We start from the raw sequence: 56,558 nt of genomic DNA, 5'->3' as shown, positions 1-56,558 counted from the left end.
AACTGCGGCTGCGGGCCCTGGTGCGGCCACACATCGGAACGGCGGTGCCGACGAGCGTGGCGCACGGAGAGTGGGCCGCCGGCCTCGGCTACACCCTCGACGCCCGGCTGCCCGGCTCGACCGGAGGCGAACGGGACGTCTCCGCGCTCGGCGAGGCGGACCTCGCGGCGCTGCTGTCTGGCCTGCGCGAGGTACCCGTACGGCAGGCCGAATCGCTCGGCGTGCCGCACGTCCCGCCCCGCTCCCTGGACGCCCTGCGCACCGCCGCCGCGCACGCCGCGCAGCGCCTGGCCGAGCGGGACGAGTTCGACGCGGCCCGGCTCGCCCCGTTCCCCGCGCCCGCCGCCCGCCAGCTCGCCCCCCAGCCGGGCGCGGCCGTCCTGGTGCACCGCAACCTCCGGGGTGACCACCTCGTGGTGAGCGACGAGGGGCGGGTGCGCGGCGTCCTCGGCTGGTACGACGCGGTGATCGGCGACCCGGCCGAGGACATCGCGGGACTCGCCGGGGCCGTCGGCGCCCCCGCCGCGGTGCGCGCCGCCACCCTCGCCGGCTACGGCGCCCGCCCCTGCCTGCGCGGTCTGTGGCTGGCTCGCTGCGACGCGCTCGTCGCCCTGGCCGACGGCCTGCGCGGCCGAGGCGGCACACCCCTGCCGGAGCTGCGGGCCCGCCTGCGCCGTGCCTGGGAACCGATCCTGCTGGAGCGCGTCACGGAACTGCCGGGGCAGGAGACGCCGTAGGCGGATCGGGGCCGCGGGTGCCGGGGCGGGGGCGTGGGGTGCCGGGGTGGCCGGCGCGAGTGTCACGTCCGACGCGTGCGTAAACGCGTGCGCAAGCGTTTACGCGCCCAGCTCACTCCTGTGTCAGCACCACGCACGACTCGCCCGGCAGCGTCACCACACCGTCTTCGCCCGGCGGCTGAACCGTCTCCCAGGCGGCCAGCACGCGCGCGTGGCGGAGGCCGAGGGGGATCGGTGCCGGCTCCTTGGCGAGATTGACGGCGACCCGGACGTCCCCGCGGCGGAAGGCGAGCCAGCGGGCGTCCTCGTCGTGGCTGACCTTCACATCCCCGAGGTCGGGATCCGTCAGGTCGGGCTGGGTGCGGCGCAGGGCGACCAGCTCCCGGTACCAGGCCAGCACGCGCGCGTGGGGCTCGCGTTCCGGCTCGGACCAGTCCAGGCAGGACCGGTCCCGCGTCGCCGGGTCCTGGGGGTCGGGCACGTCCTCCTCCGCCCAGCCGTGCGCCGCGAACTCCCGGCGCCTGCCCCGGCGCACGGCGTCGGCGAGTTCCGGATCGGTGTGGTCGGTGAAGAACTGCCAGGGCGTGCCCGCGGCCCACTCCTCGCCCATGAACAGCATCGGCGTGAACGGCGCCGTCAGTACCAGCGTCGCCGCGCACGCCAGGAGCCCCGGCGAGAGCGAGGCGGAGAGCCGGTCACCCCGGGCCCGGTTGCCGACCTGGTCGTGGGTCTGGGAGTAGCCGAGCAGGCGGTGCGCGGACACCCGGCTGCGGTCCAGCGGGCGGCCGTGCCGCCGGCCCCGGAACGTCGAGTACGTGCCGTCGTGGAAGAAACCTCCCGTCAGGGTCTTGGCGAGGGCCGCGAAGGGCGCACGGGCGAAGTCCTCGTAGTAGCCCTGCGACTCGCCGGTCAGCGCGGTGTGCAGCGCGTGGTGGAAGTCGTCGTTCCACTGCGCGTGGACACCGAGGCCGTGCTCCGCGCGCGGCGTGATCAGCCGTGGGTCGGCCAGGTCCGACTCGGCGATCAGGAACAGCGGCCGGCCCACCTCGGCGGCCAGCGCGTCCACTGCCCGCGACAGCTCCTCCAGGAAGTGGATCGCGCGCGTGTCGTGCAGCGCGTGCACCGCGTCCAGGCGCAGGCCGTCGATCCGGTAGTCGCGCAGCCAGGCCAGCGCGCTGCCGATCAGGTACGCGCGCACCTCGTCCGAGCCGGGCGCGTCCAGGTTCACGGCGGCGCCCCAGGGCGTGTGGTGAGTCTCCGTGAAGTACGGGCCGAACGCGGGCAGGTGGTTGCCGGAGGGACCGAGGTGGTTGTGGACCACGTCCAGCACCACGCCGAGACCCAGTTCGTGCGCCCGGTCGACGAACCGTTTCAGCGCCGCGGGCCCGCCGTACGGCTCGTGCACCGCCCACAGCGAGACACCCTCGTACCCCCAGCCGTGCCGCCCCGGGAACGGGCACAGCGGCATCAACTCGACGTGCGTGACACCCAGTTCCACCAGGTGCTCAAGCCGTTCGGCCGCCGCGTCCAGGGTGCCCTCACGGGTGTACGTGCCCACGTGCAGCTCGTACAGCACCGCGCCCGGCAGCCCGCGCCCCGGCCACGCGGCACGCCACGCGTACCGTCCGTGGTCGACCACCGCGCTCAGTCCGTCGGGCCCGTCCGGCTGGCGCCGCGAACGCGGATCGGGCAACACCGGACCGTCGTCCAGCGCGAACCCGTAACGCGTGCCGTCCTCGGCCTCCGCCTCGCCCGCCCACCATCCGGCGCGCTCCGGATCGCGCTCCAATGCGCGCGTGGCACCGCCGCAGTGGAGCGTGACCCGGGTGGCCTGTGGTGCCCACACCTCGAACCGCACTGACGTTCCCCCTCGTCTGCCCATCGTGATGTAGCCCGTCCATGGTGCGGCAAAACGCGATCACTTCGCGGCCCGATCGACCCTTTGTCACACGGAACGACCCTGACGGCCGTCGTGGCCGTCTCCTCGTTCCCTGGACATGCCAGGGCCGACTGACCGACAATCACGTCCGTGACGTCGTCTTTCGAGTTCCGCACGTACCCCGCGCGGCTGTCGGACGCCGAACGCGACAGGGCGCTGGAGGTGCTCCGCGACGGCGTCGCCCTGGGGCGTCTGTCGCACGACACGTTCATCCGGCGCATGGAGCTGGCCCTGGCCGCCCGGCAGCCGCACGAGCTGGCCGCGCTCACCGCCGATCTGCCCTCCGAGAAGCGCTGGTCGCGGATCGTGTTCGGGAGCGTGGAGGCGGTCTCCGGGTTCACCGTACGGCTGCGGCGGGCCTGGCAGGCCGAACGGCTGCCCAAGCTGCTGCTGCCCCACGGGGGCGGCCCCTGCCCGCTGCGGATCGGCCGTGACCCCGCGAGCGGCCTCAGGCTCAGCCACGAGACGGTCTCCCGTGTGCACGCCGAACTGAGCCGTCAGGGCGGCCTGTGGGTACTGCGCGACCTGGGCTCCACGAACGGCACGACCGTCAACGGCCGCCGGGTGATCGGCGCCGCGGTCGTCCGCGAGGGCGACCAGGTCGGCTTCGGGAGGATGACGTTCCGCCTGGCGGCGGAGTAGCCGGTCCGCCCCCGAGGACCGGCGTGTCACGCCGAGCGGGGCCACGACGCGGTGCGCCGCACCACCGCGCGTTACGCCGTCGGAGTGGCGCCCGCCGCCACCCGACCTCCGGTACCGCCCATGGTGTTGACGTACCTGCCCAGCCGTGACTGACTGTGCGTACGCCATGTACAGCAGGTGAGCCGACGGCACCGCATAGGGGAGGTGTGCTCTGCCGCCCCTCCTCCGCTACCCGACCGTGGACGAACTCGGCGCCCGGGCCGCCGCGCTGGTCGCCCGCCGTCCGCGCGACGCCCGACTGCGGCGGGTGGGCACGTCCCGCGGCGGCACGCCCCTGTGGCTGCTCTCCGTCGGCCACGGCAGCCGCCACGCCCTCGTCGTCGCCGGACCGCACGCCAACGAGCCCGTCGGCGGCGCCACCGCCCTGCGTCTGGCCGAACGGGCGCTGGCCGACCCCCGGCTCGGCAGGGACGCCGACGCCACCTGGAACCTGCTGCTGTGCCTCGACCCCGACGGCGCCCGGCGCAACGAGGGCTGGCTGTCCGGCCCGTACACCCTCGGCCGGTACTTCAGGAACTTCTTCCGCCCCGGCTTCCTCGAACAGCCCGAGTGGCTGCCCGACGGCGCCGACCACGCCGCCCTGCCCGAGACCCGCGCCCTGCTCGACCTCCAGGACGAGCTGCGGCCCTTCTTCCAGTGCTCCCTGCACGGCGTCGACGTCGGCGGCGGGTTCGTCGAACTCACCCGCGACCTGCCGGGCATGGCCCAGCGGCTCGCCCACGCCGCGGCCCGGCTCGGCATCCCGCGCGAACTCGGCCCGTACGACACCCTGTACTGGCCGCTCCTAGGGCCTGCCGTGTACCGCATCCCGCCCCCGCGCCGCGGCGACCTCGCCGCCGCCATCACGGAGGCCGCCGTGGAGTCGACCTGGTTCCACCCGCACCGCTACGGCACCGTCACCGCGGTCGTGGAGGCGCCCATGTGGGGCGTGACGGCCGTGGAGGACCCCTCACCGCTCGCCGACCCCGACGCGGCCCTGCGGGCCGTCAGCGGCACACTGCGCCGCGACACGCGCCTCCTGGAGGGCCTGCTGGCCCGTCTCCGCCCCCACCTGGACGCCGTGCCGGACGCGGCCCGGCTGCTCGCCCCCGTGGACGACTATTTACTGGTCGGCCCCGGACTGGCCGACTCGTGGGACCCGGACCGGTACGGCGCCGGTCAGCGGCCCCTGCCGCCACTGGACACCGCACGGCTGACCGCCCTCGGCATCTCGGGCCGCCGCGTCGCGCTGCGCACCGCGGGACTGCTGCACCAGCTCGCCAGGGCCGGCGGGCGCGCGGCGGCCGAGGTGCTGCCCGAGCTGGACCGGCTGATCGACGCCTGGTGCGCCGACTACCACGACGGCTACGGGGCACGCTGGATCCCGGTGGCCCGTCAGGCCGAGTACCAGGCGCGCGTGGTGATCGCCGCCTTCGAACTCGCCGGGCAGTGCACGGCCGTACGGTCCCGTTCGGGTGAGACGGACTGGGGTTCGGCGCCCGCCGTGCCGATGCACAGGGAATGAACAAGACGATCCTGGCCCTGCGCGGCGCACTGCTTGCCGCGACCGCCTTGCTCATCGCGACACCGGCCCAGGCCGCGCCCCGATCGGCCACCGGCGGCAACTGGCTCTATCTGACGGTCACCAAGGGCGACGCCCGCTCCCGGGACGTCCGCGGCACGCTCCTGATCTGCGACCCGCCCCAGGGGCACGCACGGGCCGCCCAGGCCTGCGACCAACTCACCGCCGTGCGGGGGGACATCCGCCGCATCCCGCCCGAGCACACCTACTGCACGATGCTCTACGCCCCCGTGACCGTCTCCGCGCGCGGCGAGTGGGACGGCCACCAGGTGGCCTACACCCACACCTTCGCCAACAGCTGCGACCTGGCGGCGAAGACCGGCGCGGTGTTCGCGCTGTCGGAGCAGACACCCGTCCGGTCGGTGCCGGGCGGGCGTCCCGCACCCGGCGCCGCCGACGGCGCCCCACGCGCGCGGGGAACGAGCTGACGTCCCCACACGCGGACGCGCGGACTCACTGCCGGTGAGTCCGCGCCTCTGCGCGCCTCGGCACCTCCCGGCCGTACCCGGCCGGCCCATGCCTCACCGCCCGCCGGCCCGCTCCAGTAGCGCGACCGGCAGCCGCGCGAACAGGTCCGCCACGCGCGCGTGCCCCTCGAACTCCCGCTCCGGAGCGAGGACGTCGGCCCACCGGCCGGGCGGCAGCGGAAGGGACGTGTCGCGCCAGCCGCCCGCCTGAGCCAGCCGCAGCGACAGCCGGGTGACCGCCGTGAGCACCTCACCGGAGCGCACGAAGCCCACGCAGTGCGCGGCGCCCGGACCCTCGGCCGCCAGCGGCGCGTACGTCGCCGCCGCGCCGAAGAGCTCCGGGCGCCGGCGGCGCAGGAGCAGCGCGGCTCTGGTGAGGTCCGCCTTGTCCGAGGCCGACTGCTGCGGTGCGAACGGCTGCCGGTTGTCCGGGTCGACCAGCGCCCGGTACTCGCCCTCGGTGCCCTGGTAGACGTCAGGCACGCCCGGCATCGTCAGCTGGACCAGGGCGGCCCCCAGGACGTTCGTCCGGATGTGCGGTGCCAGCTCGTCCCTCAGGGCCGTCACGGGCCGTCCCGGCGCCCCGCAGGGGCCCTCGGAGACGAACGCCGCCACCGCCTCCTCGTAGGCCGGGTCCTGTTCGGTCCACGAGGTGTACAACCCCGCCTCCCGCACGTGCTTGAGCAGCGCCCCCTTCAGGCGCTCCTCGTCCGCCTGACCGAGCCCGAACAGCGTCTGCCAGGCCGCCCAGGCCAGCTGCGGGTCGGGCGCGTCGCCGTCCGCGCGGGTCGCCTCGGCCAGCACGTCGTCCCAGCGCTGCGGGCACTGCGTGAGCACCGAGATCGCCGCCCGCACGTCCGCGCTGCGCTTGGTGTCGTGCGTCGACAGCGCGGTCCCCGTGGCGGGCCAGTCGCGCTGCACGCGCGCGCAGTACGCGTGGAAGTCCTCCGGGGCGACGGCCGGCGCGCCGGGCTCGCCGCCCACCTCGTTCGCCGACAGCAGCGGCACATAGCGGTAGAACGCCGTGTCCTCCACGGACTTCGCGCGCAGCGCCGACGCGGTCTGTGCGAACCGGGCCCGGAACTCCGCGAGGTCGGGCCCCTCCCCGGCCCGCCCCAGCACCAGGTCCCGTACGACGGTCACCGCGTGCGCCTCCTCGGGCACCGTGAACGCGGCCCGGGCCTCGGCGGCGGCCGCCTCGGTGACCACCGCGGAGGCGTCCTGGGAGGCGTAGGGCCGGTACACCTCCATGCGGACGAGGAGTTCCCGCAGCGCGGTGCGCAGCGCCCAGGGCGCGTGGTCGCGCAACGCCGGGTCCGGGGACGCGACGCACAGGCGGCTCGCCACGCGCGTGAGGCGCTCCACCTCGGTCGCCAGCTCGTGCGTGACCACCTCGTAGGCGGCGCGCCGCGCCGTGGAGGCCCACTGGCCGCCGCGGTCGCCGCGTGGGATCGCGAAGAGCCGGTAGTGGCCGAGCAACTCCTCGGCGCCCTCGGGGTCCGTGAACAGCCCGTCCACGTGCCGCAGCGCGTCGTACCCGGTGGTGCCGGCGACCGGCCAGGCGGCGGGCAGGTGCTCGCCGTCCGCGAGGATCTTCTCCACCACCGTCCAGCGGCCGCCCGTGGCCTCGTCGAGCCGGCGCAGATACGCCTCCGGGTCCGCGAGGCCGTCGGGATGGTCGACGCGCAGACCGTCGATGACACCCTCGTCGAGCAGCCGCAGCAGCGTGCCGTGGGTCGCGGCGAAGACCTCCGGGTCCTCCACGCGCACCCCGATCAGCTCGGAGATGCTGAAGAACCGCCGGTAGTTGAGCTCGGTACGGGCCAGCCGCCACCACACCGGGCGGTACCACTGGGCGTCGATCAACTGGGGCAGCGGCAGTTTCCCGGTGCCCTCGCGCAGTGGGAACACCTGGTCGTGGTAGCGCAGCACGTCCCCGTCGACCTTGAGATCATCGATCACCTCGCCGAGCCGGCCCCCGAGGACCGGCACCAGCAGCTGCCCGCCCTGTGCGTCCCAGTCGATGTCGAACCAGCGGGCGTACGGCGACGCCGGGCCCTCGCGCAGCACCTCCCACAGCGCCCGGTTGTGGCGCGGGGAGGCGGCCATGTGGTTGGGCACGATGTCCACGACCAGGCCCAGTCCGTGCTCCCGTGCCGCGCGCGCCAGGGAACGCAGCCCCGCCTCGCCGCCGAGTTCGTCGCGCACGCGCGCGTGGTCGACGACGTCGTAGCCGTGCGCCGAGTCCGGGACGGCCTCGAGGACCGGCGACAGATGCAGGTGCGAGACGCCGAGGGCGGCCAGATACGGCACGGTCGCCTCCGCCGCGCCGAACGGGAACCGCGGCTGCAGCTGCAGCCGGTACGTGGCCGTGGGCACCGTCGGGGCGGGGCGCTCAGGTGTCATGGAAACCTACGTACCCGCCCCGCGCCCTTTCCTGTCACCGACGCGCCGCCGACCTGACCGCCCACGGAAAACGTCCTCCACGCGCGCGTGCCCCGCGACCGGCCCCCGGCTAGTCCGGCCGCTGCAGCACGACCAGGCTCCGGTCCACCAGCCTCAGCCGGCCCCCGGCCTCGATCTTCGAACCGGTGCCCGGCGGCACCCCCTCCGGGACGGCGGTGTCGACGACCACCTGCCACTGGCGCCCGTGGTTGACCGGCACCACGAAGTCGAGGGTCTTCGGCGAGGGGTTGAACATCAGCAGGAACGAGTCGTCCGTGATCCGCTCCCCACGCGGCCCCGGTTCCGAGATCGCGTTGCCGTTGAGGAACACCGTCAGCGCGCTCGCCTGCCCCGACGTCCAGTCCTGCCGGGTCATCTCCTCACCCTCGGGGGTGAACCACGCGATGTCGGACAGCTCGTCGTGCGTGCCCTGCACCGGGCGGCCGTGGAAGAAGCGGCGCCGGCGGAAGACCGGGTGGTCCCGGCGCAGCCACACCATCGCGCGCGTGAAGTCCAGCAGATCGCTGCCGTCCTGCGGCCACTGGACCCAGGACAGCTCGCTGTCCTGGCAGTACGCGTTGTTGTTGCCGTTCTGGGTGCGCGCGAACTCGTCACCGTGGCTGAGCATCGGCACGCCCTGGGAGAGCATCAGCGTGGCGATGAAGTTGCGCATCTGCCGGCCCCGCAGTTCGAGTACCGCCGGGTCGTCGGTCTCGCCCTCCGCCCCGCAGTTCCAGGACCGGTTGAAGCTCTCGCCGTCGCGGTTGTCCTCGCCGTTGGCCTCGTTGTGCTTGTCGTTGTACGAGACCAGGTCGTGCAGGGTGAAGCCGTCGTGGCAGGTCACGAAGTTGATGGAGGCCAGCGGGCGGCGGCCGTCGTCCTGGTAGAGGTCGGAGGAGCCGGTCAGCCGGGAGGCGAACTCGGCGAGGGTCCGCGGCTCGCCGCGCCACAGGTCGCGCACGGTGTCGCGGTACTTGCCGTTCCACTCGGTCCACATGGGCGGGAAGTTGCCCACCTGGTAGCCGCCCTCGCCGACGTCCCATGGCTCGGCGATCAGCTTCACCTGGGAGACCACCGGGTCCTGCTGCACCAGGTCGAAGAACGACGACAGCCGGTCGACCTCGTGGAACTGCCGTGCCAGGGTCGCCGCCAGGTCGAAACGGAAGCCGTCCACATGCATCTCGGTGACCCAGTAGCGCAGCGAGTCCATGATCAGCTGCAGGACGTGCGGCGAGCGCATCAGCAGCGAGTTGCCGGTCCCCGTGGTGTCCATGTAGTACCGCGGGTCGTCGGCCAGCCGGTAGTACGAGGGGTTGTCGATGCCCCGGAAGGACAGCGTCGGGCCCAGGTGGTTGCCCTCGGCGGTGTGGTTGTAGACGACGTCCAGGATGACCTCGATACCGGCCTCGTGCAGCGCCTTCACGGCCGACTTGAACTCCAGGACCTGCTGGCCCCGGTCGCCCCAGGAGGCGTACGCGTTGTGCGGGGCGAAGAAGCCGATCGTGTTGTAACCCCAGTAGTTGCTCAGGCCCATGTCCGCCAGACGGTGGTCGTTGACGAACTGGTGTACGGGCATCAACTCCAGTGCGGTGACACCCAGCTCGGTCAGGTGTTCGATGATGGCCGGGTGGGCGAGCGCCGCGTACGTGCCGCGCAGCTCGTCGGGAAGCGCCGGGTGGCGCATGGTCAGGCCCTTCACATGGGCCTCGTAGATCACCGTACGGTGGTACTCGGTCCGCGGCCTGCGGTCGTCGCCCCAGTCGAAGTACGGGTTGATCACCACGGACGCCATGGTGTACGGCGCCGAGTCCAGGTCGTTGCGCCTGTCGGGGGACCCGAACGGGTAGCCGTACACCTCCTCGCCCCACCTCACCGTGCCACTGATCGCGCGCGCGTACGGGTCGAGCAGCAGCTTCGCCGAGTTGCAGCGCAGCCCGCGCTCGGGGGCGTACGGACCGTGCACCCGGAACCCGTACCGCTGCCCGGGCATCACCCCCGGCAGATACGCGTGCCGGACGAACGCGTCCGCCTCCCGCAGTTCGACCGCCGTCTCCGAGCCGTCGTCGTGCAGCAGACACAGTTCGATGCGGTCGGCGACCTCCGAAAAGACCGCGAAATTGGTCCCGGCGCCGTCATAGGTGGCACCGAGCGGATACGCCTCTCCAGGCCAGACCTGCATGATTACGACTCTCCCAGCTTTGCCGGCCCTCTGGGGGCGCCTTGCGGCCGAGTTCCCGAAAGTGACTGCTCCCCCTCCTGGGCGAGCGGGAATCCTGATTCATCCTGCTCGGTCGCTCACCGAGTGACGAGTATGGCGCGAATCGCCGGGAGCGCCCTTCGAGCCCTCCGATCGTGGAACCTCCCGGCGCGTGCGCCCCTCTTAACGGCCGACCAGCGCACACCCGGCGCGCGCTGGCCACCGCGCGCCGTGGTGTGCCGAACCAGTGGGGCTAGAGCCACTCCCGCAGCGCAGGGGGAGTAGGGGGACATGTGCGCCGGACAGTGCGCCGCCACCTGGGCAAGGTGGTGGCGGGTGCGGCCGTCGCGGTGACAGGCACCGCCGTCATGGTCGGGATCACGCTGCCGGGCTCGGCGGGGGCCGAGGAGTCCGGTGGCAGGGGCGGCGGGCTCGCCGCCCGGCAGCAGGACGGCTCCGTGGGGCTCGGCGTCGTCGAGCAGGCTCTCGCCGAGGGGGCGACCGGCAAGGGCGACGACCCGCTGACCGACGACGAGGCGCGGCGCGCCGAGCGCATCGCGCTGAGAGATCGTGCCCGGCCCGTCGACCAAGTACCTCGGCCACGACTTCACCAAGCACGACGTCTACTTCACCGAGTACAACCCGTGCGAGCAGTTCGCCAGCGACAACGTGGGCAACTGCGGCACGGGGGCGGCCAAGACCGTCGACACGTGGGTCAACGGCCAGACGCTCACTCACCCGGTGGTGTGGGTGAACATCGGTTTCCACCACATCGCGCGCGACGAGGACCAGCAGCCCATGCCGGTCCACTGGCAGGGCTTCTCCATTGCTCCGCGCGACGTCACGGCTATGAATCCGCTCACTCCGCCCGCCCTCGCCGACCAGAACGGGCGGCCCCGAAGCGGTAGTTGAGAAACTACCCTGTCCATCCGGCTGCACCGTGCCGCACTCCCGGAGTAGTCTTCCTTGATCGTTGGCCGGGGTCTTGCCCCTGGGGAGGCTCGGGGGAGCGGAAGGCGGTGCGCGGGTGGGCTCGGGAGGGCTGGAGCTGCCCCCTGGTGACGACGGTCACGAGGGGAACTCCACGGATGTCCCGCCCGGGGCGGTGTCCCTGGCACGGCCGATGGAGATGGGCTCCATCGGACCGGAACTGGACTGGGACGCCGACGCCTGGCGCGAGGTGCGGACCCGCGCCCAGCGGGCCGGTCGGGCCTACATCTGGCTGAACCTGGTGGAGCAGCGGCTGCGCGCGGTCGTGGCCGCCGTGCTCCGCCCCATCTACGAGCCGGTGCACGGCGACGACTGGGTGGTCGCCGCCGCCGGACCGGCCGGCCAGGAGTGGGTGCAGCGGGCGGTCGCGGTACGTGAGGTCAGCCGCCGCAAGGGGTATCTGCTCGACCCCGCGGACGACAACGTGCTCAGCTTCCTGACGCTGCCGCAGCTGCGCGAACTGATGGTGCAGCACTGGCCGTGCTTCGAGCCGTACATAGACGAGCGCCGTGACGTGGAGCTCGCCCTGGACGAGCTGGAAGTGACCCGGAACGTGGTCTCCCGCAACCGGGCCCTGTCCCAGGCGGTCCTCGCGCAGGCCGAGCGGGCCTCCGCGCGGCTGCTGGAGATCCTCGGCGCGGGCGGTGACGTGCCCTCCGCACGCCGGCTGCCCGTCGACGCGGTCGAGGACCTGGTCGGCGACCGGTACGCGGACGTGGTCGCCGTCCACCCGGACCGGGTGCGGCTGCTGCGGCAGTTCCCCGCCGAGGACATCTTCGGCGGTGCCCGCCGCCTGGACGCCATCGGCATCGGGCTCAACCTGCTGGTGCAGAACTTCTCCGGGCGGCGGCTGGTGCGGCTCGCCGAGTCCGGCTGCCGGGTGCGGCTGCTCTTCCTCAACCCGGCCTCCAGCGCGGTCAAACGGCGCGAGCGGGAGCTGGGCATCAGAAAGGGGGAGCTGAGCCGCGCGGTCGAGATGAACATCCTGCACATGCGCCGGGTGCGCTCCAAGCTGCGCGACCCGGGCGCCTTCGAGATCCAGGTCTTCGACGAGACGCCCCGTTTCACCGCGTACCTGGTCAACGGGGACGGCACCGACGGCATCGCGGTCGTGCAGTCCTACCTGCGCCGCACCCGCGGCATGGAGGCGCCGGTCCTGGTGCTGCGCGGCGGCAGCCGTGTCGTCAAGTCGGACGACGTCGAGGAGAACGGGCTCTTCCCCACCTACCGCGAGGAGTTCGAACTGGCTTGGGCGGATTCGCGTCCGGTGTCCTGAACTGTCCCATGGTGCCGACCAGAAGCGGAATCCGGCCCTCGGATTGTCAGTGGCGCATGCGAGGGTGGAGGCCACTGGGGGAAGCACCACCATGAAGGGGGGCCCGCCATGGCCTGGCACCGGGAGCTGCTGATCGGCTTCGACCTGGAGACGACCGGGACGGATCCGTATGAGGCGCGCATCGTCACGGGGGCGGTGATCGAGGTCAAGGAGGGGGAGCCGCTCGGCCGCCACGACTGGCTGGCGGATCCGGGTGTGGAGATCCCGGCCGACGCGGTCGCGGTGCACGGGATCAGCAACGAGCGGGCGATGTCCGAGGGCCGCCCGGCCGACCGGGTCGCGGACGCGATCGCCGAGGTCCTGGTGGCGTACTGGAGGACGGGAGTCCCGGTCGTCGCCTACAACGCGGCCTTCGACCTGACCCTGCTCTCCGCCGAGCTGCGTCGGCACGGACTGCCGTCCCTGCGCGACCGTCTGGGCGGCCTCGCCCCGGCCCCGGTCATCGACCCGTACACGATCGACCGCTGGGCCGACCGCTACCGCCGCGGCAAGCGCAACCTGGAAGCGGTCTGCGCGGAGTACGGGGTGGCGCTGGAGTCCGCGCACGACGCGGGCGCGGACGCGCTGGCCGCGGCCCGGCTGGCCGCGGCGATAGCCGGCCGCCACCCGAAGCTCGCGGCCCTCGGCCCGGCGGAGCTGCACCGCCGCCAGATCGAGTGGCACGCGGACTGGGCGGCGGACTTCCAGGAGTTCCTGCGCGCCAAGGGCGACGCGGAGGCGGTGGTGGACGGTATGTGGCCGCTGCGGGAGACGGTGGACGGGAGGGTCTGAGGCGGGCGGGTCCGAGACGGGCGGGGCGTCAGGAACCGGTGGGTGCCGTGGTCCCGTGCGTGGTGTCCCCCTCGGTTCCGGTGTGATGCGCGAAGGCGGGGCGGTGCGCCGGGCCAGGTGCGGCCGTACGGTGGGCGCGCTCGACGGACTGGCCCCAGTAGGTTCCGGCGACCATCAGGGCCGCGCCGAGGCCGGTGAGCGGGGTGAGGTGGTCGCCGCCGAGGACCACGCCCACGGCCACGGCCCACACGGGCTCCGTGCCGAGCAACAGGCCGGCGCGGCTGGCGGAGGTGCGCTGGACGGCCCAGGTCTGTGCAAGGAAGGCGAACACGCTGCAGAACAGGGCGAGATACAGCAGCTGAACCCAGGTCGCGGCGCCGGCGTGCGCGAAGCCGGGCAGGGCGGTGGCGGCCGCGGGGAGGAACAACGCCGTGCCGATGAGGGTTTGCAGCGCCGTCAGGTGCAGGGGACGCACCGCGCGGCCCGCGGTGAGCCGACCGACCAGGGCCACGTGCACGGCCCGGACGACGGCGGCGCCGAGCATCAGCAGGTCGCCGAGTCCGGGCGCGTGGAAGCCGTTGCCGGACATCAGGAGCCCCACGGCCAGGACGCACACCCCCGCGGCGGCGTGGAAGGAGGGCGGCAGCCCGCCGGGGTGACCCGAGCGGTCGAGCAGCGGGGTGAGCACGATGGTCAGGCTGATGATCAACCCCGCGTTGGCGGCGCTGGTGTGGGCGACTCCGTACGTCTCCACGACCAGCACCGCGGCCTGGGTCAGCCCCAGCGGCACTCCGGCCCGTACCTCGTCCTGCGTCCACCGGCGCCGTCCACGGCGGGCGGTGGCCAGGACCAGGAGGAGGCAGGCCAGTGCGGAGAGCGCGTACCTGGCGAACAGGACCGCGGGGACGGGCAGCGCGGACACCGCCGTCTGGGCGGAGAGATAGCTGGAACCCCAGACGAGCGCGACGAGGAGGAGTACCGCATCGGTACGGCGGGCGTCGAACACCCGCCCACGGTGCACCGCGCACGACCCTGAAGCCCAGCACCAGTTCCTAAAACGATCTTTTAGTGTGCCTACATACTTCCCCTACACTGCGGGAATGGACGAACGCCAGTTGCGGATCCTGCGGGAGCTGGGCGAACTCGGCAGTGTCACCGCGGTGGCGGAGGCGCTGCTGGTGACGCCGTCGGCCATCTCCCAGCAACTGCGGTTGCTGCAGCGTTCGATCCCGGTGCCGCTGACCGAGCGGCACGGACGGCGGCTGGTGCTCACCGACGCCGGGCAGGCCCTCGCGGGCGCGGCGGTGGAGGTGGAGACGGCGCTGGCGCGGGCCCGGGGCGCCGTCGAGGAGTTCGTCGGCACAGCGGACGGCGAGGTGTCGGTGGCGGCGTTCCACAGCGCCGGCTCGGCGTTCTTCCCGCCGCTGCTGCGAGCCTGCAGTGAACCCGGTTCACCCCGGCTGGCGCTCGCCGACGAGGACGTGCCCCAGGAGGACTTCCCCCGGCTGACGAGGGAGTACGACCTCGTGCTCGCCCACCGCCTGGATCACGCCCCGCCGTGGCCGGGCACGGTGACCGTGACCACCCTGCTGCACGAACCGCTCGACGTGGCGCTGCCCGCGGGCCATCCGCTGGCCGGCAAGCGGAGGCTCACCCCGCGGGACGTGGCCGACGAGCCGTGGATCACCGTGCACGACGGGTTCCCCGTCATGGCCACCATCGAGGCCATCGCCGCCGCGGCCGGGCGCCGGCTGCGGCTGGTCCACCGCATCAATGAGTTCGCGGTGGTCGCGGAGGCCGTGGCCGCCGGGGGCGGTATCGCCCTGATGCCGCGCTGGACGATGCGCCCGCACCCCGCGCTGGTCCTCCGACCGATCGACGGCGTCCAGGCCAGGCGGCACATCGACGCCCTGTGCCGCCCCGAGCGCACGGCCCGCACCGCGGTCCGCACGGTGCTGGCCGAACTGCGCCGTGCCGCAGGGACGATCAAGGACCGGGACGCGGGGGAGCCGGCGCCCGCCACGGCGTGACGGCGCCGCGGAGCGGGTCGGTGAACGGGCCGAAGGTTCTCAGAACGGATACCAGCGCACGGTCTCGTCCCCGTCCCGCAGCGACGCCACCCGGCGCTCGAACTCGGCGAGGGCCTTGGGGTTGCTCGGCGCGTGCTGGGCGACCCAGGCGCAGCTGGCCGTCTCCCGGGCACCGCGCAGCACCGAGCAGCCCTCCCACGCGCGTACGTCCCAGCCGTAGGCGGCGGTGAAGGAGTCGTACGCCTCGACCGAAAGGCCGTAGCGGTCCCGGGAGAGTGCCATGACCACCAGGTCGTGCTCGCGCAGATCGGCGGAGAAGGTCTCCAGGTCGACCAGGACCGGGCCGTCCGGGCCGATGTGCACATTGCGCGGCAGCGCGTCGCCGTGGATCGGCCCGGGCGTCAGATGCGGGGTGAGCGCGGCCGCCGCGGCGGCGAACCCGTCGCGGCGCTCGCGCAGATAGGCCGCGTCCGCCGGGTCGATCGCGTCGCCCGCGAGCCGCAGCCAGCGTTCCACCCCGCCCAGCAGATCGCGGGGCGGCAGGGCGAAGGAAGGGGAGGGCAGGACGTGCACGATCCGCAGCAGTTCGGCCAGGTCGCGCGGTTCGGCGGGGCGTACGGGATCGGGCAGCCGGTGCCACACGGTCAGGGGATGCCCGTCGACGAGCAGCGGTTCGGGCTCGGCGGCCCGCACGGCCGGGACACCCGCCTCGGCCAACCAGAGCGCGATGTCGAGCTCCCGCCGTGCCCGCCCCAGCAGTTCGGCGTCCCGGCCCACCTTGACCACCAGGTCACCGACGGCGAACACCGCGTTCTCCCCCAGGGCGAGCAGCCGCGCGTCCCGTGCCGCACCCGGCAGTACGCCCGCCGCGTCCAGCACATCCCGCGCCCGCGTCTCGTCCATCGCCCGCCTCCGTGTCCCGAACCGGCTCCTGTGGTCTGCCAGTGTCGCATCCGCGCAGGTCGGGACGGCGACCGCACCCACAGGGGGAGGGCCCGTCGGCTCCCCGGTCGCCGACGGGCCCTCGCTCGGGTGGGTTCAGACCTCCAGCCGCTCGCTCTCGCCCCGCACCGCCGGTGCCACCGCCTCCGGCGTCTCGTCGTGCGTGAGGTCCGGCAGCCGGTGCAGCCACTTCGGCAGGTACCAGTTGCGCTCGCCCAGCAGCGCCATCACCGCCGGGAGCAGCACGCCCCGGATGACGGTCGCGTCGATGAGGACGGCGGCGGCCAGGCCCACGCCCATCTGCTTCATGGACTGCATGGACAGCGTGCCGAAGATCGCGAAGACGGCGACCATGATGACCGCGGCGCTGGTGACGACCCCGGCCGTGGTCACCACACCGTGCGTGATCGCGTCCTTCGTGGTCCGGCCCCGCATCCGGGACTCGCGGATCCGGGAGACCACGAACACGTGGTAGTCCATCGACAGGCCGAACAGGATGACGAAGAGGAACAGCGGCAGCCAGGTGACGATGGCGCCCACACCGTGCGCGCCCACCAGCGACGCGCCCCAGCCGTGCTGGAAGACGGCGACCAGGATGCCGTAGGCCGCGCCGACCGAGAGCAGGTTCAGGACGATCGAGGTGACCGCGATCGTCAGTGAGCGGAACGACAGGAGCATCAGCAGGAAGGCGAAGACCACGACGAACGCGAAGACCGGGAGCACCGAGCCGACGAGCTGGTCGTTGAAGTCGTGGGAGCCCGCGACCTGCCCGGTGATCGGCGCCTGCACCCCCTCCACCTTGCCGAGCGTGTCGGGCCGTACCTTGTCGCGCAGCAGCTCCAGGCTCTTGCCCGCCTTGTCCAGGTCGGAGCCGCCGACGAGCGGCACCGAGATCACGGCCACGTTCTGCGCGTCGTGCAGTTTGACGTCGACCGGGCCGCGCGAGGCACCCGACGCGATCGCCTCCGTGCGGAAGCCGGTGATCGCGGACTTCACCTCGGGCGCGTTGATGTCCTCCGCCTTGACGACGACCTGGGCCGGCTCGGAGCCGCCGGGGAAGGCCTCGTTGACCCGGTTGTACGTGGCGACGATCGGCAGCTTGTTCCCGAACTCCTGGTCCAGCGTGAGGTTCTGGGTCTTCATACCGAGCGCGGGCGCGGCGATCGCCAGCAGCGCACCGGCCGCGACCACCAGGGAGACGGCGGGCCGGGCGAGAACCACCTTCAGGACCGCGCCCCACAGCCGGCTGCCCTCGCCTGCGCCGCCACCGGCCCGCGCACGCCGCTTCTCCGGGTGCAGGAACGGGATACGGCCCTTCTCGACCCGCTTGCCCAGCAGCGACAGCAGCGCGGGCAGCACGGTCACCGAGCCGACCATGGCGACCGCCACCACCATCAGCGAGGCCAGGCCCATCGCCTCGAACGTGGCGAGCCCGGTGAACAGCATGCCCGCCATCGCCACGCACACCGTGACACCGGAGACGATCACGGCCCGCCCGCTGGTCGCGGCGGCGATGCGCAGCGCGGTCCCCGCGTCACGCCCGGCCACCCGCTCCTCCCGCTCGCGGCGCAGGTAGAACAGGCAGTAGTCGACGCCGACGGCCATGCCGACCAGCAGCATCACGGAGTTGGCGGTGTCGTTCATCGCCTGCAGATGGCTGACGATGCCCATCAGGCCCATCGTCGCCATGATCGCGGTGATGGCGAGCGCCACCGGCAGCAGCGCCGCGACCAGCGCGCCGAACGCGATCAGCAGGATGCCGAGCGCCACCGGCACCGCGGAGTACTCGGCCTGCTTGAAGTCGTCGCCGAACGCGTCGGAGAACGTCTTGCGCATGCTGGCGGCGCCGATCTCCTCGATCCGCAGCTGCGGGTGGTCCTTCTGGATCCCGGCGACGGCCTTGAGCACGGGCTCGACACGGTCGCCGGCGGTGTCCGCGTCGCCGCGCATGTCGAACTGCACCAGGGCGCTGCGGCCGTCCTTGGAGATGGTCTTCGTGTCGTACGGGGAGGTCACGTCCGTCACCCGGCCGGTGCCGTCGACGGCCCGCACGACTGCGGTGACGGCGGCGCGGAAGCGCGGGTCGGTGGCCGTGGTGGTGCCGTCCTTCGCCTGGATCAGCACGCTCTCGCCGGCCGGCTGTTTGATCCCCGCATCCTCGATGATCTTCGCAGCGGTGTGTGTCTCGCCCTTGAGCTCGTCGCTGTCCTTGACGTCGACGCGCCCGGCGGCCGAGCCGACGGCCATGGCCAGGACGACGAACAGCACCCAGATGCCGACGGCAGCCCATCGGTGCCGAGCGCTCCAGCCGCCGGCCCGGGCGGCGATGCCCCGCACCCGCGTATCTCCGTTCCCCATGACGGGCTTGCCCCCCTCTGTGCGGGTGACGGCCCCCTGCCGTCACCGTTCGCTTCGAAGGTAGGGGCGGCATAAGCGCGACTCGTCGTGCTGCCCGGTGAACCCTGAGCGCCCCGGCTCATCCCCTCGGACCGGGCGGCCTCACCATCCGGGAGGACAATGGCCCCTTACACCTTTCCGGGCCGCTCGGGGGCCGGGATCAGGGCCCGGGCGTCCGCGCGAGCATCCGTTCTAGGGTGGGAGCATGACGACGACGTACGCGGCGCTGTTGCGGGGGATCAACGTGGGCGGCAACCGGAAGCTGCCGATGGCGCGGCTGCGGGAGCTGCTGACCGGGCTCGGGCACACCGGCGTGGCCACGTATCTGCAGAGCGGCAACGCGGTCTTCACCGCCGACCACGGCGACGAGGCGTCCCTGGCGGCGGAGCTGGAGGCGGCGATCGAGAAGGAGCTCGGCTTCCGGGTCGACGTGCTGGTACGCGACCACGCGTACCTGAAGGCCGTGCGCGATGCCTGCCCGTTCCCGGCCGCCGAGTTGGAGGGAAGGCAGCTGCATGTCACGTACTTCTCGGAGCCGGTGGACGCCGAACGGTTCGCGGAGATCGACCCGGCCGCGTACCTGCCGGAGGAGTTCCGGCTCGGCGACCGCGCGCTCTACCTCCACGCCCCCGACGGCCTCGGCCGCTCCAAGCTCGCCGAACAGTTGTCCAGGCCCCGGTTGAACAAGGGGCTGATCGCCACCACCCGCAACTGGAACACGGTCGTCAAGCTGGAGGAGCTGACCCGTGCCTGAGCACAGCCCGGCGGTCGAGGCGGCGATCGAGCGCGAACTACGCCTCCTCGACCCGGAGATCCGCCACACACCCGAACAGGTCGGGGCGCTGCTGCACCCCGACTTCCACGAGTTCGGCGCCTCCGGACGGCACTGGGACCGGGCCTCCCTCATCGAGATGCTCACCTCGACGACCGACCCGGGGGCACGGCCGTCCGTCACCTCCCCCATCGAGGCCACCCAGCTCGCCGCGGACCTGGTACACCTGACCTTCGACACGGAGAACAACGGCCGCCACGCGCACCGCAGTTCCCTGTGGCGGCGGACCGAGGACGGCTGGCAGCTCTACTTCCACCAGGGGACGCCGTTCAGCCCCGGGACGAAGTGACGCAGCAGGTCGAACCCCGGACGCCACACACCGTCCCAGGGAAGAGGCCGACGAGCACGTGTGCGAGGCTCCTTGGCATGCGCTACATCATCATCGGAGCAGGGGCCGTCGGCGGAACGGTCGGCGCGCGCCTCGCCGAGGCCGGTCACGAAGTGGTTCTGGTCGCGCGGGGTGCGCAGTACACGGCGCTGCGCGAGTGCGGACTGCGCTTCCTCGCCCCGGACGGCGAGCACACCCACCGCCTGCCGGTCGTCGACGGGCCGTCGACGCTGGGCGAGCTGCGCAGGGACGACGTCCTGGTGCTGGCCGTCAAGACCCAGGACAGCGAGGCCGCGCTGGACACCTGGGGTCCGACGCCCGTGGCGGGGGGCGGTACGGCGGCCGAGCACCTTCCGCTGGTCTGTGCGCAGAACGGCGTGGAGAGCCAACGGCTCGCCCTGCGCCGCTTCCGCCAGGTCTACGGCGTCTGCGTGTGGCTGCCGTCCACCTTCGTCGAACCGGGCGTCGTCTCCGCCGCCGGTGCCCCGCTCACCGGGATCCTGCACCTCGGCCGGTATCCGCACGGCACCGACGACACCGCCCGCCGGATCGCCGCCGACCTGGAGAAGGCCCAGTTCGAGGCCCCGGTCGTGCCGGATGTGACGCGCTGGCAGTACGCCAAGTTGCTGGGCAATCTCGCCAACGCCGTCGAGGCGGTCAGCGGTCCGCTCGCCGGCGAGGAGGCGCGGGCGTTGTACGGGAGGGTGCGGGCCGAGGGGGAGTCGGTGCTCCGGGCCGCCGGGATACCGTACGCGAGCGACGCGGAGCAGCAGGAGGCGCGCGGCGACAAGGTGCGCCTGGTGCCGCTCGCCGGTGCCGAACGCGGCGGCGGTTCCTCCTGGCAGTCCCTCACCCGCGGCACCGGCACCATCGAGGCCGATCACCTCAACGGTGAGATCGTCCTCCTGGGCCGGCTGCACGGTGTGGCCACCCCGCTCAACGAGCTGCTGCAACGGCTCGCCACCACGTTCGCGCGGGAGCGCCGGGTGCCCGGGTCGCTGCCGGTCGCGGAGCTGGAGCGGCTGGCCGACGAGGCCGAGGCGACCGCCGCCGGGGAGTCTGTCGCGTTTGTTCAAGAGGAGCACGGCGGCCGTTCCTAGCGTGGAGGCATGAGCGATGCCTACCAGAACGTCCACCCCTACCTGGTCGAATGCGCCGCGGAGGCCGCCCGCGTCGCCCGGGGAGTCCGCGCCGAGCGGCTGTCCGAGCCGACCCACTGCACCGGCTGGGACGTCCGCGCCCTGGTGAACCACTGGGTCCTGTACACCTCGCACGGCCTGGAACACCGCGCCCTGCGCAAGCAACTGCCCGAGGAACTGACCGCACGTGACTTCACCGCGGACCCCGGCTGGGCGCGAGGCTACGCCGAGCAGCTCGACCGCGCCGTCGCCGCCTGGGACGACCCCGCCGTGTGGGAGGGAGAGATCGACCTCGGCATGGCGGAGATTCCGGCGGAGGAACTGGCGCGGATGATCGTCAAGGAGCTGGCCGTCCACGGCTGGGACGTGGCCACGGCCACCGGCCAGGAGTACCGGATCTCCGAGGACGCCGCACGGCTCGTCCTCGATGTCGTCGAGACCCACGGCGACCTCTACCGGCAGTACGACGGTTTCGCCGACCCGGTCCCGGTCGCCGACGACGCGCCCGTGTTCGAGCGGGCGCTGGCGGCGAGCGGACGGAACCCGAGGCAGGGCCCGGTGGGCGAAGTGGACCACTGAACAGGGCGGTGATTGGACCAGGTGGCTGTGCCGGCCGGGCACTAGCGTCGGCGGCATGCCGAACACCTCTCCCGTCCGCGTCGACGCCTACTTCGACCCCGCCTGCCCCTTCGCCTGGATCACCTCCCGCTGGCTGCTGGAGGTCGAGCGCGAACGCCCGCTCGACCTTCGCTTCCACGTGATGAGCCTGTACCTGCACAACATCGGGAACGAACTGCCCGGCTGGTACCGGGAACTGGTCGACAAGTCGATCGGTCCCGTGCGAGTGGCGGTCGCCGCGGCACAGCGCCACGGCGAGAAGGTCCTGCGCGACCTGTACACGGCGTTCGGCACCCGCATCCACGAACGCAAGGAAGAGGACTTCGACGCGGTGATCGCCGAGTCGCTCGCCGAGATCGGTCTGCCGGCCGACCTCGCCGCCGCCGCGCACGATCCGGCCCACGACGAGGCCGTGCGCCGCAGCCATGATGCGGGCGCCGAGCCCGACTCGGGCGGCTACGTGGGGACGCCCACCATCCATGTCAATGGATCGGTGTGGTTCGGACCGGTGCTGCGGGCCATTCCCCGGGGCGCCGCCGCGGCCGAGCTCTTCGACAGCTTCCAAGTCCTGGCCAGCCACCCGGACTTCTTCGAGCTGAAGAGGACCAGGACGGGAGCGCTGCGCTTCGACTGACAAGCCGGCAACAGGGCGGTCCCAGACCGCGTCAAGCCCCGAGCGCCTCCAGAGCCGGCAGGGATGCCGCGTCGTACCGCTCCAGCAGCACCCGCGCGACCTCCGGCGACGGGCCCAGGACCTCGGCGAGTACGTCCGCCCCGGCCGCGCCCCGCGCGATACGGTCCGGCAGGAAGCCGGGCGCCAGGACGTACGGCGCCACGGCCACCCGGGCGCAGCCCAGCTCGCGCAGTTCGCGTACCGCGTCCTCGGTGCGCGGAAGGGATGCGGAGGCGAACGCAGGCCGCACGGCGCACCAACCGGTGTGCCGCCACTCCCGCGCGATGTCAGCGATCACTGCGATCGCCTCCGGGTCGGTGGACCCCGCCGAGGCCAGCACGACCCCGGTCGAGGACTTGTCGGCGGGGGTCAGCCCCGCCTCGTACAGACGGCGTTCGAGGGCCTGCGTCAGCAGTGGTGAGGGACCCAGGACGTCCGCCTGCCGGATCCGCAGCCGCGGCGGCGCCTCCCGCAGGACCGCGGGGATGTCGGCTTTGGCGTGGAACGCCCGGGTCAGGAGGAGGGGGAGCGCCACCACGTCCCGGACGTCCTGCGCCGCCAGGGACGTGAGCACCCCGTGCACCGAGGGGACGTTGAAGTCCAGGAACCCGGTCTCCACGCGCAGTCCGGGCCGCAGCGACCGCACCCGCCGTACGAGGGCGTGCACGGTCGCGGCGTGCCGCGGGTCGCGGCTGCCGTGGGCGATCACGAGGAGAACCGGGTTGGGCATGCGGCGGCTCAGCCCTTCACCAGCAGGCCGCGGCTGCGCAGCACCGACCGCTCCAGCGGGCTGAAGATCAGCAGGTCGATGGCGATGCCGACGAACAGGATCAGGATGATCGCCTCGAACACCATGGACATGGAGCTGGCGTTGCGGCCGTTCTCCAGCAGGGCGCCCAGGCCGATGCCGAGATCGGGCGAGGAGGCGATGATCTCCGCCGCCATCAGCGAGCGCCAGGAGAACGCCCAGCCCTGCTTCAGGCCCGCCAGGTAGCCCGGCAGCGCGGCCGGCAGCACGATGTGCCAGGCGCCCCGCAGGCCGGTGGCGCCCATGGTGCGGCCGGCGCGCAGGAACAGCGGCGGCACCTGGTCGATGCCGGAGACGAGGCCGTTGGCGATGGAGGGCACGGCGCCGAGCAGGATCACCGCGTACATCATCGAGTTGTTCAGCCCCAGCCAGATCACCGCAGGCGGTACCCACGCCACCGACGGCAGCGACTGCAGTCCGGACAGGACCGGACCGATGGCCGCGCGCACGAACTTCACCCGCGCCACCAGCAGGCCCAGCGGGGTGCCGATCGCCAGCGCGAACAGGAAGCCCAGCAGGCCGCGCGAGACGCTGGTCCAGATGTAGCCGAGCAGCGTGCCCTGCAACCAGGCGTCCTTGAACTCGCCCGCCACGGCGCCGGGGGAGGGCAGCTTGGTCGGGTCGTCGACGACCTTGAAGGAGATCAGCGCCTGCCACACCACCAGGACCAGCGCGATCCCGACGAGCGGCGGGAAGATCTTGTTGACGAAGGTCTGCCGGAAGGGCGTACGGCGGGTGACCGTGGTCTCCAGTGCGTCGAGACCGGCCTCCACACCGCTCAGTTCGGTGCCCTCGGTCGTCCTGGTCTCAGTGCTGGCCATGGCGGCGGATCTCCCCACGCAGTACTTCAGTGATCTCGAGGGACAGTTCCGCGACGGGCGCGTCCTCGATACGGCGCGGCTGCGGAATGTCGACCGTCCACTCGCGGGCCACGCGCCCCGGGCGCGAGGACAGCAGCACCACGCGCTGCGCGAGCCGCACCGCCTCGCGCACGTTGTGCGTGACGAACAGGACCGAGAGACCGGTCTCCTGCCAGATACGGGTCAGCTCGTCGTGCAGCAGGTCCCGGGTGATGGCGTCGAGGGCGGCGAACGGCTCGTCCATCAGCAGCAGCCGGCTGTCCTGCGCCAGCGCGCGGGCCATGGCGACCCGCTGGCGCATACCGCCGGACAGCTCGTGCACCCGCTTGTCGTACGAGCCCTTCAGACGCACGAGTTCGAGCAGTTCCTCGGCCCTCTCGCGCCGGTTGCCCTTCGGAACGCCCCTCAGCTTCAGGGCGAGTTCGATGTTCTTGCCCGCGGTCAGCCACGGGAACAGGGCGTGCTCCTGGAACATCAGGGCCGGGCGGCCGTCCGTGGTGATGGCACCGCCGGTCGGCTTGTCCAGGCCCGCCACCAGGTTCAACAGCGTCGACTTGCCGCAGCCCGAGGCCCCCAGGAGGGTGACGAACTCGCCCGGCGCGACATCGAGGCTGATGTCGTCCAGCACCAGTTGCTGCCCGCCCGGCACCGGGAAGGACTTCGAGACGTGCTCAAGGCGTGCCGCCTGGTCGACGGACTCGGCGGCCTCGGCGAGGGTCGTGGCCATGGTCGTCACCTCCTGGGAACTCATCGGCTGCGGGTCTTACTTGACGCCGAGACCGGCGTCGCTGACGGACGGCTCACCCTCGGCCTTCAGGACCTTGTTCAGAAGGGTGAGGTCGTAGATGCCGTCCAGCTTCGGGTTCTTCAGCAGACCCGCCTTGACCGCGTGCTGCGCCTCGGTGTTCAGGGTGGCGGCCAGCGGGTCGTCGGTGAACTGGATGGACTTCCACGCCGGGTCCAGGACGTTCGCCGGGAGCGCCTTGCCGGAGTCGGCCGCCAGCTGCTTGTTCGCCGCCGCCTTCGCCGCGTCCGGGTTGGCCTTGATCCACTTGTTGGTCTCGACGGAGGCCTTCAGCACGGCCTCCACGGCCTTCGGGTGCTCCTTGAGGAACTTCTGCGACACGACGATGTTCGTGATCACGAACTTCTTGTCCGGCCACAGCGAGGACTCGTCCAGCAGCACCTTGCCACCCTCGGCGACCAGCTTGGACGCGGTCGGCTCCGGCACCCAGGCACCGTCGATCGAGCCGGACTTGAAGGCGTCCGGGGTGACCTTGTTGTCGGTGCGCACCACCGACACGTCGCCCTTGCCGCTCTGCGCGTCGACCTTCCAGCCCTGCTCGGCGATCCAGTTGAGGAACGCCACGTCCTGCGTGTTGCCGAGCTGCGGGGTGGCGATCTTCTTGCCCTTGACGTCCGCCAGGGACTTGATCTTCTGGGGGTTGACCACCAGCTTCACGCCGCCGGACGCCGAACCGCCGATGATGCGCAGGCTCTTGCCGTCGGACTTGGTGTAACCGTTGATCGCCGGGGAGGGGCCGATCCAGCCGATGTCGATGGAACCGGAGTTCAGCGCCTCGATCTCGGAGGGGCCCGCGTTGAAGATCTGGTACTTGGCCTGGGTGGCGCCGAGCGCCTTCTGGAAGAAGCCCTTCTGGACGCCCACGAGCGCGGTGCCGTGGGTGAGGTTGCCGAAGTAGCCGATCTTGACGGAGTCGAGGCCGTCGATCTTCTGGGCGCCGGCGGCGACCTTCTGGTCCGAGGGGGTGCTGGTCGCCTTGGAGCCGTAACCGCAGGCGGCGAGCGTGAGGAGGGGGAGAGCGGCGACCACGGCTATGCCGCGGCGGAGGAGTGTCGAGCGGTTGGCAGGCACGGGAGGTGTTCCTCTCGTTGGCCCGGCGGTCACGGTCTTTCAGGTCGTGGCCGGGAGATCGGCAGGTCTTCGTTCACGCAGGCGGTGGGGGGTGAGGGCGCGCAGGCAGTGCGCGTACGTCATCGCGCACATCGCGCCACTCCGCCCTGCCCGCTGCCGAGGGCGCCGCTGCCGACACGGCCGCCCTCCTTCGCGAACGTCGAGTAGAAGTCCGTCGTCTTCATGTTCAGAAGTCCCACCCGTCGTCGTCGGCCTCGTCCTTGACCGGGTCGGGCGCGGCGAACGACTCGCCGACCATGCCCGCGGTCAGCGTGGTGCCGTCGGACGGGTCGATCAGGATGAACGAGCCCGTGCGGCGGGAGTCCGCGTAGGAGTCCACCGGCAGGGGCTCGGCGGTACGGATCTTCACCCGGCCGATGTCGTTGGCGACGAGCTGTCCCGGGTGCGGGTGCAGGGACAGGTCGTCGAGCGTGAGCCGGGAGGGGATGTCCTTGACGATCGACTTGACCGTTCGGGTGCCGTGCTTGAGCAGCACCCGGTGGCCGACCGTGAGCGGCTGGTCGGCGACGTGGCAGACGGTCGCCTCGATGTCCTGAGTGGTCGCCGGCGCGTCCTTGGTGGGCACGATCAGGTCGCCGCGCGAGATGTCGATGTCGTCCTCGAGCAGCAACGTCACCGACTGCGGGGTCCAGGCCACCTCGACCGGCTCGCCCAGCAGATCGATGCCGGACACCTTCGTCGTACGGCCGGACGGCAGGACCGTGACCTGCTCGCCGACGCGGAAGGAGCCGGCCGCGATCTGGCCCGCGTAGCCGCGGTAGTCGGGGTGCTCGGCGGTCTGCGGGCGGATCACGTACTGCACGGGCAGCCGCGCGTGGCAGTGCGCCAGGTCATGGCTGACCGGCACGGTCTCCAGGTGCTCCAGGACGGTCGGGCCGCCGTACCAGTCCATGTGCGCGGACGGCTCCACCACGTTGTCGCCCTCGAGCGCCGAGATCGGGATCGCGGTGACCTCCGGGACGCCCAGCTCGGTCGCGTACGCGGTGAACTCCTCGGCGATCTTCGCGAAGACGGCCTCCTGGTAGCCGACCAGGTCCATCTTGTTGACGGCCAGGACCACGTGCGGGACGCGCAGCAGGGCGGCGATCGCGGCATGACGGCGGGTCTGCTCCACGACACCGTTGCGGGCGTCGACCAGGATGACCGTCAGCTCGGCCGTGGAGGCGCCGGTGACCATGTTGCGGGTGTACTGCACGTGGCCGGGGGTGTCGGCGAGGATGAACCGGCGGCGGGGCGTGGCGAAGTAGCGGTAGGCCACGTCGATGGTGATGCCCTGCTCGCGCTCGGCCCGCAGACCGTCGGTGAGGAGGGCCAGGTCCGGGCCCTCCTGGCCGCGGCTCGCCGAAGCCCGCTCCACGGCCTCCAGCTGGTCGGCGAGGACCGACTTGGAGTCGTGCAGCAGCCTCCCGACGAGGGTGGACTTGCCGTCGTCGACCGAACCGGCGGTGGCGAACCGCAGGAGGGTGGTGGCGGAGAGTTCCGTGGTGGTGGTCATGGCTAGAAGTACCCCTCGCGCTTGCGGTCCTCCATGGCGGCCTCGGAGAGCTTGTCGTCGGCCCGGGTCGCGCCGCGCTCGGTCAGCCGGGAGGCGGCGATCTCGGTGATGACCTGCTCCAGGGTCACCGCGTCCGAGTCGACGGCACCGGTGCAGGACATGTCACCAACGGTGCGGTAGCGGACCAGCCGCTTCTCCACGGTCTCGCCGTCCTTGGGGCCGCCCCACTCGCCGGCGGTGAGCCACATGCCGTTGCGTCGGAACACCTCGCGCTCGTGGGCGAAGTAGATCTGGGGCAGCTCGATGCCCTCCCGGGCGATGTACTGCCACACGTCCAGCTCGGTCCAGTTGGAGAGCGGGAAGACGCGCACGTGCTCGCCGGGCGCGTGCCGGCCGTTGTACAGCTGCCACAGCTCGGGGCGCTGACGGCGCGGGTCCCACTGCGAGAACTCGTCCCGCAGCGAGAAGACACGCTCCTTCGCGCGCGCCTTCTCCTCGTCGCGGCGTCCGCCGCCGAACACGGCGTCGAACTTCTCGCTCTGGATCTTCTCGGTCAGCGGCAGCGTCTGCAGCGGGTTGCGGGTGCCGTCCGGGCGCTCCTTGAGCACCCCGCGGTCGATGTAGTCCTGCACGGACGCCACGTGGAGCCGCAGGTTGTGCTTCGCCACCGTGCGGTCGCGGTACTCGATGACCTCGGGGAAGTTGTGCCCGGTGTCCACGTGCAGCAGCGCGAACGGCACCGGCGCGGGCGCGAACGCCTTGAGCGCCAGGTGCAGCATGACGATGGAGTCCTTGCCGCCGGAGAACAGGATCACCGGGTTCTCGAACTCGCCCGCCACCTCGCGGAAGATGTGCACCGCCTCGGACTCGAGGGCGTCCAGGTGGGAGAGGGCGTACGGGCTGCTGTCCGTGCCCTCCTGGATACCGGCGACGGTCGTCATGCCAGTCCCCTTTCGCTGAGCAGGGCGTACACGGACGCCGCGGACTCCTGCACGGTCTGGTGCTGCGACTCGATCCGCAGGTCCGGCGACTCGGGCTCCTCGTACGGGTCGTCGACGCCCGTCAGGCCCTTCAGTTCGCCGGCGGCCTGCTTGGCGTACAGGCCCTTCACATCGCGCACCGAGCACACCTCGACCGGGGTGGCCACGTGCACCTCGACATACGCGGTCCCGTTCTGCTGGTGGCGCTTGCGCACCGCCTCACGGCTGTCCGCGTACGGCGCGATGACCGGGACGAGAGCCTTGACGCCGTTACGGGCCAGCAGTTCGGCCACGAAGCCGATGCGCTGCACGTTGGTGTGGCGGTCCTCCCGGCTGAAGCCGAGGCCCGCGGAGAGGAACTCGCGGATCTCGTCGCCGTCGAGCACCTCGACCCGGTGGCCCTGCTCGCGCAACCGGCCCGCCAGCTCGTGGGCGATCGTGGTCTTGCCGGCGCTCGGCAGACCCGTGAGCCAGACGGTGGCCCCGCTCGTCACGTGTGTCTCCTGGTTCGTAGAAAGCCCGGTCATGGTCAGCCGTGCAGCCCGCACTCGGTCTTGGCGCGGCCCGCCCAGCGGCCGGCACGCGCGTCCTCGCCCTCCAGAACCCTGCGGGTGCAGGGCGCGCAGCCGATGGAGGCGTAGCCGTCCATCAGCAGCGGGTTGGTCAGCACGCCGTGCTCGGCGACGTACGCGTCCACGTCGTCCTGGCTCCAGCGGGCGATCGGCGAGATCTTGACCTTTCGCCGCTTCTCGTCCCAGCCGACGACCGGGGTGTTCGCCCGGGTCGGGGACTCGTCGCGGCGCAGGCCCGTCGCCCAGGCGTCGTAGCCCTTCAGGCCCTCTTCCAGGGGCTGGACCTTGCGCAGCTTGCAGCACAGGTCCGGGTCGCGGTCGTGCAGCTTCGGGCCGTACTCGGCGTCCTGCTCGGCGACCGTCCGGAGCGGGGTGAGCGTGATGACGTGGACGTCCATCACGGCCTCGACCGCGTCGCGGGTGCCGATGGTCTCCGGGAAGTGGTAGCCGGTGTCGAGGAACACCACGTCGACGCCGGGCATCGCGCGGGAGGCGAGGTGGGCGACCACCGCGTCCTCCATGGAGGAGGTCACGCAGAACCGCTTGCCGAAGGTGTCGGCCGCCCACTGGAGGATCTCCAGCGCGGAGGCGTCCTCCAGGTCACCGCCCGCCTGCTCGGCGAGCGCCTTGAGTTCGTCGGCTGTCCGTTCGGTCTGAGCCGTGGTCATATCTCGTCCCCTCCGCTGTCGGCTCGCTGAAGCCCCCGGGCCAGCAGACCCAGGAACTTCAACTGGAAGGCTCGGTTGCACGCCGCGCATTCCCACGTACCGTGGCCCTGCTCGCTCGGACGCAGGTCCTCCTCGCCGCAGTAGGGGCAGTAGAACGGCGCCGCACGCTCGCTCACGACAGCGCCTCCTCAGAAGCGCGCGAAACCCAGGTGGCGAACCGCTCGCCGTCCTCGCGCTCCGCCTGGAACCGCTTGAGGACCCGCTCGACGTAGTCCGGCAGCTCCTCCGCGGTGACCTTCAGGCCGCGCACCTTGCGGCCGAATCCCGGCTCCAGACCCAGCGCGCCGCCCAGGTGCACCTGGTAGCCCTCGACCTGCTCGCCCTGGTCGTTCAGGACCAGCTGGCCCTTGAGACCGATGTCCGCGACCTGGATACGGGCGCAGGCGTTCGGGCAGCCGTTGAGGTTGATGGTGATCGGCTCGTCGAAGTCCGGCAGGCGGCGCTCCAGTTCGTCGATGAGCGAGGAACCGCGCTGCTTGGTCTCGACGATGGCGAGCTTGCAGAACTCGATGCCGGTGCAGGCCATGGTGCCGCGCCGGAACGAGGACGGCCGGGCGGTGAGGTCGAGCGCCTCCAGGCCGTCGACCAGCGAGTCGACCTGCCCCTCCTCGACATCGAGGATGATCATCTTCTGCTCGACGGTGGTGCGGACCCGGCCCGAGCCGTGTGCCTCCGCCAGGTCGGCGATCTTCGTGAGCGTGGTCCCGTCGACGCGGCCGACCCGGGGCGCGAAGCCCACGTAGTAGCGGCCGTCCTTCTGACGGTGCACGCCGACGTGGTCGCGCCACTGCTGGACGGGCTGCTCGGGAGCGGGACCGTCCACCAGCTTCCGCTTGAGGTACTCGTCCTCCAGCACCTGGCGGAACTTCTCGGCGCCCCAGTCGGCGACGAGGAACTTCAGACGGGCCCGGTTGCGCAGCCGCCGGTAGCCGTAGTCACGGAAGATGGACACGACGCCCTCGTAGACGTCCGGGACCTCCTCCAGCGGAACCCACGCGCCCAGCCGCACGCCCAGCTTGGGGTTGGTGGACAGTCCGCCGCCCACCCAGAGGTCGAAGCCCGGGCCGTGCTCGGGGTGCCGCACGCCGACGAACGCCACGTCGTTGATCTCGTGGACCACGTCCAGCAGCGGCGAACCCGAGATGGCCGTCTTGAACTTGCGGGGGAGGTTCGAGTACGCCTTGTTGTTCAGGACGCGGCGCTTCATCTCCTCCAGCGCCGGGGTGGCGTCGATGATCTCGTCCTCGGCGATGCCGGCGACCGGGGAGCCGATCATCACACGGGGCGTGTCACCGCAGGCGGTGACGGTGGACAGACCCACCGCCTCCAGGCGGTTCCAGATCTCGGGCACGTCCTCGACCTGGATCCAGTGGTACTGGACGTTCTGCCGGTCGGTGATGTCGGCGGTGCCGCGCGCGAACTCCTGCGAGATCTCACCGATGACACGCAGCTGCTCCGTGGTGAGCGCGCCGCCGTCGATGCGGACCCGCATCATGAAGTAGCGGTCGTCCAGCTCCTCCGGCTCCAGGATCGCGGTCTTGCCGCCGTCGATCCCGGGCCTGCGCTGGGTGTACAGGCCCCACCAGCGCATCCGGCCGCGCAGGTCGCTCGGGTCGATGGAGTCGAAACCCGCCTTGGAGTAGATCGTCTCAATGCGTGTCCGCACATTGAGACCGTCGTCGTCCTTCTTGACCTGCTCGTTGCCGTTGAGCGGGGTGAAGTGACCCGCGGCCCACTGACCCTCGCCACGGTGACGGCTCACCTTGCGGCGGGGCGTGGCGGGATTCTGGGGGGAGGCGGCCATGGTGATAGTCCTTCGGGACAGCGATCGGGCGGGGCCGGCGCGTAGCGCCGTCGATGAGGGGTGGTGGTCGGGCGGCGGGAGGGAGGCTCTGACCTGCGCGCGCGGGCACACGGGAAGCCGTGCGCGTCCTTGCGCGAGGGCGGAAAAGGGAGAAACCGGACTGGCTGGAGGCTGTCAGCTCGCCGGACAGATGGCGCTGGACATGCGGCCGAGGTCGACGTGCCGTCGACTCACCAAGGCAATTCCAGTTCCAGACATGACGGAAGCGTGTCATGGCGATCTGGACACAGTCCAGCTTCGTCCATCATGCGGACACCCTTGTCCCGTCATGTGGGACAAGGGTGTTGCCGATCACATCGCCCGGACACGCTCCCGTCCGCGCAGGTCAGAGCGCGTGCGCTCCTGGCCAGGGGCCCGGTGCGGCAACCTCCGCCTGCTCCTCGACCTTGGTGTCGAACAGCCGGAACCCGCGCCGGCGGTAGTTCTCCATCGCGTGCTCCCCGTCCAGGCTGCATGTATGCAGCCACACCCGCTTCGTCGGCGTTCGCCGTGGCCAGCGGTCCGCGAGGTCCCAGGCGCGGGCGGTCCCGTACGACAGCAGGTGCCCGCCGATCCGCCGGCCCCGGAAGGCCGGCAGCAGCCCGAAGTAGACGATCTCCACGACCCCGTCGTCCTGCGGATCCAGTTCGACGTACCCCGCGGGTGTGCCCCGCTCGTAGGCGACCCAGGTCTCCACGCCCGGCCGGTCCAGGTGCTCCTGCCAGCGCGCATACGTCCAGCCGAGCCGGTCGATCCAGCGGATGTCCCCGCCGACCGACGCGTACAGGAACCGGCTGAACTCCGGCGACGGCACCTCGGCACGGACGATCCGGACATCGCCCTCGGGGGCCGCGGCGGGCAGCAGATCGCTCGGGGACGTCTGCTCCAGGGACCACGTGGTCACGGTGATGCTGCTCATGCGGTCAGGGAATCACGACGCCGAACGGTACGACAAAGGGGGCCCGGCACCCTGCCCGCCTGGAAGCGCGCCACTTCAGGGACTGCTTCAGGGACTGCTTCAGGGCTTTTTCAGGGCCTACTTCAGGGTGTCGTCCACCGCGTCCAGTGGCACCGCGTACAGCACCCGCCCACCGGCCGGCCCCGATCCGTCGTCGCTTGCCGCGCCCTCCGTGAGCGTCCAGAGTTCGCCGGTCTCCCGCCAGTACGACAGGGACGCGGTGTGCCGGCCCCAGCAGGCGTGGGTCTCGTCGGCCGCGCAGGTCGCCGCCTGCGCCCCGGAGGTGGTCTGCCGCCACAGCGTGCCGTGCCGACCGCCGACCGAGGGCGCCCGGTCGACGTACCAGTCGGTGCGCGCCGCCCCGTCGCGCCGGTGCGACAGCACGCCCTGCACCCCGGTCGCCGCCGTCTCGTAGGCCTCCGTGGCCCTGACGTCGCCGTGCGCGTCCGCGGCGAGCAGGCCTGTGCGGCCGGGCGCGGTGCTGAACGCGTACCGCCACACCCGGGCCGCCCGCCCGTTGCCCCCGGGACTCAGTGACTCGCCCGCCACCAGGCTCGCCGGGATGGTGGTGCGGTCGATGGAGAGCGTGGACAGGCAGGGCACTCCGTGGTCGTCGGCCGCCGAACAGGGGCCGCCGGTCAGCCGGTAGGAGCCGACCGTCGGCAGCACGTACTGGTAGCCGTCCGCCGCGTAGCCGCCGTCGACCCGGCCGATGGCGCTGCTGTCGACATTCGTCCGAAGGATCCGGTGCAGGTCGAAGACCAGCAGCGAGTCGCGTGCGGTGACGAACAGTTTGTCCCGGTACCACACCATGCCGGACAGGCCGGTGCGGACGGCGGTGAAGTCCTGGCCCCCGGCGCGCGGAGCGACCAGCAGGACCCAGCGGTAGGCGAGGCGGTAGGGGTCGTCGGCGTCGACGAAGGCGACCCGGGCGAGTCCCCGCTCGGCGGCCGGGCCGTGAGGAAGGTCGTGGTGCGTCCAGCCGGACAGGATGACCCGGTCCGGGCCCCACAGGCCGTCGGCCTCGGCGTCCCCGGAGGTGGTCACGGACCGCGGCACCCATTGCGGGGTCGTCGCGTCGCCGTGGTCCCAGCAGTACGCGCGCGTGGCGGCCGGCTGCACGGGCAGCGCGGCGGTCTCGGCGGCGTCACACGCGGAACGGTCGCGCATGGTGCGGTCGGCGGAGGACAGGACGCCGTGGACGTCGACGGCGCCGCCCATCGCACGGGTGAGCGTGTCGAGGGTGCGGTGGTCGGTGAGGTCCTCGTGGAGGCGGAGCTTGACGGTCTCGGCCACGGCGGTGACCCGGGTCAGGCTCCCGGGGTTGTCGCCGCCCGCGGCCTGTGAGGTGCTGATCAGCGTGGCGGCGGCGGTCAGCGCCAGCGCGGTGCCGGCCAGCGTCGCCCGCAGCGCACGCCCCCGGCGCCTGCGGCGGTGCCTGCCACGGTGCTTCATACAACCTCCCGGCGTAGGCCAACTGCTCCTCGCGGTCCGTACGTTGACTTCAGGAGCGGGTGGGGTGGCCTGTAAGGAGGGATGCTACGGCAGACGGATGCGGCACCGGTCGAAGACCCGGGAAAAGCAGGGTTATCCCCACGTTCGGCTGCGCCGTACGCGTACCACCCCCGGCGCCGTCGAGTGCGGCAGCAGGTCGTTCGGGTCGTCCGGGGTGAGCAGGTCCACCTCCGCCGACTCGCGGAAACGATACGGCCGGTGTTCCAGGAACGCCCCCAGATACCGCCGTACCCGGGACATCTCGGCGCGGACCGTGACCGTGCGGGCCGGGTCGCCGAACAGGTCGGACGCGAGGGCAGCCGCCGTGCGGCCCTCGCGGTGCAGGGCCAGCAGGTACAGCAGTTCGGCGTGCCGGGGGCTGAGTTCATGGGTCCAGGACCCCGTGTCGCCGAAGACCGTCACCGACCAGCGGCGCGGATGGGAGACATCCAGGACGATCCGCGTCGGCTGCGCGGGGGTGGGGCTGTCCGCGGCGCGGATCAGCCAGCCGCCCGGCAGCGGCTCCACCGTGCAGGGGCCCAGCGTCGGCAGCAGACAGCGGCCGGGCGCGAGCGACGCGGGCAGCGCGACCCGGCCGGTGTACGGCATCCCGGTCACCGCCGCCGTCCAGCCGTCCTTGTCCACGGCCACCGCCCGGCCGCCGAGCCGTGCGAGCAGGGGTGCCGCCACCGCGCGCAGCCCCTCCAACGCGGTCAGGTGCATCTCCCGCAGCCGGGCCTCCGCGAGCCTGGCCACCGACTCCACCCAGGCGAGCGTCGCCGGATGCATCGACTCCAGCGGGCCGCTGACGTCCACGACGCCGATCAGCCGGCCGTCGCGCGGGTCGGTGATCGGGGCGCCGGTGCACGTCCAGGAGGCGTGGGAGCGTACGAAGTGCTCGGACGCGAACACCTGTACGGGGCGACGGGTCACCGCCGGGGTGCCCACGCCGTTGGTGCCGACGACCCCCTCGCCCCAGTCCGCGCCGAGTTCGAAGCCCAGTCCGTCCGCCTTGCGCAGCACGGGCGCACTGCCCTCCCGCCACAGGATCCGCCCGTCGGCGTCCGCGACGACCATGATGTGCCGCGCGACGTCCGCCACCGACAGCAGGCCCTCGCGCAGTACCGGCAGCACATGCCGCAGCGGGGAGTCCCGCCGGCGGCGCTCGATCTCGTCCCGGCCCAGCGGGTCGGCACGGACGTCGTGGTCGGGGTCGACCCCGCGACGCAGCATCCGCTCCCAGGACGCCTCGATCACCGGACGCGGCGGGACGGGAGCGCGCTGCCCCGCGAGCGTCGCGCTGCGCACCTCGCTGAGCAGGCGCGCCGCCTGCCCGGCGTCCAGGGCGGCGAGCCGCGTGACCTCTCTGGCCGAATACGCCACCGGAACCTCCCCCAAGGCTGTCCGTCCCGTCGACGGGTTCCGGCCGGAGACGTCCCCCGGCCCGTGTCGACGGTGGTGCTCATACTGCCGTTTCCCGCGGACGGAGGGACGGAGTCCGGCCAGAGCGGAGGCGGGTTGCAACCCTTTGCAACCCTGGCGGAGGGCCAGGCTGTGGTTGAAACTTGTGCAACGCCGCTCAGACGGCGTCCGTGCTCCTTGAACCGGGGCCGGCAGACGGGGGTGGTGCCGAGTCGGCGCAGCACCACCCCCGTCGCCATGGATCCGCACGGCCGCCGCCATGGATCCGTGCGGCCGCCACCATGGATGCGTACGGCCGGAGGGCCTCAGGCGACCGGTCGCGCCCGCTCCACCACTGTGGCAAGGTCCAGGGTGTGCGGCAGGGTGCCGAACGCCGCGCCCCAGTCGCCGCCCAGCCGGGAGGCGCAGAAGGCGTCCGCGACCTCCGGGGGCGCGTACTGCACAAGGAGCGCCCCCTGGAGCACCGATGCGATCCGCTCCACCAGGCGGCGCGCCCGTGCCTCGATGCCCTCCAGATCGGCCAGTTCGGTGAGCAGGTTCTTGATCGCGCCGTCCAGACGGTGGTCCGCTCCGCGCGCCCGGCCCACCTCCTGGAGGTAGGCGTCGAGGGCCTGGGGCTCACGCTGGAGCGCGCGCAGCACGTCGAGCGTCTGCACATTGCCCGCGCCCTCCCAGATGGAGTTCAGCGGCGACTCGCGCAGCAGCCGGGGCATGCCGGACTCCTCGACATAGCCGTTGCCGCCGAGGCATTCGGCCGCCTCCGTCACCACCGGCGTGCACCGCTTGGTCACCCAGTACTTGGCGGCCGGCACCGCGAGCCTGAGGAACGCCCGCTCCCGCTCGCCGCCGTCGTCGTACGCCGCCGCGAGCCGCAGGCCCAGCGCCGTCGCCGCCTCCGACTCCAGGGCCAGATCGGCCAGCACGTTGCGCATCAGCGGCTTGTCGACGAGCTTCCCGCCGAACGCCTCCCGGTGGGTGCAGTGGTGGATCGCCTGCACCACCGCCTGCCGCATCAGCGACGCCGAGCCGAGGACGCAGTCGAGCCGGGTCGCCGCCACCATCTCGATGATGGTGCGCACCCCGCGCCCCTCCTCGCCGACCCGGCGTGCCCAGGTGCCGTCGAACTCGACCTCGCTGGAGGCGTTGGACCGGTTGCCGAGCTTGTCCTTCAGCCGCTGGATCATGAACACGTTCCGCGTGCCGTCCTCGAGCACTCGCGGCACCAGGAAGCAGGTCAGCCCGCCGGGTGCCTGCGCCAGCACCAGGAACCCGTCCGACATGGGCGCCGAGCAGAACCACTTGTGGCCCGTGAGCTCGTACGTCCCCTCCTCGGCGAGCGGCCGGGCGGCGGTCGTGTTGGCGCGGACGTCGCTGCCGCCCTGCTTCTCCGTCATGCCCATACCGAAGAGCACGCCGGCCTTCTCGGCGACGGGGCGCAGCCCCCGGTCGTAGACCAGGGACGTCAGCCGGGGCTCCCACTCGGCGGCGAGGACGGGATCCGTGCGCAACGCGGGCACGGCCGCATGCGTCATCGACAGCGGACAGCCGTTGCCCGCCTCCACCTGGCTCCAGATCACGAACGCCGCCGCCCGGCGCACCTGCCCGCCCGGCCGCGACCAGGCCGCGGTCAGCCCCGCGGCGACGCCCTTGCCGAGCAGCCGGTGCCAGGCCGGGTGGAACTCCACCTCGTCGATGCGGTGGCCGTAGCGGTCGTGGGTGCGCAGCTTCGGCGGGTTCTCGTTGGCCTGCACCCCCCACTCCTGCACCTGCGCGGAGCCCGCGCTGAGCCCGAGCCCCGACAACTCGGCACGCACCTCGTCGAGGAGCGCGGGGTCCAGATGCCGCTCGACGGCCTCCACAAGGGCGCGATCGGCGGTGAAGACGTCATATCCGACCAGCGGCGGAGCCTGATTGGTCACGGTGTGCGTGCTGGCTGCCATGAGCTGAACCTACCGTTCCTGGAGTCCGAGCGGGAGTGAGTGCTGTTGCCAGGACTGATGCTCAGCCGGACGCCCCGAACGGTGTTGGGTGTTCTGGTCCGCCGCGTTCCATCCGCGTCCGGCGCGCACGGATCGTGTCCGTGGTCCGGGGATGCGGGGGCGGTATCCCTCACGCCCGGGGGTGCCCGGTCGGGCCTGGAGGGTCCGATGCCCCTGCTCATCGCTCGGGTGAGCAGGAGGTGGTGCCGTCCGTCGCCGGATCGGGTGCCCCAGGGCGCGCCTGCCGATCGCCACGGCGGCTGCGTCATGGCGAGTCGTCTTGCGGATGTTGCTGGTGAGGGGCTTCTGCCAGTGCTGGGCGCCCCACTGGGAAGTGTAGGCCGGGTCGACGGCGATGATCGTGATGCCGAGTTCGGCCGCCATGCCGCCCAGGCGGGCCCGCGGCCTGGAGACGGGTATGCCGCAGATGAGGTTGCGGAACCTCTTGCGGCAGCCGTGTTTCTCTCGCGTCCTCTCCGCTTGGAAGTCGAGGTCTTCGATCGCGATCGCCAGGCCGTGCCGCTTGGCCCGGTGCAGCAGGCGGATCAGCGCGTGCCGGACCTGGGCGTCGCGGCGCGGGGGTGGTGCCGGTGAGGTCGTATGCGAACCGCAGCGGTGCGCCGACCGGGTTGCCGTGTGCGTCCAGGCGGCTCGGCCCACTGCCCGGTGTCGTGTTCCAGCCCGGCCGCGCAGCGGGCCTTCAGATCCCGGGAGGCGAGCGCGCCCAAATGATCGCCGACCAGGCGAAGGACCTCCTCGTCCGCGGCGGTCAAATGCGTGAGCCGGTCACGGACCGCCACACCCGAAGGGCCGGGCACCACGAACGAGGCCGCCGGCTCCCGCAACCCGGCCACTCTGCCACCCCCGTCCGCAGACCGCAGATCCTCCCAGCGCGTTCAACGACCACCACCCGCCAAGGTCACGCATTCGACGGACGAACACATACTTCCCCTCAGGGCGCGTGCGCCCTGACCAAGACGCTCACTCGTGCATGCCAGAACACGCTCATACGCAATCGACAGGCAAAAGCTCCCGACCCCTCGTTACGCCGTTGGTCACCCGTGTCGCCCGAGGGCGTGTGCCACACCTCGGTGCCGCCCACCGGGGACGAGCGCCGGTCCGGGCGGCGGATACCGTTGAGGCGTGCAGCCAGCAGCAAGCAATACCTCCGAGCGGCCCTCCGGCCGCCTCCACCGGGCGCGTGCCCTCTACCGGAACGTCTCCAAGCGCAGGACCGCCTGGCTGTTGCTGAAGGACATCGTCAACTCGTGCATGGAGTACCGCGTCCTGGGGCTGGCCGCCGAGGCGGCCTTCTTCACCCTGCTCTCCGTGCCGCCGCTGCTGCTGTGCCTGGTCGGACTGCTCGGCTACGTCGACCGCTGGACCGGGACCGACACCATCCAGAGCCTGCAGAACAACATCCTGGACGCGTCCCGCACGGTGCTGTCCGACCGGGGTGTCAAGGAGATCGCCCAGCCGATCCTGCACGACGTGCTCAAGGCCGGCCGGCCCGACGTCGTCTCCATCGGTTTCCTCTTCGCTCTGTGGTCCGGCTCCCGAGCCGTGAACGTCTTCATCGACACGATCACGGTGATGTACGGCCTGGACGGCACCCGGGGCATCGTGAAGACCCGGCTGCTGGCGTTCGTGCTGTTCATCGTCGCCCTGCTGATCGGCTCGGTCGCGCTGCCGCTGATGGTGGCGGGCCCGGACGCGGTGGTGAACGTCGTACCGTGGTCGACGACCGTGGTGCAGGTCCTGTACTGGCCGGTGGTCATCGTCCTGTCGATCGTGTTCCTGACCACCCTGTACCACGTGTCCGTACCCGTGCGCTCACCGTGGGTGGAGGACGTCCCGGGAGCTTTGGTCGCCCTCGCGATGTGGGTGCTGGGCAGCTTCCTGCTGCGCATCTACCTGACGCACACGGTGGAGGGCCCGACGATCTACGGTTCGCTCGCCGCGCCCGTGGCCGTGCTGCTGTGGATCGGTGTGTCCGCCTTCGCGGTCCTGGTGGGCGCCGCCGTCAACGCGGCGATCGACCGGGTGTGGCCCGCCGCGGCCACGGCGGCGGCCCGCGAGGCGAACGAGCGGCTGCGCGAGGAGCAGGCCGCGGAGTACGTGGCCCGCGCCGCCGCGGCCCGCGCGGCCGACCCCGACGACCCGGACATGCCGTCGGAGTTCCCGGAACGCTGGTCCCGCTTCCTGCCCCCGGAGGACGTCACGGCCCGCCTGCGCACCCAGGTGCGCAGCGGACCTCCTCAGGGGCCGAAGGGGGAGGGCGCGGAGGACTGAGCGGACCGCTGCGGCCGGACCGGGGACCGGCCCGCTCAGGTGGCGAGCCGCGTCCGACGTCGTGGCGTGGTGCCGGTGAGCGGTTCTTCGAGCCGGGTGGTGGTGCGGGTCGTGTCCGGGAGGTGGTGTACCGGCTGAACTGCGACACATCCGGGAAATGTGTCGCACTTGCGGATTCGGCCGCCTGCGCGCAGGTCGGCGTAGCCTGGCGGTCGTGTACATGGAGAGGGGGTCACGGCTGACCGGCGCCGTGGTCTGGAACCGCACCCTCGAGGATCCGGTCGTCCGGCCGGTCCTGCCCGACGGCTGCATGGACCTGCTGTGGACCGAGGGAAGGCTCCTCGTCGCCGGTCCGGACACGCGTGCCTACCGGCCCGGCGGATCACCCGCGCGCTGGGCCGGCGTCCGCTTCCACCCCGGCACCGCACCCGCCTACCTGGGCGTCCCGGCGTACGAACTCCGCGACCGCCGCGTCGAGTTGGCCGATCTGTGGCCCGCTGCCGAGGTGCGTAGGCTGACCGGGCGCGTGGACGCGGCTGACGACCCAGGGACGGCGCTGGAGGAGATCGCTCTGGACCGGGCCGCACGCGCACCCGCCCCCGACCCGCTGCTGCACGCGGTGGTCGCGGCGCTGGACGCGGGCCGCCCGGTCGCCGCCACCGCCGACGGGCTGGGCCTGACCGCACGCCAATTGCACCGCCGCTCCCTCGCCGCGTTCGGCTACGGACCCAAGACGCTGGCCCGCGTGCTGCGGCTGCAACGCGCCCTCGCACTGGCCCGCTCCGGTGTTCCGTTCGCCGGCACCGCGGCCCTCGCGGGCTTCGCCGACCAGGCGCACCTGGCCCGGGACGTACGGGAGCTGGCGGGGATGCCGCTGGGCGAGCTACTGGCCCGGTAGCGGGGCGAAGAGGTCGACGCCGTTGCCGTCGGGGTCGTGCACGACGGCGTACCGCTGTCCCCAGAAGGCGTCCCACGGCTTCAGCTCACCGTGGTACCCCGCACCGACCATGTCCTCGTAGACGGCATCCACCTCGGCGGGCGAACCGCACCGCAGGGCCGGCGCGGCCCGGCCGCTCCCGGTGGGCGGCTGCCAGCCGGGGTGGAAGGAGCGGACGGTGTCCTCGGTGTCGAGGAGCAGCCGCAGCCCGCCGGGCAGCTCCGCCTCCGCGTGCGGCAGCGCCTCTGCCCCCTCGGCGAAGACGAACCCGAGCCGACGGTAGAACGTTACGGCGGCCGCCATGTCGGAGACGACCAGCCCGATGGCGTCGAATCGTGGAGTCATGCGGCCACAATGAGGACGTAGGGAATACGGTGCCGGTCCAGCCAGGCGTACTGGGACGGGGTCGGCTCGGCCAGGTTGAACAGGACGCCGGCGGAACCGCGCGCCGAGAGCTTGTCGAGCCGGCCGCGCTCCGGGCGCCCGTCCCGGGTGCGGTTCGGGCTCGTGGGGACCACCACCTCCAGGCCCGCGTCGTGCGCGGCCTCCGACACGCCGTGCAGGATCGTCCCCGACCGGGAACTCTCCAGCGAGTGCACCACCAGGTCGATGAGGGCGGGCGGCTTGTTCGCCTCGAAGCGGGGTCTTCTGACGTAACCGAGCCGGTCCAGGGCCTCGGTGACCCGGCGGCGGGTCTCGGGTGCCACGTCCTCGCGGCCGTTGACCACCTTGGACGCCGTCGGCACAAAGACCCCGGCCTCGCGGGCGACGACCGCGAGGGTCGGTCCGGCCGCGCCTGCGGTACGCACCATGGGCCCACCTCTCCGGCCCCGTCCCGAGGCCCTGCAACGACGTTGACGGCAAGCACTTGCGGCAAGCGGTGCGGCGAGCGACCTCATGGCAAGCGCTTTCTAACATTAAGGGCGTTGGTGAGTTGCCGTGGAAGACACGGGATGGGCGGGGCGGCGATTCGGGGAAGTGATGTCATGTGGGCAGCCCCGCGGTGAGGAGAGGCCGGATGGACCCTGCGGACGACGTGACCCTGAACCCGGCGCACCCTTCGGACCCCGTGGTCCGTACCCCTCACGGGGCCGTGCGCGGCCGGTACGAGCACGGGGTCGCCGTCTTCCGCGGCATCCCGTACGCCGCCCCGCCCTTCGGCCCCCACCGCTTCCGCCCGCCGGTGCCGCCGGAGCCGTGGGACGGGGTGCGCGACGCGGGCGCGTTCGGGCCTACGCCGCCGAAGCCGCCGTACTCGGAGGCCTTCGCGCGCTATCTGTCCGACCCGGTGGTCGCGGGGGACGACTGCCTCAACCTCAACGTGTGGACGCCGGCCCCGGCCGCGGGTGCCCGGCTCCCGGTGATGGTGTGGATCCACGGCGGCGCCCTGACCCGGGGCTCGTCGGCCGTGCCCGTGTACGACGGCAGTGCCTTCGCCCGTGACGGGGTGGTCCTCGTCTCCTTCAACTACCGCCTGGGAGTGGAGGGTTACGGCCTCTTCCCGGACGCCCCGCCCAACCCCGGGCTGCGCGACCAGCTCGCCGCGCTGGAGTGGGTGCAGGAGGCCGTCGCGGAGTTCGGTGGTGACCCGGACCGGGTGACCGTCTTCGGCGAGTCGGCGGGAGCCATCAGCATCGGCGCGCTGCTGGCGAGCCCACGCGCCCGGGGCCTGTTCGGGCGGGCGGTGCTGCAGAGCGGGCCGCCGGAGGCGACGGAACGGGAGAAGGTACGGCGCCTGGTGCGGCGCATGGCGGCCAGGCTGAAGGTGCCGGCGACGGCCGCGGCGTTCGCCGCGGTGGACCGCGCGGTGCTGGCCGAGGCGCAGGCGGAGGTCGGCCGCCGGGCGAGCCCGATCCTCGGCGGCCCCGCGTTCGGGATCGTCGTGGACGGCGACCTGGTACCGCGCGACCCGCTGGAGGCACTGCTGGACGGTGCGGCCGGGGACGTACCCCTGCTGATGGGCTGGACCAGCGAGGAGTACCGCCTCTGGCTGGTGCCCACCGGCCTGACGGAGCGCGTCGACCGGCTCGGTCCGGTCGCCGTGGCCGGCGCGATGGCCCGCTGCCACTGCGGCCCGGAGGTCCCGCGCGGCTACCGCACGGCCCACCCGGAGGCCCTCGCCTCGGAGTTGGTGGGCCAGATGGTGACGGACCACCTGCTCCGCCACCCCTTGCACCGCCTGGCCGACGCCCGCGTCGGCCACGCGCCCACGCACGTCTACGAGTTCGCCTGGCGCTCGAACGTCCCCGGCCTGGGCGCCTGCCACGCCCTGGAACTGGGGTTCGTCTTCGACAGCGCGGAGGTCCCGGAGTCGGCGAAACTGGCGGGCCCGGGCGCCCCGCGCGCACTGGCCCGCGAGATGCACGGGGCATGGGTGCGTTTCGCGACGGACGGCGACCCGGGCTGGCCGGCGTGGGACGCCCGGCACCCGGTACGGATCTTCGGCGGGGACGGGGAGCCGGTGGCGTACGGGCCCCGCGACACGGAGATGGCGCTGTGGGAGGCGGCCCGCACCCGCCCGGAGCCGGCCCTCGTACCCGGGAACGGGGCGGTGCGGCGGGGCACGGTACCGCTGTCGGTGGTACGGCGGCTGCGGCGCCCGGGCGGGCCGGGGCGTCAGTGACGCCGGCCGTGCGTCGCCCGTCCGGTCACCCCGCCGTGCCGGCCCGGGCGGCCCACTCGCCCTGCAACCGGCCGAAGGCCAGGACCGGCGGGGTGTCCGCCGCCTGCTGCGGCGTCGAGATCTCCGCCTGTTCGTCCACGGACCCGGCTCCCTCCCGTCGTCCCCGTAACCCGTCGTCCCGTAACCCGTCGTCCCGTGACGCGTCGTCCGATCATCCCGCACGGCTGCCGGCGGCTCGGGTGCTCAAGGACGGCCGTGGTGGCCTCGACCGCCGAACGCCCCCGCGATCCCCCGGATCGCCTCCGGCCCCACCCGGCAGCACCCCCCGACCAACCGCGCCCCCGCCTCGCGCCAGCCGGTCACCTCCAAGGGCGTGAACGTGGAGCGGCCGTCCCAGGAGCGGGAGGCGGCGTCCCAGGACTCGCCGCTGTTGGGGTAGACCACCACCGGCTTGCCGGTGACCCGGGCGGCCGTGGCGATCGCGCCGTCCACGTCCTCGGGGGCGCAGCAGTTCACGCCCACCGCGATCACCTCGTCCGCCTCGGCGGCCAGGGCGAACGCCTCCTCCAACGGCTGGCCCGCGCGCGTGCGGTCGCCGGAGACGGTGTACGACAGCCAGGCGGGGACACCCAGTCCGCGTACCGCCCGCAGGAGCGCCGTGGCCTCGTCCGTGTCCGGGATGGTCTCCAGCGCCAGGACGTCCGGGCCGGCCGCCGCCAGCACCTGAAGGCGCGGGCGGTGGAAGGCCTCCAGTTCGGCCACCGTGAGGCCGTAGCGGCCCCGGTACTCCGAGCCATCCGCGAGCATCGCCCCGTACGGGCCGACGGACGCCGCCACCCACAGCGGACGCGTGACGCCCTTCTCCCGTGCCTGGCGCGCCGCCTCGCGGGCCAGTTCGACGCTGAGGGACAGCAGCGCGGTCGCTCGGTCATGGTCGATGCCACGCTTGGCGAAGCCCTCGAACGTCGCCTGGTAGCTGGACGTGATCGCCACGTCCGCGCCCGCCTCGTAGTACGCGAGGTGCGCCTCGGTGATCGCCTCCGGCCGCTCCGCGAGCAGCCGCGCCGACCACAGCTCGTCGCTCAGGTCGTGCCCGGCCGACTCCAGCTGGTTCGACATGCCGCCGTCCAGGACGAGGGGTCCGGCGGCCAGCGCCTCGGCGAGGGTGGGAGTGGTGTTGCTGCTGGTCATGTCATGACGCTAGTCGAACGGCGGCCGGACGCCCGGTGGCCGTCCGGTACGTGGGCATCCCGGGCGCCCGTCGGCCGCCGTCCTGGGCCACGCGGATGCCCACGATGCAGGTGTCGTCGTCCGTGTCCGACCTGCTGTAGGTGAGCAGGCGGTCCCACTGCTGGTCCGGCGTGGGAGATACGGTGCGCGCGGCCGTCAGCAGCTGCGCGAGCGACTCCTCCACGGAACGGTCGCGGCGTTCGATCAGCCCGTCCGTGTACATCAGCAGGGTGTCGTCGACGGCCGGCTGGACCTCGTGCTCCTCGTACGTGGCCTCGGGCACGGCGCCCAGCAGCAACCCCTTGACCAGGGGCAGCGGCGCGGCCTGGGCGCCCCGCACCAGGACCGGCGGCGGATGTCCCGCCCTGGCCCACCGCAGGGTGTGGCGGGCCGGGCCGTACAGGCCGCAGACCGCGGTGGCGGTGACCGCGCCGGTCAGATGGTGGGCCACCATGTTCAGCCAGGACAGCAACTGGCCGGGCCCGGCATCCGTCACGGCGAGCCCTCGCAGCGCGTTGCGCAGCACGACCATGCTGGTGGCCGCCTCTATGCCGTGCCCGGCCACGTCGCCCACGCACAGCAGTACCAGCTCGGACGGCAGCACCACCGCGTCGTACCAGTCGCCGCCGACCAGCTGTTCCGTCTCGGCGGGCCGGTAGCGTACGGCGACCTGCAGGCCGGGGCCTCCAGCGGCGCCTGCGCCGAGGGCATGATCGCGTGCTGGAGCTGGAGGGTGAGCCGGTTGCGTTCGCTCGCCTGCTGCTCGGTGTGGGCGAGCTGGTCACGGGTGGCGGCGAGCGCGACCTCCGTCCAGTGGTGGGCGGAGATGTCCTGGTAGGCGCCGCGCACGACGAACAGCCGGCCGTCGGAGTCGAGCACCGGCTCGGCCACCACACGGAGGTGACGCGTCACCCCGTCGGGGCGTTGCAGCCGGAACGCCGTGGACGCGGGACGCCGGTGGTGGAGCAGGGTGCGCAGGAACCTGCCGATGGCGACGGCGTCGTCGGGATGGGCGTGCGCGGGCAGGTCCTCCAGCGACACGGGGGCGCTGGAGGTGGGTCTGCCGTAGAGGCTGTAGAGCTGGCCGTTCCCGGCGATCTCGCCGGTGAGCAGGTTCTCCTCGAAGCCGCCGATCCGGCCGAGGCGCTGGGCGTGCTGGAGGCGGCTCGCCAGGCGTGCCGTCTCGTCCTCGATGCGCCAGATCAGCAGCACGTTGCCGGCGTGCCGGGTGATGTTGATGTCGGCGACCGCGGCCAGGGGGACGTCGTCCACCAGGGCGGTGAGCCTCACACGGTGGGCTCGGAACGGCTCTCCCGTGGCGTAGACACGCTCGATCCGGGTGAGGGAACCGTCGGAGCCCACGGTCCAGATGGCCACGGCCACCGCGCCGAGCGGCGTCAGGGCGTGCTCCAGCAGGGAGTCGGCGACGGCCTGGGTGTCGTGGGCGGCCAACGCACCGGCCTCGGCGGCCCGCAGCCGTACGACGGAGGACCGGTTCCCCGGCGAACCGCCCGCCTCGGCGGAGGCAGCCCAGGGCGTGGCGTCCGCCGTGGCCGCGAGCAACGCGGGGCCACCTCGGACAGCCGGTCACACGATGCCTGGTCGATGACCTCGACGGCGAACTCCAGCGGGGTCGCGCCCGCCTGCTTGGCCAGTTCGGCGAGTTGCCTGGCGGCCTGCGCCGGCCCGCACCCGAGCCGCTCGACCAGGATGCCCTTGGCCAGTTCGATCAGGGCACGCCCGTCCGCCTCGGCCTGCGCCGCCCGCACCTCGCGCCGCAGCCGGTCCACGGTCGCCGCGAGCCTGCCGACGGGGACGTCTGCCCGCGCCCGTCCTCCCGGGCGGCACGGATCTGCTGTCGGCGGCGGCCCAGTTGTACTGGCTGGCCCGGGGCACCGCGACCGGGTCCGCCCATCAGGCCTGGCCCGCGACCTGATCGTCGCGGCCCTGTCCTTCGCCTTCTCCTTCTGGCTGATCGCGGGCGCCGGCTACGCGGCCGTCTACCAGGGCGTGCTGTTCCTGTTCGCGGGCATCCCCGTGTACGTGTGGCTGCGGGGGCGCCGACGGGGGCAACAGGAGTCCGTCCAGGCGGACCCCCGTCCGGGCGGCCTTGACGCGTCCTAGCCGTTGACGTCCAGCGCCGTTCCGTACATCCGGTGCACCTTCAACCGGATGACCACCCGGCGCTCGGCGACCAGCTGCTCCAGGAACGCGCCTTCGTCCTCCGGCTTCGCGGCCTGCGGGATCATCCCGAGCAGCTCCCGGCCGACCGCGTCGCCCGGAACCGTCGTGATCCCGGAGACCTCCGCCTCCCCTTCGGCGACGGCGAACGACCACATGTCGCCGCCCTGCACGTGCAGAGCCGCACGCGGGTCACGCCGCAGGTGCCCGACCTTGGTGCGATCGGCCGTCGTCGAGAACCGCGCGATGCGGGTCTCGGCGTCCCAGCTGTAGAGCATGGTGGTCAGGTGGGGGTGGCCACTGCGCTTGACGGTGGCGAGCGTGCCGAACTGCTGCTTGCCGAGGAGGTCGGAGAGTGCTTCCTCGGACAGGGGGCGAGGCGCTGGTCCTTGAGTCATGACCTGATCAACGTCCGGGCCCGCCCAGTAGTTTCACGGAGGTCGTGAGCCAACGGGCGGGGCCGGGAGCCGCGCGTCCGGGCTCAACCGGACCGTCTGCCCTGGGGCAGCTCGCGAACTGCGCGGAGGAGGTCCGGCGGCCGGCGCCGGACCTGGGGCTCCCGCCCGCCCCTCGGCGTAGGGCACCGTCAGTCGTCGAACGCCGTCGCCCGCGTCACCTTCTCCCAGGCCGTGATGTCCGCCCGTACCTGGTCCAGGTGCCCGAGCACCGCGTCGACTCCGTCGTTGCCCAGCGGCAGCCGCAGCGGGGTCTCGTCCGCATCCAGCGCGGCGAGGATCGCGGCGGCCGCCTTCGCCGGGTCGCCCGGGTGCTGCTCATCGCCGCCGGCCACCATCGCCCGGGTCGCACCGACCGTCGCCGCGTAGTCCTCGATCTGCGTGCTGGTCGCGGTGTTGCTCATCAGGCTGGTACGGAAGGCGCCCGGCTCCACGATCAGCACCTTGATGCCGAGCGGCCGCACCTCCTGGGCCAGCGCCTCCGACAGGCCCTCCAGGGCGAACTTGGTGGCGCTGTACGCCGCGAAGCCGGGCGCGGACATCTGCCCACCCATGCTGCTCATCTGCACGACCGCCCCCGAGCGACGGGCCCGCATGTGGGGCAGGACGGCCCGCGCCAGCGCGGCCGGCCCGAAGAGGTGCACGTCGAAAAGGGAGCGCAGCTCGGCGTCGGTGGTCTCCTCGACGGCGCCGACGTGGCCGCGCCCCGCGTTGTTGACGAGCACGTCGATCCGTCCGTGCCGCTCGGCCACGTCCCGCACCACGGCCTCGACCGCGGCGGTGTCGGTGACGTCGAGAGCCACGGCCTCCACCTGGTCCGGGTGCTCCGCGACCAGGTCCGCCAGCGCCTCGGCGCGGCGCGCGGCGGCCACCACCACGTCCCCGGCCCCGACCGCCGCCTCGGTGATCGCCCGACCCAGGCCGCTGCTCGCCCCGGTCACCAGCCACACCTTGTTCATCGTCAGCTCCTGAAGTAGGCAACTCCTGCTGATGACAAGTCTGTTGGGCGTATCGGCGGTCCGTCCAAGACCCGTCGTGATAACCATTGGCTATGGACGTGCACGGTCGGGATCTGCGTTACTTCGTCGCCGTCGCGGAGGAGATGCATTTCACCCGCGCCGCCGAGCGGTTGTACGTGTCCCAGCCGGCGCTGAGCAAGCAGATCAGGGCGCTGGAGAGGCAGCTGGGGGCGCCGCTGTTCGTACGGGAACCGCAGGGCGTACGGCTGACCCGGGCGGGCGAGGCGCTGCTGCCGCACGCCCGCGCGGTCCTGGCGGCCTGGGACGAGGCGGCGGCAGCGGTGGAGCACGCCAAGACCGAGCAGGCCGCCACCCTCGTCGTCGGGATGAGCACCAGCCCTGCGCGCGGCGGGCTGCTGCCGGCGATCCGCTCCCGGTTCAGCGAGGCGCACCCGACGGTCACGGTCCGGCTGCGGCAGATCGGCTGGGAGGACCCGACCGCGGGGCTGGCGGACGGCTCGGTCGACGTAGCCTTCATATGGCTGCCGGTTCCGGACGAGGTCCGGTACGCCCACGTGCTGGTCGCCGAGGAGCCTCGGCTGGTGGCCCTGCCCGAGACGCACCCGCTGGCCGCCCGGGAGTCGGTGGAATTCTCCGAGTTGCTGGACGAGCCGTTCCTGGCGCTCCCGCCCGCCGCCGGAGCACTGCGTGACCATTGGCTCGCCCTCGACGCCCGGGCCGGCCGGCCGCCCCGCATCGGCGCCGAGATCGCCGGGACGGAGGAAACGTACGAGGCGCTGGTGGACGGCCGCGGCATCTGCCTGGTGGCCGCCGGTAACGCGTCTCTGATCAGCCACGGTGGCGTCGTCACCCGCCCGGTCAGCGGTCTGACCCCCGGCCGCCTGGTCCTGGCCCGCCGTGCCGACGACCAACGCGGCCTGGTCCGGGGCTACCTGCACGCGGCACATCAGGTGGTGGAGGCGGCGGGCTGAGCGGCAGTAGGTGTCGCGGGACGTGACGTTGGTGGCATGGGCCGGACACCGCCGATGGCCGGTTCACGGCCACCGCCTCGCCCTTGGAAGGGTTCACCACCCCCTCGGTCGGTACGTTCGCAGGCGGCGGCAGATGGACCGTCGACGACGGCGGGCGTTCCGTGGACCTGCTGCGGGCGCCCCGCCACTTGGCACGAGCTCGGATGCGGAGCCGCCTTCTCCGGGCGTCGTGCGCAACAGCGACGGCATCCAGGTGTGCATCCTCTCCGGCGACCCCGGCGTCCTGTGTGACCACCTACTACGGCGCGTCGCCGCGTAGCGCCGATCGGCACCAGGACGGTGCGGCGCCGATGTCGCCTCTCGCGTTCGGCGCGCCGTTCGCGCGCACGATGGGATCGCCACCAGTACCCAGGGCACCCTCACCGTGTCATCGAGCCGCGTGTCGTCCGCCCTGTCGTGCGCTCGCTCGCGCGGTGCGGTTTCGCTCGCGGAGGATCGCCGGGACCATCAGCCCGGCGACCATCGCCACCCCCAGCGCGTACCCCGGCCACCACGACAGCGAGCCGTTGCCCGTGGCGTCCTCGGTCCTCGTGTGGTCCGTCGTGCCGGACGACGGGTCGGTGAGCGCCTTGACGGACGGGGTTCCACCGACGGCGGTCAGGACGACGTCGTTGCCGTCGCCGCCCTTGTAGCTGATGCGGTAGGTGGTGTCGGCGAGTTGCACCTTCGCCCCTTCCCGCAGGTCCGCGAACGTGCCGTCGGTCTTCGCACGGCCCCGGTGGTCGAGGACGGTGATCTGCCTGCGCGAGGGCCCCTTGAAGGTGACCGGCCGGGTGCGGCTGGCCGGTGGCCTCGACCTGGGTGCCGTCCACCCGGATGTTCAGTTGGTTCAGCCGGTAACCAGGGGTGTTGTACGGGAAGTGGCCGATCAGGCCGCTGGAGCCGCCGGTGCCGTACTGCAGCGTCGCACCGCGTTCCACCGTGATCGCGGGCGGGTCCGGGTTGGTCACGGTGGTGTACGGATGGTTGCCGCCCTGCGTCGTGACGCGTTGCCGCTGCCGGGCGGCGGGCAGGGTGAAGTCGCTGTCCTGCGTGAGGACCAGTGTGCCGCTGCCGCGCACGGTGAGCGTGCCCTCGCCGCGGAACTCCCCGTCGTAGGTGGTCGTCCCGGCCGGCACGGTGACCACCGTGTCACCGGAGAGCGTCACGTCCCGGCCCGCGAGCAGGTCCGCGGTGACGTCACGGACCCCGGCCGCGGACGCCGCGGCGAGTGAGCCGAAGGGGCGCGTCGGTGTCGAGAGACCGAACGCGCGGCGGCCCGAAGGGGTGAGCACGATCGGGCTCTCGACACCGACTGTGGCGCCCCGCAGGCGAACGGAACTCGAAGAGAGGGGAGAGGCGAGCATGAAGGCGACCGCCGCCAGGGCGCCGGCGACCGCTGCTGTCCTGTGGATATGACTGCGCACGTGACGGAGACGGGCGGTGGGGCGGGCGGATAACAGAAATCGGCAAGCGGTTTCCATTCGGTCGCCCCGGACCCGTTGACCTCTCGTTGGCGCACCTCTACCTTTTCGGCGTTCGGAATCACAGATGCAGTACGAGATTTCGGCCACACAGCGCATTGCCCGCATGAATGCCCCCTCCTTGAGAGGCAGTCGCATGAGCCGCGACCCCCATGTCCACGAAGTCCCCAGCCGCAGACTGATGTTGAAGGGCGCTCTGGCCGCGGGCGCCCTGACCGCGGTGACCGGTGCAGCCGAGGCGGCCACACCAGCGGCAACACCAGCCGCATCGGCCGCATCCGCCGCGCCCCTCGCGTCCCCGAAAGCCGCCCCGTACGTGAACCCGCTCGTCAAGCAGCGCGCCGACCCGCACATCCATCGCCACACCGACGGCTTCTACTACTTCACGGCCACCGTCCCCGAGTACGACCGGATCATCCTGCGCCGCTCCCGCACCATCAACGGCCTGACCACCGCCGCCGAGTCGGTCATCTGGAGGGCGCACCCCACCGGCGACATGGGCGCGCACATCTGGGCACCCGAACTGCACCGCATCGGCGGCAAGTGGTACATCTACTTCGCCTCCGCCCCCGCCGAGGACGTGTGGAAGATCCGCATCTGGGTCCTGGAGAACAGCAACCCGAACCCCTTCATGGGCACGTGGGTGGAGAAGGGGCAGATCAAGACCGCATGGGAGACCTTCTCCCTGGACGCCACCACGTTCACCCACCGCGGCACCCGCTACCTCGCCTGGGCCCAGCACGAGCCCGGCATGGACAACAACACCGCCGTCTGGCTGTCCGAGATGGCGAACCCCTGGACGCTGACGGGGCCTCAGATCCGCCTGTCCACCCCCGAGTACGACTGGGAGTGCGTCGGCTACAAGGTCAACGAGGGCCCCTACGTCCTCCAGCGCAACGGCCGCGTCTTTCTGACCTACTCGGCGAGCGCCACCGACTGGCACTACTGCATCGGCCTGCTCACCGCCGACGCCGACAGCGACCTCATGGACCCCGCGAGCTGGTCCAAGTCCCCGACCCCCGTCTTCACCAGCAACGACACCACCAGGCAGTACGGCCCCGGCCACAACTGCTTCACCGTCGCCGAGGACGGCCGCACCGACGTGCTCGTCTACCACGCCCGCCAGTACAAGGAGATCACCGGCGACCCCCTGAACGACCCCAACCGCCACACCCGCGTGCAGAAGCTCGGCTGGAAGCCGGACGGCACCCCCGACTTCGGCATCCCGGTCGCCGACACCGCGACCACCGGGGGCGCCTGAGATGAGACGCGTCCACGCGGTCCTGCTCGCCCTCTGCCTGGCCCTCGTCGGCGCCCTCGCCGGTGCCGGTTCCGCGCAGGCCGCGGCCCAGACCATCACCAACGGGATCCGGTTCACGGACACGTCGGGCAGCGCCCTGCACGCCCACGGCGGCGGAGTCATCAAGGTCGGCGGCTACCACTACTGGTTCGGCGAGGACCGCAACTCCGACAACACCTTCAAGTCCGTGGACGCCTACCGCTCCACCGACCTGAAGAACTGGGAGTTCCGCGGCCATGTCCTGACCCGGTCGAGCGCCTCCGAACTCCAGACGGCGTACATCGAGCGGCCGAAGGTCATCTACAACGCGGCCACGGGCAAGTTCGTGATGTGGATGCACAAGGAGAACGGCACGGACTACAGCGAGGCGCGCGCCGCCGTCGCCGTCTCCAGCACCGTCGACGGCAGCTACACCTACCAGGGCAGCTTCCGCCCGCTCGGCCAGTACATGTCCCGCGACCTGACCACCTTCGTCGACACCGACGGCACCGGCTACCTGGTCTCGGCGGCCAACGAGAACTACGACCTGCACATCTACAAACTCACCGCCGACTACACCGGCATAGCGAGCCTGATCGCCAACCCCTGGCCGGGCGGCCACCGTGAGGCCCCGGCGCTCTTCAAGCGGAACGGCGTCTACTTCATGCTGACGTCCGACGCCACCGGCTGGAGCCCCAACCAGCAGCAGTACGCCACCGCCACCAGCCTCGCCGGGCCCTGGACAGCCATGACCAACGTCGGCGACTCCACGGCCTACGGCTCCCAGACCGCCTACGTCCTCCCGGTCCAGGGGACCTCGGGCACCTCGTACCTGTACATGGGCGACCGCTGGGGGAACTCCTTCGGCGGGACCGTCAACGACTCCCGGTACGTCTGGCTGCCCCTCACCTTCCCCACCTCCACCTCGATGTCCATGTCCTGGTACCCGGAGATCACCGTCGACACGGCCGCCGGAACGATCGGCGGCACCAGCGCCACGTACAACACGCTGATCGCCCGGCACAGCGGCAGGTGCGCCGACGTGACCAGCCAGTCCCTGTGGCAGGGCGCCCAGATCAAGCAGTACGACTGCAACGGCGGCACCAACCAGAAATTCTGGTTCAAGCCCGTCGGCAGCGGCTACTACCAGCTGATGGCACGGCACAGTTCCCTGTGCGTCCAGGAGAACCCGAGCGACGTCACCCAGGAGAACTGTGACGCGTCGGCCACCGACCAGCAGTGGTCGGTGACCACCACGGGCTCCTACGTGAACATCAAGTCCCGGGCGACCGGGGAGTGCCTGGACGTGTCCGGCGCGTCCACCGCCAACTCCGCCGCGATCATCACCTACACCTGCAACGGAGGCACCAACCAGCAGTGGACGCGCGGAACGTGACCTGTCGGCTCGCTCAGGTCAGCAGGTCGATCGCGTCGATCGCCGTACCCGCGCTGAGATGGCCCGTCGTCCCCGAGCCGCTCACCACGTTGATCTTCAGCACGTTGTACTGGCTGGTGTCCGTGAGCCAGGCACTGGCCGGAACGCTGTAGGTGAAGGTGTGGTTGTTGCCCCGGTAGGAGCCCACGGTCAGCGACCGCGTGCTCGGCTGGGTGGGCGGCGAGGGGATCGACGACGTCCAGTTGTTGACCGTGATCTGGGGCCGGCCGTTCGCGTAGGCCGTCGTCACGCCGATCCGCAGGGTGTGCGCGGCGGCGGCCTGCGCCGCGGTCAGCCTGAAGTGGACGATCAGCCCGCTGTTGACGTCCTTCCACAGGTAACAGGGAAAGGACGACGTCTCACTGCCGCTGCCGACCACCACGTTGCCGGTCCAGGACGCGGCCCGTACGTCGGAGGGGTGCGCGTACGTCATCAGGTCCGCGTTCTTGAACCCGCTCGGCGTGCCGTCCCAGTTGCCGATCCGCCAGATGGCGCTCGCGTTGCTCGGGTCGTTCGAGGAAGGGATGGTGATCGTGTTCAGGGTGGTCGTCGCGCCCGCCGAGGCCGTCACCGAGCCGGTGTACACGGCGAGTTCGCCCTTGAAAACGGTCAGCGTGTACGTCCCGGGCAGAACGCGCGAGATCGAGAAGTGGCCGTCGGGGGAGCGGACCGAACCCCAGTACTGTGCCGCGGAGTTGGCGAGCCCGACCGTGTACGTGTACGCCGTGTCCCGGCCCGCGATGCCGACTCCGGCGACCCGGCCCCGGCCGCTGTCGGGCATGTACCCGGAGATGCGGAGCGAGTCCGCCCACGGGGTGGTGAGGTTGTCGTGGTACAGCGACGAGGAGGGCGCGCCGCCGTCCGTGAACGCGATGACGTACGGGCCCTGGAGGCCGTAGCGCTCCGCCTCGGTCTGGTTCTCGCCGTAGTACAGGATCTCGTACAACCCGCCCCCGTCGGCGCTCTGGTGGCGCAGCAGGGAGCGGTAGAACGGGCCGCCGGAGGCCTTCTCGTGGTTGCTGCGCACGATCCACAGGCCGACGCCGCCGGCGCTCCAGCCGATGTAGTCGTAGTCGATGACGCGGCGCCCGGAGTAGTGCTTGGAGCGGGTCTGGCCGTCGGACTTCTCGAACACGTCCGCGGACTCGATGGTGGTGGGGGCGTAGGTGTAGGAGTCGGGCTCGTCGTTGAGGAACTTGCCCGCCTTGACGCGCACGATGTACCGGGTCGCCGTGACGGACGAGTCCGCCTTGTCGGTCCACAGGTAGATGTTGTTCTCGCCGCTGCGGGCGGCGTAGTAGTGGCGCAGTGTGCCGTACGCGACGGAGATGAGGATCGTCGAGCCGGACTGCTCGATGGTGACGGTGGAGGTGCCGAGGCCGGACTCGACGTGCGAGTTCTTGCCGCCGTAGCCCTGGTACTCGGTGCCCCGGTACACCAGCGAGGTCAGGTCGCCGTTGGTCTTGCTGACCTTGAAGACGAGGTTCGCGCCGGTGTCGACGACGTAGTTCGAGCCGTCGTCGCTCCAGCCGAAGCTCGCGGCCGACGCCTGCGATGCGAGGGGGCCGGCGAGTGCGGCGGTGCCGGCGGCGGCCGCGGTGCCCAGCACGAAGGTACGGCGACGGACCGGTCCTGGGTCGGTTCCGGACATGGGGGGATGCCTCCTCCGGGAGGTGGGGGAGCGGTACGGGTGCCTCGCAGAGTGGCAGTTGAATCGATTTCGCGAAAGGGCTTTCACGGTAAGGAAGTCGTCCATCATGTGAATCCGCGCAACCTCCTAGAAAGCGCTTGTCGAAGCGGGTACCGTCCAGCCCCCTGGGCCTGTCGTCTCGCTGGAGGAGCCGCAATGAGACGTCTCACTTCCGCGCTGCTGGTGGCGCTGACCGTCGTGTCCGCTCTCCAAGCCGCACCCGCCCAGGCGGTCGGCCGTGAGCGCGGCGGCCTCGGCATGGACAACTGCTCGGCTTCCGCCTGCCACTTCGACGTGCCGCCCGGCGACTACGACGTGAGCGTGGAACTCGGTGGTGCCGACGCCTCCGGCACCGCCGTCACCGGCGAGACCCGGCGCTCCCTGCTCCCGGAGACGGCCGTCGAGGCCGGGCATCGCGTCCACCGGAGCTTCACCGTCAACGTCCGGACCCCCGAGGGTGAACCGACCGGCCCGGACGGCTCCCCGGGCCTGGACCTGACCATCGCTGGCACGGCCCCGGCCCTCGCGGACATCCGGGTGCCCCCCCGCGCGGCACGCCCACCAGATCTTCCTCATCGGTGACTCCACGGTGTGCGACCAGCCCGCCGATCCCTACTCCGGCTGGGGCCGGCAGCTGCCGCAGTACCTCCGCAAGGGCCTCGCCGTCGCCAACTACGCGGATTCCGGCGAGAGTACGGTCACCTACCTCGCCAACCCCCGGCCGTGGGCGACCGTCCAGCCGCTGATCCGCCCGCAGGACTTGGACTCATCCAACTCGCCCACAACGGCAAGCAGACCGACGAGACGACCTACCGGACGAACCTGGAGACCCTTGTCGAGGGCGTACGGGACAAGGCCGGCGAACCGGTGCTCGTGACACCGATCGTCTGCCGCTGGTTCGATGCCGACGGTACGCTGAACAACAACACCGCGCTGCTGGTGAACGGCCTCGGTGTGGACCTCCCCTCGGTGATCCGCTCGGTGGCGGCCGCCGGGCACGTCCCGTTGATCGACCTGACGGCCAGGACCAAGGCACTCGTGGAGTCGCTGGGCGTCGAGGGCTCCAAGTCGATCTACCTGTACAACGAGAAGCGGGACAACACGCACACGTCCGTCCATGGAGCGACCGTGTACGCGGGGCTGGTGCGCGACGCGTTGGTGGCGCAAGATCTGATACCGGAGGGTCTCTCACGTTAGGACCCCTCCCGAACGGGGAACACGCCGGACACGAACCCCACCCACAGCCCCTGGGGCGTCCCGACCGGAACCGGGGCGTCCCAGGTCTTGATTCATGAAGGCGTACCCCCCGGAGTCCCGCACGTCTCGCACTGATTCTCGGCGGGCAGCGGCTCCGCGGCAGGATGTGCGCGCCGTTCGGCCAGGCTGCTGACCGCGGTCAGCAGCAAGGTGAACGTCACCCCGGTGAGGATGGCCGCGCTGGGCGTGGACCGGTCGAGCATCACCGCGGCGAACACCGCCGACAGCGAGTAGCCGATGCCCTGGACGGCGTACATCACCGAGTAGCCCGCGGTGTGGGCGCTGCTCGGCAGGGCCTCGCGCAGCGACAGGTTGCGGGTCACCATGACCACGGCCTGCAGCACGCCCGCCGCGAGGAAGCCCGTGACGATTCCGGTCAGACCCGGGACGAGCGCCACGACGGTGATGCCGACGGCGGTGCCGACCAGACAGACGAGGCTGTGCGTCCTGGCCGTACCCGGCCAGGACCTGAGCCCGTAGATGAAGGCACCGAGGGCCGACAGACCGGCGAACACCATCAGCAGCA

Annotated in this window: 46 protein-coding genes and 8 pseudogenes (2 of these 54 cut by a window edge); 22 read left to right on the top strand and 32 right to left on the bottom strand. The window is 72.0% G+C overall.

Going from position 1 to position 56,558, the window contains the following annotated elements:
• Positions 1-737 carry the 3' portion of an aminoglycoside phosphotransferase family protein gene (locus tag ACFYZJ_RS01575; protein WP_388562198.1) on the top strand. Its footprint begins 184 nt before the window's first position, so the window shows 737 of its 921 coding nt (coding positions 185-921); its start codon lies beyond the left edge, outside the window; it ends in the stop codon at positions 735-737.
• A 112-nt stretch (positions 738-849) separates the two neighbouring features.
• On the opposite strand, the gene treZ is transcribed toward ACFYZJ_RS01575, so the two are convergent.
• Positions 850-2,595: a malto-oligosyltrehalose trehalohydrolase gene (treZ, locus tag ACFYZJ_RS01570; RefSeq protein WP_388561656.1), complete on the bottom strand. Its 1,746-nt coding sequence runs from the start codon at positions 2,593-2,595 to the stop codon at positions 850-852.
• A 171-nt stretch (positions 2,596-2,766) separates the two neighbouring features.
• Between treZ and ACFYZJ_RS01565 the strand changes: the two genes are divergently transcribed.
• From ACFYZJ_RS01565 to ACFYZJ_RS01555, 3 genes are all read left to right on the top strand, one after another.
• Positions 2,767-3,318, top strand: a complete 552-nt coding sequence (locus ACFYZJ_RS01565) for an FHA domain-containing protein (protein WP_388561654.1) — start codon at positions 2,767-2,769, stop codon at positions 3,316-3,318.
• 238 nt (positions 3,319-3,556) lie between these two features.
• Positions 3,557-4,882, top strand: coding sequence for a M14 family zinc carboxypeptidase (locus ACFYZJ_RS01560; protein WP_388561652.1), 1,326 nt, complete (start codon positions 3,557-3,559; stop codon positions 4,880-4,882).
• On the top strand, positions 4,879-5,367 hold the full coding sequence (locus tag ACFYZJ_RS01555) for an SSI family serine proteinase inhibitor (RefSeq protein WP_388561650.1): 489 nt from the start codon (positions 4,879-4,881) through the stop codon (positions 5,365-5,367). Before ACFYZJ_RS01560 ends, ACFYZJ_RS01555 begins: the two co-directional genes overlap by 4 nt.
• A gap of 93 nt (positions 5,368-5,460) precedes the next feature.
• Here ACFYZJ_RS01555 and treY read toward each other — a convergent pair whose 3' ends face one another.
• Together treY and glgX are read right to left on the bottom strand one after the other, a co-directional pair.
• Positions 5,461-7,812, bottom strand: coding sequence for a malto-oligosyltrehalose synthase (gene treY, locus ACFYZJ_RS01550; protein ID WP_388561648.1), 2,352 nt, complete (start codon positions 7,810-7,812; stop codon positions 5,461-5,463).
• 109 nt (positions 7,813-7,921) lie between these two features.
• Entirely contained in the window at positions 7,922-10,030 is a 2,109-nt protein-coding gene (gene glgX, locus ACFYZJ_RS01545) for a glycogen debranching protein GlgX (protein ID WP_388561646.1), read from the bottom strand.
• A 311-nt stretch (positions 10,031-10,341) separates the two neighbouring features.
• Here glgX and ACFYZJ_RS01540 point away from each other — a divergent pair.
• The 4 genes and pseudogenes from ACFYZJ_RS01540 to ACFYZJ_RS01525 all read left to right on the top strand — a co-directional run.
• Positions 10,342-10,611: pseudogene (locus tag ACFYZJ_RS01540) on the top strand (Tat pathway signal sequence domain protein); the annotation flags it as partial.
• A gap of 1 nt (position 10,612) precedes the next feature.
• Positions 10,613-10,960 (top strand): annotated as a pseudogene (locus ACFYZJ_RS01535) (copper amine oxidase); the annotation flags it as partial.
• Between the two features lie 115 nt (positions 10,961-11,075).
• The gene (locus ACFYZJ_RS01530; RefSeq protein ID WP_388561644.1) at positions 11,076-12,314 is read left to right on the top strand and encodes an SAV2148 family HEPN domain-containing protein; all 1,239 of its coding nucleotides are present in this window, start codon (positions 11,076-11,078) and stop codon (positions 12,312-12,314) included.
• Between the two features lie 108 nt (positions 12,315-12,422).
• On the top strand, positions 12,423-13,145 hold the full coding sequence (locus ACFYZJ_RS01525; RefSeq protein ID WP_388561642.1) for a 3'-5' exonuclease: 723 nt from the start codon (positions 12,423-12,425) through the stop codon (positions 13,143-13,145).
• A gap of 28 nt (positions 13,146-13,173) precedes the next feature.
• Here ACFYZJ_RS01525 and ACFYZJ_RS01520 read toward each other — a convergent pair whose 3' ends face one another.
• Positions 13,174-14,151: a DMT family transporter gene (locus ACFYZJ_RS01520; RefSeq protein ID WP_388561640.1), complete on the bottom strand. Its 978-nt coding sequence runs from the start codon at positions 14,149-14,151 to the stop codon at positions 13,174-13,176.
• A 94-nt stretch (positions 14,152-14,245) separates the two neighbouring features.
• Between ACFYZJ_RS01520 and ACFYZJ_RS01515 the strand changes: the two genes are divergently transcribed.
• Entirely contained in the window at positions 14,246-15,175 is a 930-nt protein-coding gene (locus ACFYZJ_RS01515; RefSeq protein ID WP_388561638.1) for a LysR family transcriptional regulator, read from the top strand.
• Between the two features lie 39 nt (positions 15,176-15,214).
• Here the strand turns inward: ACFYZJ_RS01515 and ACFYZJ_RS01510 are convergent, their stop codons facing one another.
• Together ACFYZJ_RS01510 and ACFYZJ_RS01505 are read right to left on the bottom strand one after the other, a co-directional pair.
• Entirely contained in the window at positions 15,215-16,078 is an 864-nt protein-coding gene (locus ACFYZJ_RS01510; RefSeq protein WP_388561636.1) for a phosphotransferase enzyme family protein, read from the bottom strand.
• A gap of 135 nt (positions 16,079-16,213) precedes the next feature.
• Complete coding sequence (locus ACFYZJ_RS01505) at positions 16,214-18,475, bottom strand: MMPL family transporter (RefSeq protein WP_388561634.1); 2,262 nt, start codon at positions 18,473-18,475, stop codon at positions 16,214-16,216.
• Positions 18,476-18,719: 244 nt separating this feature from the next.
• Here ACFYZJ_RS01505 and ACFYZJ_RS01500 point away from each other — a divergent pair, with 244 nt between their 5' ends.
• The 5 genes from ACFYZJ_RS01500 to ACFYZJ_RS01480 all read left to right on the top strand — a co-directional run bounded on the left by ACFYZJ_RS01500 (position 18,720) and on the right by ACFYZJ_RS01480 (position 22,065).
• Positions 18,720-19,268 (top strand): DUF1697 domain-containing protein, encoded by a 549-nt coding sequence (locus ACFYZJ_RS01500; RefSeq protein WP_388561633.1) that lies wholly within the window; start codon positions 18,720-18,722, stop codon positions 19,266-19,268.
• Entirely contained in the window at positions 19,261-19,635 is a 375-nt protein-coding gene (locus ACFYZJ_RS01495; protein ID WP_388561631.1) for a DUF4440 domain-containing protein, read from the top strand. The genes ACFYZJ_RS01500 and ACFYZJ_RS01495 overlap by 8 nt, the downstream gene beginning before the upstream one ends.
• A 77-nt stretch (positions 19,636-19,712) precedes the next feature.
• The gene (locus ACFYZJ_RS01490; RefSeq protein ID WP_388561629.1) at positions 19,713-20,774 is read left to right on the top strand and encodes a ketopantoate reductase family protein; all 1,062 of its coding nucleotides are present in this window, start codon (positions 19,713-19,715) and stop codon (positions 20,772-20,774) included.
• Positions 20,775-20,783: 9 nt separating this feature from the next.
• The gene (locus ACFYZJ_RS01485; RefSeq protein ID WP_388561627.1) at positions 20,784-21,392 is read left to right on the top strand and encodes a TIGR03086 family metal-binding protein; all 609 of its coding nucleotides are present in this window, start codon (positions 20,784-20,786) and stop codon (positions 21,390-21,392) included.
• Between the two features lie 55 nt (positions 21,393-21,447).
• Complete coding sequence (locus ACFYZJ_RS01480; protein WP_388561625.1) at positions 21,448-22,065, top strand: DsbA family protein; 618 nt, start codon at positions 21,448-21,450, stop codon at positions 22,063-22,065.
• A 31-nt stretch (positions 22,066-22,096) separates the two neighbouring features.
• Here ACFYZJ_RS01480 and ACFYZJ_RS01475 read toward each other — a convergent pair whose 3' ends face one another.
• From ACFYZJ_RS01475 to ACFYZJ_RS01400, 16 genes and pseudogenes are all read right to left on the bottom strand, one after another.
• On the bottom strand, positions 22,097-22,834 hold the full coding sequence (locus ACFYZJ_RS01475) for a sirohydrochlorin chelatase (RefSeq protein WP_388561623.1): 738 nt from the start codon (positions 22,832-22,834) through the stop codon (positions 22,097-22,099).
• 8 nt (positions 22,835-22,842) lie between these two features.
• The gene (locus ACFYZJ_RS01470; protein WP_388561621.1) at positions 22,843-23,733 is read right to left on the bottom strand and encodes an ABC transporter permease; all 891 of its coding nucleotides are present in this window, start codon (positions 23,731-23,733) and stop codon (positions 22,843-22,845) included.
• Positions 23,720-24,523, bottom strand: coding sequence for an ABC transporter ATP-binding protein (locus ACFYZJ_RS01465; RefSeq protein WP_388561619.1), 804 nt, complete (start codon positions 24,521-24,523; stop codon positions 23,720-23,722). Before ACFYZJ_RS01465 ends, ACFYZJ_RS01470 begins: the two co-directional genes overlap by 14 nt.
• Positions 24,524-24,535: 12 nt before the next feature.
• Complete coding sequence (locus ACFYZJ_RS01460) at positions 24,536-25,648, bottom strand: ABC transporter substrate-binding protein (protein ID WP_388561617.1); 1,113 nt, start codon at positions 25,646-25,648, stop codon at positions 24,536-24,538.
• Between the two features lie 226 nt (positions 25,649-25,874).
• On the bottom strand, positions 25,875-27,203 hold the full coding sequence (locus ACFYZJ_RS01455; protein WP_388561615.1) for a sulfate adenylyltransferase subunit 1: 1,329 nt from the start codon (positions 27,201-27,203) through the stop codon (positions 25,875-25,877).
• A 2-nt stretch (positions 27,204-27,205) separates the two neighbouring features.
• The gene (gene cysD / locus ACFYZJ_RS01450) at positions 27,206-28,144 is read right to left on the bottom strand and encodes a sulfate adenylyltransferase subunit CysD (RefSeq protein ID WP_388561613.1); all 939 of its coding nucleotides are present in this window, start codon (positions 28,142-28,144) and stop codon (positions 27,206-27,208) included.
• Entirely contained in the window at positions 28,141-28,710 is a 570-nt protein-coding gene (gene cysC, locus ACFYZJ_RS01445; RefSeq protein ID WP_388561611.1) for an adenylyl-sulfate kinase, read from the bottom strand. Before cysC ends, cysD begins: the two co-directional genes overlap by 4 nt.
• Positions 28,711-28,712: 2 nt before the next feature.
• Positions 28,713-29,423: a phosphoadenylyl-sulfate reductase gene (locus ACFYZJ_RS01440; RefSeq protein ID WP_388561609.1), complete on the bottom strand. Its 711-nt coding sequence runs from the start codon at positions 29,421-29,423 to the stop codon at positions 28,713-28,715.
• A complete protein-coding gene (locus ACFYZJ_RS01435) occupies positions 29,420-29,599 on the bottom strand; it encodes a hypothetical protein (protein WP_388561607.1) in 180 nt (59 codons plus the stop codon). Before ACFYZJ_RS01435 ends, ACFYZJ_RS01440 begins: the two co-directional genes overlap by 4 nt.
• Positions 29,596-31,287: a nitrite/sulfite reductase gene (locus ACFYZJ_RS01430; protein WP_388561605.1), complete on the bottom strand. Its 1,692-nt coding sequence runs from the start codon at positions 31,285-31,287 to the stop codon at positions 29,596-29,598. Before ACFYZJ_RS01430 ends, ACFYZJ_RS01435 begins: the two co-directional genes overlap by 4 nt.
• Before the next feature lie 174 nt (positions 31,288-31,461).
• On the bottom strand, positions 31,462-31,545 hold the full coding sequence (locus ACFYZJ_RS01425) for a putative leader peptide (protein ID WP_309486338.1): 84 nt from the start codon (positions 31,543-31,545) through the stop codon (positions 31,462-31,464).
• Positions 31,546-31,672: 127 nt separating this feature from the next.
• Positions 31,673-32,245: a GNAT family N-acetyltransferase gene (locus ACFYZJ_RS01420; protein WP_388561603.1), complete on the bottom strand. Its 573-nt coding sequence runs from the start codon at positions 32,243-32,245 to the stop codon at positions 31,673-31,675.
• A 117-nt stretch (positions 32,246-32,362) separates the two neighbouring features.
• Positions 32,363-33,739: a hypothetical protein gene (locus ACFYZJ_RS01415; RefSeq protein WP_388561601.1), complete on the bottom strand. Its 1,377-nt coding sequence runs from the start codon at positions 33,737-33,739 to the stop codon at positions 32,363-32,365.
• A gap of 132 nt (positions 33,740-33,871) precedes the next feature.
• Positions 33,872-35,161: a GAF domain-containing protein gene (locus ACFYZJ_RS01410; RefSeq protein WP_388561599.1), complete on the bottom strand. Its 1,290-nt coding sequence runs from the start codon at positions 35,159-35,161 to the stop codon at positions 33,872-33,874.
• A gap of 344 nt (positions 35,162-35,505) precedes the next feature.
• The gene (locus tag ACFYZJ_RS01405; protein WP_388561597.1) at positions 35,506-37,140 is read right to left on the bottom strand and encodes an acyl-CoA dehydrogenase family protein; all 1,635 of its coding nucleotides are present in this window, start codon (positions 37,138-37,140) and stop codon (positions 35,506-35,508) included.
• 9 nt (positions 37,141-37,149) lie between these two features.
• Positions 37,150-37,828, bottom strand: a pseudogene (locus ACFYZJ_RS01400) (transposase); the annotation flags it as partial.
• Between the two features lie 494 nt (positions 37,829-38,322).
• Between ACFYZJ_RS01400 and ACFYZJ_RS01395 the strand changes: the two are divergent.
• Positions 38,323-39,471, top strand: a complete 1,149-nt coding sequence (locus ACFYZJ_RS01395; protein ID WP_388561595.1) for a YihY/virulence factor BrkB family protein — start codon at positions 38,323-38,325, stop codon at positions 39,469-39,471.
• A gap of 214 nt (positions 39,472-39,685) precedes the next feature.
• The gene (locus ACFYZJ_RS01390; protein WP_388561593.1) at positions 39,686-40,369 is read left to right on the top strand and encodes a helix-turn-helix domain-containing protein; all 684 of its coding nucleotides are present in this window, start codon (positions 39,686-39,688) and stop codon (positions 40,367-40,369) included.
• Here the strand turns inward: ACFYZJ_RS01390 and ACFYZJ_RS01385 are convergent.
• Positions 40,355-40,753: a VOC family protein gene (locus ACFYZJ_RS01385; RefSeq protein ID WP_388561591.1), complete on the bottom strand. Its 399-nt coding sequence runs from the start codon at positions 40,751-40,753 to the stop codon at positions 40,355-40,357. The genes ACFYZJ_RS01390 and ACFYZJ_RS01385 overlap by 15 nt on opposite strands.
• 8 nt (positions 40,754-40,761) lie before the next feature.
• Positions 40,762-41,220 (bottom strand): annotated as a pseudogene (locus ACFYZJ_RS01380) (LacI family DNA-binding transcriptional regulator); the annotation flags it as partial.
• Positions 41,221-41,426: 206 nt separating this feature from the next.
• Between ACFYZJ_RS01380 and ACFYZJ_RS01375 the strand changes: the two are divergent.
• Positions 41,427-43,031 carry a carboxylesterase/lipase family protein gene (locus ACFYZJ_RS01375; RefSeq protein ID WP_388561589.1) on the top strand — a complete coding sequence of 535 codons (1,605 nt, stop codon included), beginning with the start codon at positions 41,427-41,429 and terminating at the stop codon, positions 43,029-43,031.
• Positions 43,032-43,274: 243 nt separating this feature from the next.
• Here the strand turns inward: ACFYZJ_RS01375 and mmuM are convergent, their stop codons facing one another.
• A complete protein-coding gene (mmuM, locus tag ACFYZJ_RS01370) occupies positions 43,275-44,222 on the bottom strand; it encodes a homocysteine S-methyltransferase (RefSeq protein ID WP_388561587.1) in 948 nt (315 codons plus the stop codon).
• Between the two features lie 88 nt (positions 44,223-44,310).
• Positions 44,311-46,075: pseudogene (locus ACFYZJ_RS01365) on the bottom strand (SpoIIE family protein phosphatase); the annotation flags it as partial.
• 38 nt (positions 46,076-46,113) lie between these two features.
• Between ACFYZJ_RS01365 and ACFYZJ_RS01360 the strand changes: the two are divergent.
• Positions 46,114-46,385 (top strand): annotated as a pseudogene (locus ACFYZJ_RS01360) (amino acid permease); the annotation flags it as partial.
• Here ACFYZJ_RS01360 and ACFYZJ_RS01355 read toward each other — a convergent pair.
• Both ACFYZJ_RS01355 and ACFYZJ_RS01350 read right to left on the bottom strand, forming a co-directional pair.
• Positions 46,382-46,840: a TIGR03618 family F420-dependent PPOX class oxidoreductase gene (locus ACFYZJ_RS01355; RefSeq protein WP_388561585.1), complete on the bottom strand. Its 459-nt coding sequence runs from the start codon at positions 46,838-46,840 to the stop codon at positions 46,382-46,384. The pseudogene ACFYZJ_RS01360 and the gene ACFYZJ_RS01355 sit on opposite strands and share 4 nt — an antisense overlap.
• A 188-nt stretch (positions 46,841-47,028) precedes the next feature.
• Positions 47,029-47,856: an oxidoreductase gene (locus ACFYZJ_RS01350; protein WP_388561584.1), complete on the bottom strand. Its 828-nt coding sequence runs from the start codon at positions 47,854-47,856 to the stop codon at positions 47,029-47,031.
• Positions 47,857-47,948: 92 nt separating this feature from the next.
• On the opposite strand from ACFYZJ_RS01350, the gene ACFYZJ_RS01345 reads away from it, so the two are divergent.
• Complete coding sequence (locus tag ACFYZJ_RS01345; RefSeq protein WP_388561582.1) at positions 47,949-48,848, top strand: LysR substrate-binding domain-containing protein; 900 nt, start codon at positions 47,949-47,951, stop codon at positions 48,846-48,848.
• A 427-nt stretch (positions 48,849-49,275) separates the two neighbouring features.
• Here ACFYZJ_RS01345 and ACFYZJ_RS01340 read toward each other — a convergent pair whose 3' ends face one another.
• Both ACFYZJ_RS01340 and ACFYZJ_RS01335 read right to left on the bottom strand, forming a co-directional pair.
• Positions 49,276-49,572: a hypothetical protein gene (locus tag ACFYZJ_RS01340; protein ID WP_388562232.1), complete on the bottom strand. Its 297-nt coding sequence runs from the start codon at positions 49,570-49,572 to the stop codon at positions 49,276-49,278.
• A gap of 136 nt (positions 49,573-49,708) precedes the next feature.
• Positions 49,709-50,371 (bottom strand): annotated as a pseudogene (locus tag ACFYZJ_RS01335) (hypothetical protein); the annotation flags it as partial.
• A 136-nt stretch (positions 50,372-50,507) separates the two neighbouring features.
• On the opposite strand from ACFYZJ_RS01335, the gene ACFYZJ_RS01330 reads away from it, so the two are divergent.
• Together ACFYZJ_RS01330 and ACFYZJ_RS01325 are read left to right on the top strand one after the other, a co-directional pair.
• Positions 50,508-51,632 carry a family 43 glycosylhydrolase gene (locus ACFYZJ_RS01330; RefSeq protein WP_388561580.1) on the top strand — a complete coding sequence of 375 codons (1,125 nt, stop codon included), beginning with the start codon at positions 50,508-50,510 and terminating at the stop codon, positions 51,630-51,632.
• 1 nt (position 51,633) lies between these two features.
• The gene (locus tag ACFYZJ_RS01325) at positions 51,634-53,046 is read left to right on the top strand and encodes an RICIN domain-containing protein (RefSeq protein WP_388561578.1); all 1,413 of its coding nucleotides are present in this window, start codon (positions 51,634-51,636) and stop codon (positions 53,044-53,046) included.
• A gap of 13 nt (positions 53,047-53,059) precedes the next feature.
• Here ACFYZJ_RS01325 and ACFYZJ_RS01320 read toward each other — a convergent pair whose 3' ends face one another.
• On the bottom strand, positions 53,060-54,736 hold the full coding sequence (locus ACFYZJ_RS01320) for a rhamnogalacturonan lyase B N-terminal domain-containing protein (protein WP_388561576.1): 1,677 nt from the start codon (positions 54,734-54,736) through the stop codon (positions 53,060-53,062).
• A 195-nt stretch (positions 54,737-54,931) separates the two neighbouring features.
• Between ACFYZJ_RS01320 and ACFYZJ_RS01315 the strand changes: the two are divergent.
• Positions 54,932-55,972, top strand: a pseudogene (locus tag ACFYZJ_RS01315) (rhamnogalacturonan acetylesterase).
• Positions 55,973-56,064: 92 nt separating this feature from the next.
• On the opposite strand, the gene ACFYZJ_RS01310 reads toward ACFYZJ_RS01315, so the two are convergent.
• Positions 56,065-56,558 carry the final stretch of a hypothetical protein gene (locus ACFYZJ_RS01310; RefSeq protein WP_388561574.1) on the bottom strand. Its footprint extends 739 nt past the window's final position, so 494 of the gene's 1,233 nt are visible here — the last part of the coding sequence; its start codon lies off the right edge, out of view; the stop codon is at positions 56,065-56,067.

The organism is Streptomyces sp. NPDC001848, from assembly GCF_042891915.1.
Classification (GTDB): Bacteria; Actinomycetota; Actinomycetes; order Streptomycetales; family Streptomycetaceae; genus Streptomyces.
Note: the sequence above shows the minus strand (reverse complement) of the source record. Positions and strands in the feature narration are given on the sequence as shown.

Excerpts from the sequence above, each read along its gene's own strand:
- cysD (WP_388561613.1), bottom strand. The coding sequence starts at position 28,144 with ATGACGACCGTCGCCGGTATCCAGGAGGGCACGGACAGCAGCCCGTAC.
- ACFYZJ_RS01425 (WP_309486338.1), bottom strand. The coding sequence starts at position 31,545 with ATGTCTGGAACTGGAATTGCCTTGGTGAGTCGACGGCACGTCGACCTC.
- ACFYZJ_RS01420 (WP_388561603.1), bottom strand. The coding sequence starts at position 32,245 with ATGAGCAGCATCACCGTGACCACGTGGTCCCTGGAGCAGACGTCCCCG.
- cysC (WP_388561611.1), bottom strand. The coding sequence starts at position 28,710 with ATGACCGGGCTTTCTACGAACCAGGAGACACACGTGACGAGCGGGGCC.
- ACFYZJ_RS01485 (WP_388561627.1), top strand. The coding sequence starts at position 20,784 with ATGAGCGATGCCTACCAGAACGTCCACCCCTACCTGGTCGAATGCGCC.
- ACFYZJ_RS01475 (WP_388561623.1), bottom strand. The coding sequence starts at position 22,834 with ATGCCCAACCCGGTTCTCCTCGTGATCGCCCACGGCAGCCGCGACCCG.
- ACFYZJ_RS01345 (WP_388561582.1), top strand. The coding sequence starts at position 47,949 with ATGGACGTGCACGGTCGGGATCTGCGTTACTTCGTCGCCGTCGCGGAG.
- ACFYZJ_RS01555 (WP_388561650.1), top strand. The coding sequence starts at position 4,879 with ATGAACAAGACGATCCTGGCCCTGCGCGGCGCACTGCTTGCCGCGACC.
- ACFYZJ_RS01440 (WP_388561609.1), bottom strand. The coding sequence starts at position 29,423 with ATGACCACGGCTCAGACCGAACGGACAGCCGACGAACTCAAGGCGCTC.
- ACFYZJ_RS01465 (WP_388561619.1), bottom strand. The coding sequence starts at position 24,523 with ATGAGTTCCCAGGAGGTGACGACCATGGCCACGACCCTCGCCGAGGCC.
- glgX (WP_388561646.1), bottom strand. The coding sequence starts at position 10,030 with ATGCAGGTCTGGCCTGGAGAGGCGTATCCGCTCGGTGCCACCTATGAC.
- ACFYZJ_RS01500 (WP_388561633.1), top strand. The coding sequence starts at position 18,720 with ATGACGACGACGTACGCGGCGCTGTTGCGGGGGATCAACGTGGGCGGC.
- ACFYZJ_RS01355 (WP_388561585.1), bottom strand. The coding sequence starts at position 46,840 with ATGACTCAAGGACCAGCGCCTCGCCCCCTGTCCGAGGAAGCACTCTCC.
- ACFYZJ_RS01480 (WP_388561625.1), top strand. The coding sequence starts at position 21,448 with ATGCCGAACACCTCTCCCGTCCGCGTCGACGCCTACTTCGACCCCGCC.
- ACFYZJ_RS01350 (WP_388561584.1), bottom strand. The coding sequence starts at position 47,856 with ATGAACAAGGTGTGGCTGGTGACCGGGGCGAGCAGCGGCCTGGGTCGG.
- ACFYZJ_RS01375 (WP_388561589.1), top strand. The coding sequence starts at position 41,427 with ATGGACCCTGCGGACGACGTGACCCTGAACCCGGCGCACCCTTCGGAC.
- ACFYZJ_RS01385 (WP_388561591.1), bottom strand. The coding sequence starts at position 40,753 with ATGACTCCACGATTCGACGCCATCGGGCTGGTCGTCTCCGACATGGCG.
- ACFYZJ_RS01325 (WP_388561578.1), top strand. The coding sequence starts at position 51,634 with ATGAGACGCGTCCACGCGGTCCTGCTCGCCCTCTGCCTGGCCCTCGTC.
- ACFYZJ_RS01505 (WP_388561634.1), bottom strand. The coding sequence starts at position 18,475 with ATGGGGAACGGAGATACGCGGGTGCGGGGCATCGCCGCCCGGGCCGGC.
- ACFYZJ_RS01320 (WP_388561576.1), bottom strand. The coding sequence starts at position 54,736 with ATGTCCGGAACCGACCCAGGACCGGTCCGTCGCCGTACCTTCGTGCTG.
- ACFYZJ_RS01515 (WP_388561638.1), top strand. The coding sequence starts at position 14,246 with ATGGACGAACGCCAGTTGCGGATCCTGCGGGAGCTGGGCGAACTCGGC.
- ACFYZJ_RS01510 (WP_388561636.1), bottom strand. The coding sequence starts at position 16,078 with ATGGACGAGACGCGGGCGCGGGATGTGCTGGACGCGGCGGGCGTACTG.
- ACFYZJ_RS01405 (WP_388561597.1), bottom strand. The coding sequence starts at position 37,140 with ATGGCAGCCAGCACGCACACCGTGACCAATCAGGCTCCGCCGCTGGTC.
- ACFYZJ_RS01525 (WP_388561642.1), top strand. The coding sequence starts at position 12,423 with ATGGCCTGGCACCGGGAGCTGCTGATCGGCTTCGACCTGGAGACGACC.
- ACFYZJ_RS01455 (WP_388561615.1), bottom strand. The coding sequence starts at position 27,203 with ATGACCACCACCACGGAACTCTCCGCCACCACCCTCCTGCGGTTCGCC.
- mmuM (WP_388561587.1), bottom strand. The coding sequence starts at position 44,222 with ATGACCAGCAGCAACACCACTCCCACCCTCGCCGAGGCGCTGGCCGCC.
- ACFYZJ_RS01490 (WP_388561629.1), top strand. The coding sequence starts at position 19,713 with ATGCGCTACATCATCATCGGAGCAGGGGCCGTCGGCGGAACGGTCGGC.
- ACFYZJ_RS01415 (WP_388561601.1), bottom strand. The coding sequence starts at position 33,739 with ATGAAGCACCGTGGCAGGCACCGCCGCAGGCGCCGGGGGCGTGCGCTG.
- ACFYZJ_RS01470 (WP_388561621.1), bottom strand. The coding sequence starts at position 23,733 with ATGGCCAGCACTGAGACCAGGACGACCGAGGGCACCGAACTGAGCGGT.
- ACFYZJ_RS01430 (WP_388561605.1), bottom strand. The coding sequence starts at position 31,287 with ATGGCCGCCTCCCCCCAGAATCCCGCCACGCCCCGCCGCAAGGTGAGC.
- ACFYZJ_RS01330 (WP_388561580.1), top strand. The coding sequence starts at position 50,508 with ATGAGCCGCGACCCCCATGTCCACGAAGTCCCCAGCCGCAGACTGATG.
- treY (WP_388561648.1), bottom strand. The coding sequence starts at position 7,812 with ATGACACCTGAGCGCCCCGCCCCGACGGTGCCCACGGCCACGTACCGG.